Raw genomic sequence first — 56854 nt, forward strand, 5'->3', positions numbered from 1 at the left:
AAACTTAAACACTTTATTAATGAAGTTAGCGAAATAAGCTTCATTATTAAAAGTTGGCTATGTTCGGATTAACTGTTGTTGAATCGAAAAGAGCCTGTTTTCGTTAAGGTTTTCTGGAGTATCCATAAACCTGAACCAACCTAGGTAGTGTTCCAAGTATTTTGTGGCTACTCCGTGAAACCGTTTTATCCACGCTTTCAGACGGCTGTGATAGGCGTTAACATTTTGAATGTGAAAGACTTTATCTATCACCTTAACTCCTCCTGCCACATCTAAGCGCTTGTGTATTAAATCATTTTTCTCAGAAAGAGCTATGTAGGGCTTATAGCCATCACTACACAACACACTGTCTTTCTCTAATTTCCCTGCTAGCTCCTGATGTAGAGCTGCCGATGTAACACTTGGCACAACGGCTTCATACGTATTCTTAGCTCGGTCTCTGACCGTTAAAACTGGCACCCAATCATCCTTTGAACGCCCCCGTTTTTTCGCTTTCATCCCTCTTTTACGGGGCTGACGAGTCATCCGTTTTGAGCCTTTCTCTGAGTAGGGAAAAAGTGTTTCGTCTGCCTCGATAATGCCTTCTAATTTGCTCGCTTTCAGTGCTGATGGTAGCGCCAAGAATCGGTGCCGCCACCTGAACGATGTTTCAAGGTGGAGGCCACATTCTTCGGCACATTTACGCAATGGCTTACTGTCCAGCATACAGCGAATATATTCTAACCAAAGCTCTTTGTACCTCAGTCGAGCTAGCGGTGTCGCCGTTGTCGCTACAAAGGTTTTGCCGCAGTTCTTGCAGCGATAACGCTGCATCTTGTTTACCTTGCCGTGCCGATTGATCAGTGAGCTATGGCAGTGCGGGCATTCAGGGTTTTCAACCATCCGCTCCTCAAGCTCTGTTATCAACTGTGAGACGCTATCAGTGCCTTTCAGCAGCTTCTCAACATAACGGGTTTGACTATCTGTTAAGTGTTCTAACTGGGCTATAAGCTTTGTAAATTGTGCTGGGAGCATGATCAATCCTTAACAACTGTATTCATATACAGTATAGCAACAATTTAGCAGAACATAGCCTAAAAGTTAATTAATATAAAACGGGCGTAATGCCCGTTTTTTGTTTCTAGGGTCTTTAAATCTATTTTGCACGTTAATTTATGCTATATTTTCCTCCTTTAGCTAACTTCATTCGGTACGTTTGAAAGTAAGCAGTGAGTTAAGACCAAAGTCGGATTTTATAACGGGCCATAAGTAGTATATATATTCATCATAAGTGTTTAGTTTCCCTCTACAGTAGGGCTTAGACTTGTCACTGTGGTGCTGAATGTGTAAAGTGCCCCAAGTAAAAAAGTTCAAAATCATAAGCGGAGAACGCACTCATGCGAATTATTCTTCTCGGCGCTCCTGGCGCGGGTAAGGGCACACAAGCTCAGTTTTTAATGGGCAAATATGGGATCCCCCAAATTTCTACCGGAGACATGCTTCGTGCTGCTATAAAAGCAGGTACGGAAATGGGCCTTGCAGCCAAGCGTGTAATGGATGAAGGTAAGTTGGTATCTGACGAAATCATTATCGGGCTGGTTAAAGAGCGTATTGCGCAAGACGATTGTAAAGATGGTTTCTTGTTAGATGGCTTCCCACGTACAATTCCTCAAGCTGATGCAATGAAAGAAGCGGGTGTTTCTGTCGACCATTGTATTGAGTTTGACGTACCGGATGATGTAATTGTTGAGCGTATGGGTGGCCGTCGTGTTCATCCTGCTTCAGGTCGTGTTTACCATGTTGTTTACAACCCACCTAAAGAGGAAGGGAAAGACAACGATACTGGTGAAGACCTTATTATCCGTGATGATGATAAAGAAGAAACAGTACGTAAACGTCTTGCGATTTACCATGAGCAAACTAAGCCGTTAGTTAATTACTATAGTGCTGAAGCTGATGCTGGCAACTGCGAATACCACAAGTTAGACGGCACACGCCCAGTAGATGAAGTAAGTGCAGAGCTTGCTGAACTTCTAGGTTAATTAAGCTTGTTGATTTGTAAAGGCCGCTACTGCGGCCTTTTTTGTTACTTGTATGTTATAAGCGAATAGCGTTTAATAATTGCAGAATAACTAATATAAACGTGGAGCTAACTCATGGTATTACCTATAACGGCGTTTTATGCCAGTCTGTTGGGGATTTGCTACCTATACTTGTCTTTTTTAGTAATAGGGGTTCGTAGAAAAAATCAAATTAGCTTGGGTGACGGTGGTAATGAAGACCTGAAAAGGCTCAGTCGCGCTCATGGAAATTTTAGTGAATATGTTCCTATTACCCTCATTATGGTCGCTTGCTTTGAAGCGAATACTGGGCAAGGTTGGGCGGTACATGCACTTGCATGTGCACTTTTATTCGGACGCATTTTCCATGCTTATGGATTAAGACATCATAGTGGAGCAAGCTGGCAGCGTATTGCAGGTATGATGCTGACATTTTTGGCCATGTTAGTCGCGGCCATTGCTAACTTAATGCTTATTCATTTTGGATTGTGATTGCCTGACATTCAGGCAATCACAGTGAGTGCTAACGTTTAGAACCTAAACGTTGCTTTGGTATATACGAAGCGGCCGCGTGGATTGTGGATACTACCCACATACCCATAAAGGTCGCTATCGCCATCGCCAATAGCAAAAGGTGGTTCTTCATCAAGTACGTTGTTTACGCCAAGTACAAGTCGGATAGTATCAGTCACGTTGTAGCCACCTTGAATATCCACTAGCACTTGTGAATCGACCATTCGGGATGTGTTTTCTTCAAAATCTAACACGCCGTCGAAGTCGATATCCGGTGTATCTTCAAATTCACCCACAAAACTAATATTCAAGTTAGCGTCAAACGCACCTTTGCTCCACGTTGTGCCAAACAACCAGCGGTGCTCAGGATACCCATACTCACCAGTGTAATCTAAACCATCCTTTTCAAACTCGGTAAGATAAGACCAATCAAGATTGAACTTCACGTCACCGTAGTCGTTTAGGGTAAGCATGTAGTTTGCACTTAAATCGATACCTGCAGCTTCTTGTGAAGACACGTTTTGGTAGGTATTAAATATCTTTTGGATAACCCCTAAGCTAGCGCTGCCTTGTGGATCTAAGCGTACGCAAATTTCGCTATCTTGGTTATTACACTCAGTGTCGTATACCAAACCAAATTGCTGCTCATCAATTTTGTTGTCTTGGGTGATACTCCAAATATCAACGCTTAGACCAAGTTCTTGTGTAGGTGCCCAAATAGCGCCCACATTCCACGATTCAGACTCTTCCGCTTCCAAATCTGGGTTACCCGCAAACTCAATATTATAATCTAATGATTCGCAGTCTAAACCTGTTGCTTCACAGCGGTATCTATCTACAAAGAACACACTCTTCTGCGAAGGGCCTAAACCTACTTGTGCCAATGATGGTGCTCTGAACCCTTGCGCCCACGAAGCACGAAGGGTAACTTCGTCGCTTGGCGCCCAGCGTAGCGCAACTTTCGGGTTGGTCGTGTTACCAAAGTCGCTGTAGTCGTCGTAACGACCCGCCAATTGAAGCTCTAGTTGATCAGAGAGCGGAATTGATAATTCTAAATAGGCGGCGTATTGGTCGCGCTCTGCGTTAGCAGAAACAGATTCAGTACCAAAAATGAGCCCTTGCTGGAATTGAATGTCTGGAATGTCTGATACTTGCTCTTCACGGTACTCTATACCCGCTGCCATCATGACCATTTCATCACCTAACGCAAACGCTTCGCCAGTAATGTGAGCATCGAAGCTAGTCATGCGTGATTCACCTCGGCGAACCAAGCTGGTGGTAATGGCATCAATAACCTCAGGTGAGTTAGTTACACCACCGAAAGGATTGTAGTTACCTAGGTCAATCTGTTCCTGTAGCCAATCTACGCGAACCCAACCTTGCGATTGATCGCCGCTTTGTTCAGAACTACTTCTGCCTTTTTGGACAGATGCTTCCCAATCGTAGTCAAAAATTTGGCCTCGTAAGCCTGCTACAAACCTAAGTGTATCGGTTTCAATATCCCAGCGTCTGGCGCCCGCATCCACAGGGCGGTAACGGCCAATATCAATATCTTGCCCGAAAGGGTTATCAGGATGGGTGCCAGGTACGGTTAAGCCCGCATCTTCATCAAGGGGCGTGGCTGCACCGCCAGCTTCAGAGGTATTGTGCTGTACGGCGACTTCCATAAACGCGGTAACATCTGACGAAATTTTATAATCGAATTGACCAATAAAGCCGACGCGCTCCGATGCAGGAATAGTGAGGCCGTATGGGCCATAGTCGAACAAACAACTACCAGATGCAGTGGCGCTATCGGCTGGGCAATCGGGATCGATAGTTTTAACGCCGTCAACATAGAAATAACCTGGATACCCGCGAGAAGAACGAAAATCCATACCGCCATAAGGCGATTGATTGGCAGTACCAAACCGGCCCATTTCGTCAGCGCCTAGCTGGCTGTTGTTAAAGTAATCGAGAATGACAGTAGCGCTGCTTTTTTCACTTTGGCTGCCCCACAGCATATTAGCCGTGGTTTCGCCGTAGCTTGGCCCTGTGGTACCGCCATAGCCTACGTTTACTTCTAAACCATCATAGTCTTTCTTCAAAATAACGTTTACTACACCGGCCACGGCATCTGAACCGTAAATAGCTGATGCACCGTCTTTTAAAATATCGATGCGTTCAATGGCCGATACGGGAATAGCATTAATATCAACAAATGAATTGGTAATGCTTTCTGCAAATGCACTGATGGCAACACGTCGGCCATTAATAAGTACTAAGGTGGCATCTGGACCCATACCTCTAAGGGACACAGAGGCCGCACCATTTGCGGTTGAGTCTTGGCTATTGTTACGGGTTGAGAAAGTACCCGCACCGGTGGCCGGCATGCGTTCTAGTAATTGTTGTAAGTTCTCATACCCCATGCCTTTTATCATGGTGGCATCTATCGATTGAATAGGAGAGGGGCCTTCAATATCGGTTCGTTTGATACGAGAGCCTGTTACTGCTATACGTTCTACTCCCTCAGCTTGTTCTTCTGCTTGTTGCGCTTGCGAGGAAGAGATTGAGGAGAGTCCAGCCAGTGCGAGTGTGAGCGCACTAAATTTAACACCATGTTTCATTGTGATTTCCTTATGGTTCCATTTAACTTGTTATTTTTTATCTCAGTAACGCGAATGGTTACTAATTAATCAATAGCATTAACGTGGGTAAAGTAGCAAGCTGGCAAGCTATTGTTTTTGAATAGACTTAGTTACAAATTGTGTACAAATGGAAAATGAGCAGAGACCAGAAGCGCTGAGGCTCATCGTTGACATAGAGTAACTGGCAAATGTAGGCAAATTTGTGGGAAGTTGGGTAAGGCAGTAATAAAAGAGAGGGAGGGCATACCCGTTTGAGGGCATGCCTGTAGAACTGATATTATTGAAGCGCTAGCAAAGAACGCTCTCCTCTTGGTAAGTAGTAATTTTCTTTGTCTAATGAAAAAGCCACACGGGTAGCACGTCCTTGGACCTCTTCAACAGGAATAAAGCCGTAATAACGTGAATCTACGCTGTTATTTCGGTTATCACCCATCACCAACACATGTTTATCAGGTACAACAACTTCATTAAATGACGAGCGCGCCCCTTGTACAGGTAATAGCTGAATACTGCGCTGACTATCGCCTATATTTTCTTGGAAAACATAGTGGTCGCGCCTCTGTATTACGGCGTGCTCATCATTTACGGTTAGCGTGTTGTTACTCAAGCTAACCGTGTCGCCAGCAATAGCGACAACGCGCTTAACTAACCGCGTATCGGCCGCGCTACTTTGAATAACCACAATGTCACCACGGGCGATATCTCCCGTTTGGCTAAGCACCACATTGGTAAAAGGCAGTTCAAGAGTGTATGCACTTTTATTTACCACAATGCGATCTCCCACCTGAATGGTGGGCTCCATAGAACCCGTAGGTACATGATAGTAATCTGCCACACTGCTTCTGAATGAAAACATCAGTACAACAAATAGTATGAAAGGTAAGTTTCTTTTAATAAACGAGCCAGTTTGTTGCTTCATTTTAATTCCTAACAATAGGTGGTTAATACGGCGTAATTGTAGTTCGTTGCCACGTACTAAATAGGTTATGGCGCTAATAGCCGTAAAGGAGCTAGAAGTATAGAGGGTTTAGATTGGGAACAGTTCATACTGAAAGTGTTTCAAGATGTGTGTTCTTTATTTCACGCTAGCCTTCAGTTTTCATGCTAGTGCTTGGTCGATTCTGACAGGCGGTTGAGTGTTATAAGCTTTACTATTGAAGTACTGCAATGTACGTTTTGCGGCCCCTGATGCCAAAATAAGCATGACGCTGTTTGAAGAAAAAATTCCTGAATTCAAATTTTAGTCGTGAATACGAACTTCAGCGCAATACCAGACGCTCGTGGTTACTGAATACCGCATACATTCCAACGCTTGATTAGCGTTTTACCCAAGCGCCCTCATAACAGCTTTAGGCTCTTTAGCTACGACATTTAATAAAGCAAGTGCTGGTCCTTGTGGATTGCGATCACCTCGTTCCCAGTGACGTAAAGTTGAAACGCTGATGCAAAGCTTTGAAGCGAACTCCATTTGGGTTAGACCAAGATTACGGCGTATTTCTACAACGTTGACTTCTGGTGCTCTATGGATTTTAGCTTCGACTTTTTTTCCTTCAGTAAAATCGATGGCTTCTTGCAAACCTTGAGCGATACTATTGAATGCATTAGTCATTATATTTCTCCAACGCTTTTGTAGTTAGCAGCTTGACTAGTTTAGATAAAGTATTTCTGTCTGCTTTGACTAAATTAGCTTTTTCGTTTTTGCCAAATATTGTTAATAGAAAAAGTGGAATACGTTCATCATGATAATAATAAATAACACGTACACCCCCACTCTTACCCTTATTACCTTTGCTCCAACGCAACTTTCTAATCCCACCAGTACCTTCCATAACATCGCCTGCTTTCGGATGTTCAGATAAGTAATCAATGACACCTTTTCGTTCAGATTCACTTAATAGCGCATCTGCTCGCTTTATAAATTCTGGTAGTTCGGCTATTGTCGTTCTCATAGCACCATAGTAATCCAATGGATTACTGTATTCAACTTAAAAAACTTAAACTGCACGTCTAACTATCAATTCCTTCAGATATCTCAAGGGCGTCCTCTACTTCGATGCTTTGTTAGTATTTATAAACCCTCAGCGCGAACAGCCCTTTATGGCACAACTCGGAAATTTAAAACCTAAACCCTGAGGGTCTACTGTTTGTTTATTTCCGACTGTCAGCAATACCGAGACTTTACATAACACCGGTTAGCACATAAAGAATACATCATAGGATGAGAATCAGCTTACACGATGCTTTGCTAAGCTAAACCTTAGCGAAAAAACTGTCCTAAGGCAGATTGCATTATTTAACTTCAAGCTCCATCACAACACCGTCTTCGTCATCTTCCTCGGTTACAACAAAGCCGAACTGTGAATAGAACTTTCGCATTGCATGGTGCCCTGGCATATAGAGTATTGTTATCTTTTTACAGGCAGGGATTACGCTCATTTCTTTAATAACTTGTTCGGTCGCAATTTTTCCAATGCCTTGCCCCTGATGTTTGACGTCAACCATAAATTGCGCAATATAAAACTCGTCGGGTAGGTTTTCTTCTAACTCCTGATAATATTGAATAAAACCTACAGCTTCATCACCTTGATAAATAGCTCTGTTAACATAATGAGGGTAGAAGCTTGATTCGGCGATAGATTCCGAATTTAACGCCACATAGTTTTCTTGCTCTTTTGTAATTTCTAGATGAATAATATCTAGCCAATTGTCTTTGGTGACTTCTCGTAAACTAATATCCATATAAATCCTCAATGCTTCCCAAAAGAGATAAAAATATTTAGGCATAGTGATAAAAAACAATGCTACAAGGAGAAATAAATAGAAAATCAGTGAGGCAATAAGATGAGAGGTTCATGAAAATAAAAAGGGAGCAAGTTACGCTAGTAACTTGCTCCCTACATGTTATGTGTTGTAATTTCGCTCAATGAACTTGGGCGATGAACACTTACTTTTGACGTTCACGCAATACAGATAGTGCATCATCAAGCGACATGTCGCTTGCTTGCAGCAATACGGTTAGGTGATACAGCAAATCAGCGGCTTCGTTTTTAAGCTCTTCTTTGTCGTGTACCGTAGCAGCAAGTGCGGTTTCAACACCTTCTTCACCCACTTTCTGTGCAATACGCTTAATGCCTTTATTGTACAAGCTAGCGGTGTAGCTGCTTTTCGGATCTGCGCCTTTACGGGCAGCCAATAAGCGCTCTAAATCAGCCAGAAAGGTAAAGCTAGGCGTATTGCCTTCAAACCAGCAGCTTTCAACGCCTGTATGGCACGTAGGGCCGTTAGGGTTGGCTAACACTAATAGCGAGTCGAAATCGCAATCGGCGGCTACGCTGACTAAATCTAAGGTATTGCCTGAGGTTTCGCCTTTTTGCCACAAACGCAGTTTTGAGCGACTAAAAAAAGTGACTTTACCGCTATCTAGTGTAGTGGCTAGTGCATCTTGGTTCATGTAACCCTGCATTAGTACTTTGCCTGAAAGGGCGTCTTGTACTATGGCTGGAAGCAGGTTGTCCATTTTTTCCCATGCTAGGGTATTACTGTTTTCGGAAGTTACAATCACGGCTTTATTCCTTGTGCGTTTGGTAGGGCGTGACGCTTACGCATAGGTACGCCATTAGCGGTTAAATCGGCCTTTAGGTCATCAATGTTAATAATGCCTTTATGGAATACGGAAGCGGCTAGCGCGCCATCAACATCGGCTTGTTGAAATACATCGTTGAAGTGAGAGATCTCACCGGCACCGCCAGAAGCAATAAGGGGTACTTCGCACACTTCACGTACTGCGCTAAGCTGGGCTATATCATAACCTTTGCGTACACCGTCTTGGTTCATGCAGTTAAGCACAATTTCACCGGCACCGCGTGACTGCACTTCTTTTATCCAGTCTAGGGTTTGCCATTGGCTCTTTTGAGTGCGGTTCTCATCGCCAGTAAACTTATACACTTCGTATTGCCCGGTGGCGTCGTTGTAAAAGCTGTCTACCCCAATGACTACACACTGCTGGCCGTAAACGTCATGCATGGCATTAATTAATGCAGGGTTGTTTAGGGCAGGGGAGTTAATTGAAATTTTATCTGCGCCCATTTCTAAAATGCGCCCAGCATCTTCAATGCTTTTGATGCCGCCGGCTACACAAAATGGAATGTCGATAACCTGTGCAATACGGCTTACCCAGCTTTTATCTACCACGCGCTCATCTGAGCTTGCAGTAATATCGTAAAACACCAGTTCGTCAGCACCCGCTTTTGCGTATTGCTCTGCTAAGGGTACGATGTCGCCAATAATTTCGTGATTTCTAAATTGAACGCCTTTAACGACTTTGCCGTCGCGAACATCCAAACAAGGAATTATGCGTTTTGCCAACATGCGATAGCCTCCTTCACGGTAAATTTACCTTCAAGTAAGGCACGGCCCAAAATCACACCGCCAACGTTGGTTGGTTTCAACGCCGAAATGTCGTTTAAGCTACCTATGCCGCCAGATGCTTGCCAGCTAACATTAGGGAAGCGTGCACTTATCTCTTCGTAAAGTTCTACATTAGCGCCTTGTAGTGTGCCGTCACGGCTAATGTCAGTGCAAAGCACATGTGTAGCACCAACTGATGCAAAGTCGTTTAGCAAGTCTTCCAAGGCTACCCCTGAATTCTCCTGCCATCCGTGAGTGGCAATCAGCTTTTCGCCGTTCTCACTAATGTTAATATCTAAGGCTAATACGATATGTTCAGCACCGTATTTGGTTACCCACGATTTCACCAGTTCAGGCTGTTTAACCGCGAGTGATCCAATCACCACGCGGCTTACGCCAATATCGAGTAACTGGGCTACTTCTTCTTCACTACGAATACCGCCGCCGGCTTGAAACTGCATGCGCTTGGTATCTACCATTGATTTAATCAAGGTAAGCTGGCGCTTGCTGGTGTCTTTCGCGCCAGTTAAATCAACAATGTGCAACCACGTAGCGCCTTGGTCGGCATAGTCGTTTACCACGTCTACTGGGTCGAATTCGTATTTTGTTTTTTGCTCGTAGTCGCCCTGATACAAACGCACTACGCTGCCATCGATAAGATCAATTGCTGGAATAATCATTATAGGTTCACAAAGTTAGTCAGTAGTTGCGCACCAGCATCGCTGGAGCGTTCAGGGTGAAATTGTACGCCAAAGAAGTTGTCTTTATTAATGGCCGCTGAAAACGGGTTACCATAGTTACAGCTGGCTAGGGTATGGGCGTACTCTGGTACCGCAAAGCTGTGCACAAAATAGAAATAGGTATCTTGTGGGATGCCTTTAAACAAGGTGTCGTCGCTATGAGAAACCGTATTCCAACCCATGTGCGGCAAACGCAAGCCATTCGCTTCCATACGAGCAACACGACCAGGCATTAGCGACAAACAAGGAATGTCATCCTGCGTATCTCCTAAGCGGTTCTCTAAGCTACCTTCAGCGCTGCTTTCTACCATTAACTGCATACCTAAACACACGCCTAGTACTGGCTGGGTTAGGCTTTGCAATGTGCTTGATAAGTCTTTTTGCGTAACGCTTGCCATGGCAGCAGCTGCAGTACCCACACCGGGTAAAAATACTTTGTCGGCGCGGGTGATCACATCTTTGTCGTCAGATACTTCAACGGTTACACCTAAACGCTCTAGCGCAAAGCGAACCGATGAAATATTTGCGCAGCCTGTGTTCACAATGACAATCTTTTGTCGTTGTGATTTTTGTATTTCAGGCATTAAAGCGCTCCTTTACTGCTAGGCAGTGCATCACCTTGTCGCGTAATGGCTTGACGTAACGCACGGCCAAATACTTTGAATAAACTTTCTACCTGGTGGTGAGCATTCCCTTCGCTGGTGGAAAGGTGAAGCGACAGCCCCATGCTTTGCGCCAATGAATAGAAAAAGTGCGGCACCATTTCAGTGGCCATTTCGCCCACTTGGTCGCGGCTGAAATCAGCTTCAAACTTAAGGTGAGGGCGGTTTGAGATATCCATAATACATTCTGCGCGGCACTCATCCATAGGCAGGGCAAAACCAAAACGGCCAATACCACGTTTATCACCGAGGGCTTTCTTAAGGGCTTCACCCAATGCTAATGCAGTGTCTTCCACACTGTGGTGATCATCTATGTGCAAATCGCCATCTACGGTCACGTTTAACTCAAACCCACCGTGGGTCGCAATTTGGTCGAGCATGTGGTCGAAGAAACCCAACCCAGTGTGGATGTGCGACTTCTCGGTAGAGTCTAAATCTACGCGTACTTTAATGTCGGTTTCTGAGGTAGTGCGGATAACTTCGGCAATACGTGAAGACGACAACAAGGTTTTCTGGATGTGATCCCAGTTCAAGGTGTCAGGGTTATATTGCAAACCTTTAATACCCATGTTCTCGGCAAGTTGCATGTCGGTCATGCGATCGCCAATCACGTATGAACGGGTGAAATCCACCTTTCCTTGCTGAAGGTAATCTTTCACTAACCCCAGTTTAGGCTTACGGCAAGTACAGTTGTCTTCTTCAAAGTGCGGGCAAATAAGCACGTCGTCAAATGTAATGCCTTGGCTTTTAAAAATAGCCATCATGGCATTATGAGGCGCGTCAAAATCAGCTTGTGGAAAGCTGTCCGTGCCTAAACCATCTTGGTTAGTGACCATGACAAACTTAAAGCCTGCGGCTTTTAGCTTTAATAACACAGGAATAACGTTTGGCTCGAAAACCAGCTTTTCTAAACTGTCTAGCTGTTTATCTACCGGTGGTTCTTCTACAAGTGTACCGTCGCGGTCGATAAATAAAATGGCTTGCTGACTCATGCCGCTAGCTCCTTTTTAAATTCGTTGATCAGTTGCAATAAACGCTGGTTTTGTTCTTCAGTACCAATGCTTACTCGCAAGCAATTTGTAAGGTTAAGCTGTTTAGATTGGTCGCGTATTAATAACCCTTTGCTCACCAAATATTGCATGAGTTCGCTAGCACGCTCGTAGCGAAATAGCACAAAGTTTGCTTTTCTATCGCCAACCAATTCAAAGCCGTCAATATCGGCAAGCGCGGTTGCCAGTAGGTCTTTTTCTCTATTGATGGTATCTACCTGCAACTGAATTAATGTCAGTGAGTCAGTAGATAACGCCTGTGCAGCAATTTGTGCCACAGGCTCTGCAATAGGGTAGGGTGCAATAACTTTTAGCAACGCTTGAATAACCGGCGCTTGGGCTAGAGTAAAGCCGCAGCGTAAACCCGCTAACGCAAAGGCTTTTGAAAGCGTGCGTAGTACTACTAGGTTAGGGTAATTCGCTATTTCATTTGCCCAAGTATTTTCGGCATCAAACTCGATATAAGCTTCATCAACCACCACTAGTGCACTATCAGAAAAGTGGTTGAGTACTGTCCGAATATCTTCCCTGGCAACCTGTGTACCTGTTGGGTTGTTTGGTGCACAAATAAAAATAACATTAGCGTTATCGATTGCACACACGCCTTCAACGTCTAAGCTGAAATCGCCTTTTAGTGGCACTGTCGTAATACCCACATCACAGGTTTCTGCGCTAATCGCGTACATGCCGTAAGTAGGCGGGCAAATAACAATATTATCTTTGCCTGGGGTGCAAAAGGTACGAATCAGTAATTCAATGCCTTCGTCTGCACCACGGGTAACAATCAATTGTGAAGTATCAATGCCTGCATAAGCCGCATAGCTTTCAACTACTGATGATGGCTGGCACGACGGGTAACGATTAAAGTTACTCGCATCTATGTCATACTCATTCGCATAGGGCGACTCGTTAGCATTTAGCCAATCTTGGCCGCCTGAATATAAACGCCTTGCCGACTCATAAGGCTTAAGCGGCACCAAATTAGCATTAATCAGGTTATCAATAAGCGTATCAACAAGAGCAGGCATTAAGCATCTCCCTTATTGGTAACGTTTGCTAGCTTTTGCATACGCAGCGCTACCGCTTGTTCGTGAGCATCAAGGCCTTCAGCGCTGGCTAAGGCCATAATAGCGGGGCCTAAGTTACGCATGCCGTCTGCTGATAACTCTTGAATAGTGTAGCGACGCATAAAGTCGAGCAAACCTAAGCTAGAGTAGTTCTTCGCATAACCGTAGGTAGGTAATACGTGGTTTGTACCCGAGGCATAATCACCGGCAGATTCTGGAGACCAAGGGCCTAAGAATATCGAACCTGCATATTTGATTTTCGGCAGTAGGCTGCGAGCATCTTCTATTTGCACAATTAAGTGTTCAGGCGCATAAGCATTGCTTACTAAAATGGCGTCATCTACTGAATCTGCCAAAATATAGCGGGCATTCTCCATCGCAGGGCGAGCAATATCGGCACGTGAAAGCGTAGACAATTGGCGTTCAACCGCTGCTTTTGCTGCCTCAATCAAGGTTTCGCTATTAGACACTAAAATGGCTTGAGAATCTGGGCCATGCTCTGCTTGAGAAAGTAAGTCTGAAGCAACAAATTCAGCATCGGCAAATTCATCTGCTAATACCAATACTTCAGACGGGCCTGCTGGCATATCGATTGCTGCACCATCAGCACGTAAGCTTACCTGCTGTTTGGCTTCAGTCACAAAGCTATTACCCGGGCCGAATATTTTATCAACTTGCGGTATAGAGTCTGTACCTAATGCCATGGCTGCAATGGCCTGTGCGCCGCCACAAAGATATATGGCTTCAATGCCACATTTTCTTGCGGCATAGGCAATTTCAGGGGCAATCAAGCCTTGCTTGTTTGGTGGTGTACAAAGCAGTTTGTTTTCACATCCCGCTACTAGCGCTGGTACACCTAGCATTAGCACCGTTGAAGGCAAAGGTGCACTGCCACCTGGAATATACAAACCCACTGCGTCTAGTGGGGTGAAGCGCAATTCGCAGTTCACACCAGGCGTAGTGGTTAGCGCAATATCACTTGGCAACTGAGCATCGTGAAACGCTTTAATATTGTTAAATGCAATATCAATCGCACTTGCTACTTCAGCGGTAACCGAACTTGCTAATGTGTCGATGCTTTCTTGCGATAACACTAACGATTGCAAATCAGGGCAATCAAACTTACGAGTGAAGTCGATAACAGCTGCATCGCCTTTACTTTCAACGCTAGCGATAATGTCGCCCACGGTTTGTTTTAACTGTTGGCTATTGGCCATAGCCGGGCGCGAAAGCGCCGTTTTTTTCTCAAGCTTTGATAGAGATGACCAGATAATCATAATCTTTTGCCTTTTAGCCCATCATTTTTTCGATAGGCATAACTAATATTGAAGAGCAGCCTAGTGCTTTTAATTTTTCCATGGTTTCCCAAAATAGGGTTTCAGTAGAAACAACATGAATAGCCACATGCTCTTCATTGCCAGACAAAGGCAATACGGTTGGGTTTTCAGCGCCAGGTAACAAGCTTTTCACTTGTTCTAGATAAGCTTTTGGTGCGTGAAGCATGATGTACTTGCTTTCTTTCGCCAGCAACACACCATCAACACGCGGCATAAGACGATTAATAAGCGTTTGCTTTTCATCACTCATGTTGCCATCGGCACGTTGAATTAATACTGCTTTTGAGCGGAAGATAACATCTTCTTCAACCAGACCGTTCGCTTCAAGGGTAGCGCCCGTTGATACCAAGTCACAGATAGCGTCGGCAACGCCAGCGCGTGGTGCAACTTCAACTGAACCTGTAAGCATGACTGCTTTAGCATTAATTTTTTGCTCTGCAAAATAACGCTCTAATAGGAATGGGTAAGTGGTAGCCACTTTCTTGCCTTCTAAAGACTGAATGTTGGTGTAGTCCATTTCAGTAGGCACGGCGATAGACAAGCGACAACCGCCGTAGTCTAAACGACGTAATACCTCATAATCAGAAGGCTTGTTAGATGCTTTGCGTTCTAACATTTTTTCTTCAAGTTCGTTTTCGCCAATGAAGCCAAGGTCGGCTACGCCGTCCATTACTAGCCCTGGAATATCGTCATCGCGAACACGTAATAAATCGATAGGCTCGTTGGTAGAATGCGCAATCAGCAGGCGATCACGAATGTTTAATTTAATGCCAATAGCCTTAAGTAGCGCGATGCTGTCATCGCTTAAACGGCCTGATTTCTGTATGGCAATTCGAAGTCTTTTGCTGTTACTCATTGAAACGTTCCTTTCACGTTGTACTACTTTTTACTGTCTTAACGATTACGCCTAAAACGAAAAACCCCCGGAAGTTTCCTTCCGAGGGCCGAGAATTTTTTCTATCTGCGCCACTGGAAGGAATAATAGACCTTCCAGCACGAACCTGAAAGGCTATGCTTTATGATGGTGGTGATGTTTTACAGCGCAGTTATTCATTTGATTTCTTAATACCTATTTCCGAACGGCTGAAACATTAGCGGTTTGCCCCCTATTTTGCAAGGCGAAAGTGAACTCTTTTTGCAGTTTCAGTCTAAATTAATATGTATATAGTAAAACTTTTTGATCTGAGCCAATGTGATCGTTTTCCCTATTAAGTAAAGTAGATGATGAAATATCACAAAATTGACCTTAGCGGGTTGGGGTAGCCATGAGTAATGACTTAATTTTTTCCATTTTACCGCGCAACACCAAAGTGCCCATCGAATCTGATAATAGGGTTAAAAAAGTGGCGCGCAGCGAAAAGTCAGAAGCGCTCAATCAAGATGAAAAAGAGCAACATGATGAAGTGCATATTGTTGATGAAATGGCGCAGCGGGAACGGCACGAGGAAAACAACGAAAAGAAAGAACACCCGAGCAACCAAGTAAATCGCCAACAAGAAGACAGCCAAGACGATAATTCAATAGGACAGCAATTGAGCGAAACTGAAAGCAGTGAATTAGATGCCGCAGATGCAACAGGTACTAAAATACCGCGGGGCATCAAGCATGTGGATATTACCATTTGATTACAGCAGGCTGCTTTCGGCTTCCTTACCGTCATCTCTTAAATGTTGCCCCTCAGTATCTCTGCAGTAACAAACACACATCAGCGAGTTTATATTATTTACTGCCCCGTTGTTTAATTGCACGCTTTAGTTCAGTAGGCAGTAAAAACGCATAGCTGATAAACATAAGCGCGATGCCAGTCACAATAAACAAATCATCTGCATTTAAAGAAAGTAGCGCTGTCATAATAACACCTCTAGGCGTTGAGAAGGAATGTAATAAACTACAACCCAATATTACCACTTCAGTGTCTATAAAATAGGGGGAGGTTACCCAACTTTAGTTTAAAAATCAGGCGTTTTTAGACTAATTGACTAATCACAGGTTATTGGTGGTAAGCGCATATCGCCTAATCTTCACTGGCAACACGGATCAGACAGAAAGCCAGAAGCAGGGTTGCGAGCACACCAAACCCTCCAGCCACCGCTGATGGTAAGAAAGCGTTACGGCCAAATACAATCAAAATTCCATTGGCGAGTATAGCAACAACACCCACTAGCGCAGTTAGTCCACCTAAGGGCTTAGCGCCATCTTTCATTTTTGCAATGCCAAAAATAAGCGCCGCAAAACCCAGCAGTAGCTTGGCAGCGTAATAAATCATGAAAGACAAAGCCACTACTGCGCCGGCTAATGGCCCTATGCTCTCGTTTTGACCAGCAGCCTCACGAAAGGGGGTAAACAGAGTAAGGCCAACACTCACTTGCACTAAATTAAGGGCTGCACTGAACGCAATGGCAGACCATCCTACATGGTAATGTTTAGCGCGCACCATTGCAGCGCCGGCAAAGGCCATAAGGAAGGTGAAAAGAATACTTTCCGTTCCCCAAAATAGCTGCCGTGGAAAATCGATGCCAGCCATGCGAAGCAGGGTATAAAGTGCTTGTGTAGCTGCCAGCAAAAAGAGTAAATACGATGTCACCCTAACTGTGTGTTTATTCGTAAAATCCATGGTTTTCCTTTGTTTTTTGTCTAACGTCTCTCTATTTAGTTTGTAGAGACATTTAAAATATCTACCCTAACACTTCAGATAAGGCTTCTTGTGCGCGCTAGCCGCCGCAGTCTAACCTAGACCCAATAACAAGCCTTGTTACAGCAAATTGCTAAATAAACTTGCACATGCCTAGGCCTAGTGTTTGACCGTCACGGGATGTGAACCCGAATTTTTCATAGAATTTCTCTTTACCATACGCTGAAAGTAATCCAACGGTTGAACCAACAGGGCAATGCAAAGTGAGATAGCGGTTGATGGATTGCATGATTTGAAAACCCAAGCCACGTTTTTGGTGTTCGGGGTTAACAATAATGTCTTGAACATAGAAGTACATAGCGTCATCACCTATTACCCGTCCACAGCCAATAAGTTGATTTTCTAAATAAAGTGAAACCCAGAATAAAGAGGAATCTATACTACTTTGAATGATTGAAAGTTCTGGGTTTTCCCAACCTACGATGCTTCGAAGTGATGCGAAGTCGACAACTTTCGGGGGCTCTTCTTTCAAAATAATCTGGGATGCTGACATTCTATTGCCCCATTAATTTGCTCTTCAGTTAAATGGTGGTAAACAACCTAAGCCAAATCCTTTTTTTATTGCTAACGCTTAGTCTTTCTCGAGAATTCTATACTGCATCAATATGTTATATTTTGGTAGTGAAATCAATGTCATAATTTATAGCCGAATAACAAAAACAAAAACAAAAACGAAAACAAAAGTCAAAACCATATATATAATTTAATAAAGCAATATCCCAGATGTGTTGTCGGCGGTTACAGCTGGAAAGGAGGTAGGAGAGGGCGCAAGGCTGCGGGAATGGAATTCACTGAAGTTGAGGCTATTTACCGGTGTGCAAGTCGCTTTCTTAAAAGAAAAACTGGCACTGGCCTTTTTAATAAAAATTAAAAAGGCCAGTGCCAGATTGTTATTTTTAGCGAAATCTAGCTTTTATTAGTTAAGTTCTTTATCTACCCAGAACTTGGTACCTTTCACCGTGGCTTGCAACGCTAAGCCGCTTTCGGTCATGGTATAAACCGTCACATTGCCTAAATAGCCTTCGCCTTCCGCTGACATTCCTTTGTTACCGGCTTTAGCCGCGGCATCAGCGTTACCGCCTACAGTCCAACCATTCTCGATAAAGTAGCTCATGGCTTTTTGCGTGTGGAAAACCATCACTACGCGGTAGTCTTTCGCACCTAGTCCAAGACCAACACCGCCTTCGGCCATATTCATGTAAGTTTTCGTACCAGTAATTTGGTTGTTCACTACGCCGTAACCCGTACCTGCAGCGAAGAAAATAACGTTAATGTTCGCGTTGGTGAATACTGCATAACCCGCTGCATCACGCACTTGAGAGCGAGTATCAGGCTTTTCTGTATATAGCCTAGCCAATGCATTTTGCTGCATATCTAAAATAGCTTGTCGCTTTTCAGCAACACTACCGTCACCCATAGAGGCACAGCCCGTTACTGCAAGTAAAACTAAACCTACCAACGAAAGTGAAGTTAAGCTTTTGAAATTCATATTTTTTCCTTCGATTCAATTTTAAAACGTACTGTCTAAACTTTGGGCTTAGGTATTAAATAAACCTAAACGGGTCGGTTTAATCGTTTATTGCATGTCGCTACAATTCTAGTACGCAAAAAATGTGCTCAAAGGTTAGTTTTGAATGTAAATGTTATTGCTACTTTACCTTCTCAACCTTGAAACCTTGCTGTTCTAGCATGTTCAATACGCCCAGTTCGCCTGGCAAATGCAATGCGCCTACCAGCACAAATTCAGTGGGTTTAGTTGCCAATGCTTTCACTAAAAATTGCATCCATGCTTTGTTTCTAGACGATAGAAGCGTATCGAATATATCAGGGTATTCGGATTTGAAATCAGCCATGCTTTCTTCGTACATTGTGTCGAGGTCGCCTGCTTTCCAACTCGATTTTAACTTAGGTAAAACCTCGGGGAGGGTTTCAACATCTTCAAGGGTGTATTGAATAAACGCATCTTCATCGCCGTTACCCATTTGCTGAATAAATGAAAGTTGTTGCTCTGGGCTTTCTAGCCAAAGAATGGTTTTATCGTCGTTTTTGCCGCGATTAAAGAAATATTTATCTACGCCCTCACTGGTTAGCCCCATGATTTGTAGTTCAATCATGCTCAAAGTAATGCTTAAAAATGCAGGCTTATACATCATAAAATTAGAAAGTGATAAACCACGGGCTTCCATATGTGCTGATAAATTCGCTATGGTTTTTTCTGAAAGCTCATCAGCAAGGCTGTTACCCGAGGTGTAAGTCAGCTTGTCCATCATAGACTGTGCAAATGCTTGTGTTTCTAAGGCATCTAGGTCTGTTTCAAACACTAAGGTTTCTGACTGTTGGTAAGCGGTGTTGTAAGCGTCAGGAAGGGGATAGTCGCTTTCGCTGAGTAAGTGGAGCGTACCGCCAATGTAAAGGGTGTTTTCGCCGTTACTAACTTTAAAAACTGAGGCAGAAAAGGCTGGCGTGGTTAGCGCTACTACATAAGTTGTAAGTAAAAGCGCTAAGCTAAAAGCACGTGGGCTGAATTTCATCATATTGTCCTATTAGATGATAATCAGCCACTTTACCGAGTAAGTTATCTCTATTCAACCAAGGTCTATTTAACCAGCATTCAACGACTTTCTTACCAACTAGCCACAGGACAGCAAATGTCAGGGCCGCTCACACCTAGGTAGCTCACACCTAAGTAGCTAACACAAAGGAAGCTCACGCAAACCTGGTAATAGAAGGGCAGTTAAGAAAAGAGCTACTAGCGATGCCAATCAATTTCGAGTTCCAGCGCATCTGGAATCTGTGACTGCCCTACCATTTCCTCGTAAGGGGTGGTTTGACGCAGCCAAACATGTTCAAACTCCTTGGAATTAAAGTGGTCTTTAATTTCATTTAGACAATGAAATGTCTTTGGTCGAGACGTTTTGTCTCTTACTAACGTGCGGGATGCACCTAGCCCTGTTGCCGCTAAATAGCTACCGCCTTCAATTGACTCTATGTACAGATTCATAATTGTTCTCCGAGATAACACGACTAGACACTACTATTTGTAGTTCATAGGCGGAAAAACGGATATTAAATTTAATTTAAACTTCGCGTCGCCTCACTAAAACCAAAGCGGCGCTTACACGTATTGCTAGATGCTAAGCTAGGTTTTCCACCAATGATTACGGCATACCATGATGCCTTCGTTACCTAGTGTTTCTTTTAGTAATGCGCGATCTTCAAGATTGAGGAACTCCCCTAAGACAATACGTTGTTCGCCATCCACTAGGCTGACAGTGGGAAGGCGCCAGTCGTTTTCATCTTCGGTAAATTCAATATGCGCGGACGGACGAGTAAAAGTGAGTGTGCGGTGACGTGTGCAAAAATGAATAGTGTGTGGGGCAATATCAATGGTTTCCCACCGGTAAGTGCTGCGGGACACTTGGTACATGATAAAAATAAGCAATACAACTTCTACACCAGCAAAGGGTAATATTACCCAAACGCCTACCAACGCCCAGCCAATAGCGATAGTGAATACAGCAACGGCAAAAATTAACATCAGCCATTTAGTATCTTGCCAGCTTGCTGAACGGTTAGGCGTGAGCCGCAACCTTTTCTTACCTTGGAGCGAGATTGTTTCTAACATAAAGTTCAAAGGATAAAACGGGAGCTACCTAGTAATATTAGTAGGCATTGGGTATTTTGCCGTCGTGATTTGTTTAAATAAAAACACTAGCCGTACACGAGAGTTCCATCTCCATGCGCCGTTTAGGAGAATGTGTTGAATCGTTTATTTCAATGGGTAATACAAAGCCCTTTAAAAATGCTTTTGGTTGTACTGTGGGTAGTGGTGATTTTTTCTCAATCCGCGCCGCTAGTGCTTATTGCCGAAAATAGCCTTTTTAGTTTGCTTGGCATTATTGGCGCTATTTTCGCCAACGCGACTGGTGCGGGTGGGGGCGTGGTATTTGTTCCTTTCTTTAACCACTTAGCGTTTTCCTCTCAGAGTGTGGTAGCCACCAGTTTTGCTATTCAATGCTGCGGCATGACTGCTGGCGCTATCACGTGGTGGCGTTATAAACGTTGTCATCATCAAACCGACAGTCAATGGCGCGCGTTACCTACAAGCTTAATGCTAAGCGTACCTGCCTCACTGTGTGGTGTGTGGTTCGCTCAGTTTGGCCCAGAGAAGTTTAGTGTGCTTTCACCCTTAAAAGGAGGAATAGAACAGATTCACTTAGGGTTTGGCGCATTTTCTATATTGCTTGCTGTGGCTATTTTTGCCTCTATTCCTTTTTTAAAACGGGTTGCCTTAAAACAAGATGCTGAGCAATTCGATATTGTCGCGCTGCCAGTTATTTCTTTTTTCGGGGGAATTGTTACCGCTTGGCTTTCTGTAGGGGTAGGCGAGCTGGTGGCTGTTTACCTTATCATTAGAGGGTTCAATGTGACGATGGCGATTGCTGTTGCAGTCATCTTGTCAGCCTTTACCGTTTGGGGCGCTGTGATTTACCACGTGTTAGTAACCCAAGCCGTAGTTTGGGACGTAGTGATATTTGCAGGTGCAGGAGCGATTATTGGTGGCATGTTAGCAAAGTATGTTGTGCTGGCTTTTTCACCCCAAAAACTTAAACTTTTCTTTGGCACTTGGGTTCTTTTGCTCGGCGTATCTGGTTTACCTATTTTCTAAGTGCATATTTTGTAGAGGAATAGTTTGGCAAAAAAGGATGCATGGATGACAATTCAGACAACTCCCAAGAAAATTTACCGTGTAACGCAGCCTGAATGGTCGAAACAAGCCGTTATCTATCAGGTGAATACTCGCCAGTTTTCTGTATCTGGTACATTCAAAGAGGTGACGAAACGCTTAAATCATATTTGTGATTTAGGTGCTGATATTCTTTGGCTTATGCCTATTCACCCAATAGGTGAAAAAAATCGAAAAGGTGAACTTGGTAGCCCGTACGCGGTTAAAGACTATTTGGATATTAACCCTGAGTTTGGCAATGCAGACGACTTTCAAGAGTTGGTGCAAGAAGCGCACAACCGGAATTTAAAAGTTATCCTAGACTGGGTGCCTAATCATAGCGCCTGGGACAACCCTCTAGTGGATACTCATCCTCATTGGTATGCCAGAGATCACCACGGTGAGTTTCGCCCGTCTCCTTGGTGGGATTGGTCAGATATTATCGAGTTTGATTACGACGAACCTGCGCTACGTGAGTATATGATTAATGCCATGCGCTATTGGGTAGAACGCTTTGACATTGATGGTTTTCGATGTGATGTAGCGGGGTATGTGCCGAACGATTTTTGGCATCAAGCGCGTGTTGCCTTAGATGCTATAAAACCCGTATTTATGTTGGCAGAGTGGGAAAATCGCGATTTACACGAAACCGCTTTTAACATGACTTATGCATGGAGCTGGAATGAAACCATGCATGAGCTCGCTCATGGGCGATGTTCTCTTGATAGACTGAGAAAATATTATTCATGGAATGAACGGGCGTGGCCGCACAGTGCTTATCGAATGACGTTCGTGAGTAACCACGATAAAAATGCGTGGGATGGTACTCAGGCAGAGCAATTTGGCGATGCGTTGGAAGGCGCCATTGTATTGTCGGTGTTAGGCGAAGGTATGCCGCTCATTCATAATGGCCAAGAAGCCGGGGAAACAAAGCGGTTAGCGTTTTTCGAACGTGATCCCATTGAATGGCAACCTCATCGCATTGGTGATTTGTATAAAGCGCTCATTAAGATAAAAAAATCTATTCCTGCCTTGGGCAATGGTGAATTTGGTTCACGTATGATTCAGGTGCCAAGTAACGCTATGTCACAGGTATTCAGCTTTGTGAGAATGGATGAACACAATAAAGTGTTAGTGATCATCAATTTTTCAGACACTTTAGGCAAGGTCACGTTTAATGACCCTATTCTTAATGGTCATTATTATAAGTGCACGCTCGATTCAAGCTCTTCCCACCACGAGAGTAAAAGCGAAACCGAACACTTGCATATTGATAAGGCCGTTCAAATTGACCCGTGGGGCTATCAGGTATGGATTAGCTCTCATTAAATGGTAAGTATGGCTGAGCTTATATGGGGGAGGTTGCATGGCTGAGCTCATATGGTAGAGCTCGCATACATCCGAAACTAGGGGGGAGTAAACGCTAGTGGTAAGTGAAATCTGTCATTCGGGATGGAATTTTTATGAATACTAACCATTTTTCGAAAAACTTTGGCATAATGCACCGCTTTGTGGCCTAGCGGCCAAATCTTCACTTTTACGTTAAGTACACTATGCCAACTATCGATGACATCTTTTCTTCCACGGGTTTACTTGCTAAGACTATCAATGGCTTTGTTCCCCGTGAAGCGCAAACAGAAATGGCGCAGGCGGTAAAAGAAGCCATTGATGAAACCGGCAGCCTAGTGGTTGAAGCCGGGACAGGTACGGGAAAAACTTTCGCGTATCTTGCACCAGCACTGCTGGCAGAGGGCAAAGCGATAGTGTCTACAGGAACGAAAAACCTGCAAGAGCAGTTATTTCATCGCGATTTACCTTTAGTGAAAAAAGCCCTTAGCAGCAGGCGTAAAACGGCGTTGTTAAAAGGCCGTGCGAATTACCTTTGCCTGCACCGACTAGAACAACATGGCGGTAACTCCACGTTAGTGGAAAAAGAGGTGTTAGGCCAGCTATCTGAAGTGAAACTATGGTCTACCACTACCAAAACCGGCGATATGGGCGAGCTGAAAAGCTTACCTGAAGATGCTCGGGTGCTGCCATTAGTGACGTCTACCGTTGATAATTGCCTTGGTCGGGACTGCCCTGATTATGAAGAGTGTTATTTGGTTAAGGCACGGCGTAAGGCGTTAGATGCCGACATTATTGTGGTCAATCACCACTTATTTTTCGCTGACATGGCATTAAAAGATACGGGTTTCGGTGAGCTTATCCCAGAAGCCGACGCCATTATATTTGATGAAGCCCATCAAATACCCGATATTGCCGCAGACTACTTTGGTGAGTCGCTTTCTACCCGCCAAATTCAAGATTTAGCCAAAGATATTACCCTTATTTTTAGAACCGTGTTGAAAGACGCGGCTCAGTTAGACAAAGCAGCCGACAAATGCCGCATGATTGCTGCAGATTTGCGCTTGTTATTCCCCGATACTACCCAACGGGGAAACTGGGCCGAAGCCTTGATGCGTGACGATGTGCGCTTAGAAGTGGGTAAACTAGCAGAAGCGCTAGGGGTTTTACATGAAGTGTGTAAGCTGCATATTGGTCGCGACAAAGATTTAGATAATCTTTATGAAAGAATAGTGTCCGTTAGGGAGCAACTTGACTCGTTAAGCGATGAGAAACAAGAAAATGTGAGCTTGTGGTATGAAACCACAACGCGCCATTTAATTATGCATTTAACGCCGTTGTCTATTGCAGCTAAGTTCCGCCGTTTTGTGGCATCGCCGCCTCGCGGGTGGGTATTTACCTCGGCGACCTTAATGGTTAACGGCGGCTTTGAACATTTTCAGCGCAGAATGGGGTTAGAAGACTCAAGAACGTTAGGCTTAGATAGCCCCTTTAACTACCCTGAACAAGCCATGTTGTGTGTACCGCGGTATTTGCCCGAGCCAAATAGTTTTTCAATGCGTGAAACCTTGCTGAATACGGCAAAAAGGTTAATTAAAGCCAGTAAAGGCCGATGCTTTTTGTTATTTACCAGTCATGCCATGCTGCGTGAAATAGCCGGTAAGCTAGAAGATGAAATTGATAACCCGCTGTTAGTACAAGGCACAACAACAAAGCAGGCGTTATTAGATGCGTACTTGGCCGACGAAAAAGCCGTGTTAATGGGCACGGGCGCTTTTTGGGAAGGGGTAGATGTACGAGGGAATGATTTGGTGTGCGTCATGATAGATAAACTGCCATTCGCATCACCAGACGACCCGTTATTGCAAGCACGAATGGACGATGTTAAAAAGCGCGGCGCTAATCCATTTGGCGTTATTCAAATACCCCAAGCCGTCATTGCGTTAAAGCAAGGTGCAGGGCGCTTAATTCGCGACCCTACCGATAAAGGTGTATTGGTAATTTGCGATAATCGCTTAGTCACCAAACCCTATGCGAAAACTTTTATAGGTAGCTTGCCGAATATGCGCAGAACCCGCAGTCTAGACGAAGTAGAGTCTTTTCTTGCAAGAATTGATGAAGAGTAAAAAATGAAGATTTTAGCCATCGACACGGCAACAGAAGCCTGTTCAGTAGCACTAAATACCGGCGACGCTGTCGTTTCACGTTTTGAAATTTGCCCTCAGCAACATAGTCAGCGTCTATTGCCTATGTTGGACGAAGTGTTAAAAGATGCAGGGCTTGTTCTGGGCGATTTAGACCTATTAGCGTTTGGGCGAGGCCCAGGTAGCTTCACCGGCGTGCGTATTGCCACAGGAATGATTCAAGGTTTAGCGCTTGGCACTGGTTTGAAGGTAGCTGGCGTAAGCACGCTTGCGGCTATGGCGCAGCAAGCGTTAGTCAATAACAAGGTGACAGCTAAGCAGGTTTCTTGGGTAGTGTGCGTTACCGATGCCCGGATGGGCGAAGTTTACTTTGCCATCTACAAATCTGAAAATGGTTTATTGAAAGAAGTGGTTGCAGAGCAAGTGTGCCCGCCTGAAGCTGCTGTGGAACTTATCAATGATGCTATAGCGGCCAACCAAGGTGAGAACGTGAGTGAGTTTGAGCCTGTTGGTACAGGTTGGCAGGCCTATCCTGCGCTTGCAGCATTGTTGCCTGAAGGCCATGAAGTGTCTATTGAATTTCCTGATGCGGTTTACATGCTTCCACTTGCTGAGCAACTCGCGAACAAAGGCGATGTACACGTGGCCAGTGATGTAAAACCTGTTTATCTACGAGACAAAGTAACGTGGAAAAAGTTACCGGGCCGCGAATAAGCGGGTAAACCTCAGGCCTGATAACTTTTTGAGGAACTTCATTCAAGAGCCTCTTCAAGAGCTTTTTCAAATGTTTCTTCAAGAACATTCTTCGAGCGCCTTATTCAAGAGCATTTAGTCTACGTTAAACCGAACTCTCAGCCACTAACGGCACCGTATACTACGAGCCTCTAAAACAAGGCTCTCAGGTGAGCGGGGAAAAGTCATAGTGTTCAGGCGCGATTCTTGCAAGTAACACCTTTATATTGGGCGGTGTATTGTTCAGGAGATGGCTTTTACAACTTAACATACGTTGTATTCATCCCATTACTTCACCTACTTGATTTCATTTAAAAGACTGACACGTTTTTGGTATGCATATAACTAACAATTTTTCGATACCTTCACCGCATCAATCAGAGCCCTCACAAGGGCGCGTTGCTAAAGTTAATAAAGATGCGCAACAGCAAAGCAATAATGAAGGCAAGCAGCAGAATAACCATATTGTCGTGGCCCCAGATGCACAAGGCACCGACAATGCACAGGCTTATCAACGTTTCGTTCGAGAAGATAGTGCCGGCTATTCTCAGCAGGCTATTGCTTCGTATACCAGTTTTGAAAAGCAGCAAGAGCGTGAGTCGGTACAAAGCATGTTCGGTGTAGATATATACGCTTAGCATTTACATTAAATCAGTGCATCCTTGCGCGTTAGTGCCTTAATTTAATGCCCTCCAACTCAGTGTTATAAAACCCAACTAAACTTTTTGCCAAAAAGCCCGTCTAAAGATTAACAGTCGTTTAAATCAATGTTCTTTATGGCATTTGTTAAGTATCAATGCTAACTTTTAAGCCAAAGTACCCTACTGGTAAGGTCATTTTTTAATGATAGTCTCTGGTGAAAATGTGGGTTAACAGGGTGACACCGTTACTCAGCGCATTAGGGTTCGATTCATTACTATTTGTAGTACTATATATTTTCTCGGCGCTTAGTATCAGTTACAAGTTAAAAGTGCTTAGGCGGCCAAAAGGAGGCTTCATGCTGGTTAGAATGTTAGTGATAGTAAGTGTGGTACTTTTCGCAGGTTGTGCGATTGTGCCAGAAAGCGTAGAGGTGCCAAAAGGTACTGAGCTAGTTTCTTATTCCAAGGCCGTTACCTCTGGCGCTAATGCTCAAGGTAAAATGGCGCGGTGGGGCGGTGTTATTGTTGGGGTTGAAAATAAGCCAAACAAAACCTTCATCGAACTTGTTCATTTTCCACTGAATAATTATGGCAAGCCTAATAGTAGCGGTGAAACTGTCGGACGCTTTAAAGTGCAAATCGACGGTTTTGTTGATCCTATCGTTTTTGAAGAAGGACGTTCGGCCACGTTTGTTGGCAAATTGGTACCACCCACATCAGGCATGGTAGGTGAACAACCCTACATGTACCCTACAATATTGGCTGATGACTACCACATGTGGCGTAAACAAGAGGTTTACGACGTGAACATGTATTATTTTGATTATGGTACGGGTTGGTATTCACCGTTTATGCGGCACAGACCTTGGGGCTACCCAAGCTATAGAAGGGTGCGGGTAACACGCTACGATAATTCGCCTTCTAGCCCTAAACCTTCAAAAAGTCGGTCTAATGCTATTTCAGCCTCGCATGAAAAAATGCGCAAGGATAAAGAGAAATAAGTAGTCTACCAGATGAAAACTTTCGTAAAGATAATCGTATTTGAATAAAAATATGTATTTACTAGGGAGGCAAGATATTGCCTCCCTATTTTTTATCTGGCAATATTTTGCGCTTTATAGGCAAAGTATTGCCGCACATATTGTGTGAGGGAGCAACATGATAGAAACTGAATTCACATCAGGAAATTTACACTTAGCTGCACTAGAAAACCAAGGTGCTGGCACCGTAGTGATAGGGCTACATGGGTATTTAGATAATGCAGAAAGCCTTAGGTTGCTGGCGCCATATCTGCAATCTCAACGCTTTATCGCCCTTGATCTTGCTGGGCATGGCCGTTCATCGCATAGGCCAATAGGCATGCACTATAATCAAGCTGATTATTTACAAGACTTGCATGCATTGATAGAAGATCAACAGTGGGAACAGGTTATACTGCTTGGGCATTCTATGGGCGGTATTTTAGCATCGTTGTATGCTGGGTTATTTCCTGAAAAAGTGAAGGGGGTAATAAGCCTTGATGCGTGTGGCCCACTAACGTTAGAGGCGAACACCAGCCAAGCGCAAATGCGGGAAGCTATTCTTAGCAGGAAGAAGAAACAGCGCAATAAGTTAACCTTGGTTAACTTAGATGATGCAGTTAAAGCCCGCTGTAAGGTCTCTGATATTCCAGCTGAGCATGCACGCGCAATTCTAGAAAGGAATCTTACGCAAGATGCCGGTGGCCATTGTTTTTGGTCGAGCGACCCGCGTCTTCGCACCAAATCTGTACTTCGCTTAACCGAAGATCAAGCAGAAAACATCATGAGTGCGATAGTTTGTCCTATACTTTTTATAGGCGCGTCAAGTAGCTTTAAAACCTTGGACAGTGTTTATGAGAAAAGGCAATCCTGGTTTAAAAATGCTCGGTTTGAGCAATTAACAGGCGGCCATCATATTCACATGGAAAAAACTGACGACGTTGGCATGTTAATCCGTCAGTTTGTTGAGCAAATGTAAACTGTATAGTTTATTTTTTTTTACACTTCCTATACTATTCGCAAGTTATTAGACCAGTTGCTCAAACGCGCGTGAGACTTCACGCGCCTTTGTGTTAAAAATAAGTGAAGGAGGTTTTGGTGGAAAAAACCTGGCTCAAGTTTTACGACCCTCGTGTATCTGCAGATATTGATGCAGATCGTTACGCATCCGTTGTCGATATATTCGAACAATCAGTAAAAAAGTTTAAAGACAAAGTTGCGTTTATCAACATGGGTCAGTCGATGACCTTTGGCGAACTCGACAAATTATCTGCACAATATGCTGCTTACCTACAAAATAGTGGGTTAAAACGCGGTGATGCCGTGGCGATAATGATGCCGAACTTGCTTCAGTACCCTGTTGCCATGTTCGGTGTACTTCGTGCTGGTATGGTTGTGGTTAATGTAAACCCACTGTACACCGCAAGAGAGTTGAAGCATCAGTTGAACGATGCGAATGCTAAGGCAATTGTTATTGTTGAAAACTTTGCGTGTACGCTTGAAGAAGTGATCAGCGAAACAAACATTCAAGAAGTGTTTCTTACTTCGTTAGGCGATATGTTGCCTGTACCAAAACGTTGGGTAGTGAATGCGGTAGTGAAGTACGTGAAGAAAATGGTGCCGGCTTTTAATTTGCCTGCTACCACGTCGTTCACCAGCGCAATAAAGAAAGGGCAATCGTTAACCTACACACGCCCCAATTTAACCAACGATGAACTGGCTTTCCTGCAGTACACCGGCGGAACCACGGGTGTATCTAAAGGCGCCATGCTGACACATCGCAATATGATTGCGAATCTTGAGCAGGTTTCCGGCATTTTAGAAACTGTAATAGATGAAGGCGAAGACTTCGTGGTAACGGCGTTGCCGCTTTATCATATATTCGCATTGCTTGCGAACTGCCTGATGTTCCTTAAATACGGTTGCCAAAACTTACTGATTACTAACCCACGTGATATGCCAGGGTTTGTAAATGAATTGAGTAAATACCCTTTCACTATTCTTCCGGGTGTAAATACCTTGTTTAATGGTTTATTAAACACACCAGGGTTTAGCGAACTTGATTTTAAGAACTTCAAGTTTGGCTTAGGCGGCGGCATGGCCGTTCAGCGTCCTGTTGCTGAAAAGTGGGAAAAGGTTACCGGTACTGTACTTCTTGAAGGTTATGGCTTAACGGAGTGCTCACCAGTTGTAACGGTAAACCCACCACAAATTGACGCTTACAAAGGCGCCATCGGTATGCCAGTACCTTCTACCGACATCAAACTTCTTGATGATGATGGTAACGAGGTAGAAAAAGGCGAACCAGGTGAGCTTTGGGTGAAAGGCCCGCAGGTGATGAAAGGATATTTAAACCGCCCAGAAGCCACTGACGAAATTCTTAAAGATGGCTGGCTTGCCACTGGAGACATCGCTACGGTAGACGATGAAGGTTATTTCTATATTGTTGACCGTAAAAAGGATATGATCCTCGTTTCTGGATTCAATGTGTTTCCAAACGAAATTGAAGAAGTGGCTGCTATGCATGACAACATTGTTGAGTCAGCAGCGGTTGGTGTGCCAAATGAAGCGAGTGGTGAAGTGGTTAAGTTGTTTGTTGTTCGCAACAACGACTCGCTTACTGCTGAAGCGGTTATTGCGCACTGTAGAGAACACTTAACGGGCTATAAAGTGCCCAAGCAGGTAGTCTTCAAAGAAGATCTACCTAAAACCAATGTAGGTAAAATTCTGCGTCGGGAACTACGAGATTAATTCGGTAAGTGAATTAGGAAAACTGTAGAGCCGGCGTAAGCCGGCTTTTTATTATTATGCAATATGAATTAGTAACCACCTTTGAAAAACTCGATAGCGTGTGCAATCTTGCCCAGCAACAAAAAGCGGTAGCGCTAGACACTGAGTTTGTTCGTACGAGAACACTGTCACCGCATCTTGGTTTAATCCAGTTATATGATGGGCATCAGTTAGTACTTATCGATCCGCTTGCGATTGATGATCTCTCGCCATTTATTGCCTTAATGGAAAATACCCGTGTGGTAAAAGTGCTGCACTCGTGCTCAGAAGATCTTGAAACTTTCCTGACCGCTTTTAACACCGTACCAACACCCGTATTCGACAGTCAATTTGCGGCGAGTATTTTAGGCTTGGGTGCATCGCTAGGATACGCAAAGCTGGTGGAGTTATTGTGCGATGTTAGCCTAGATAAAGGCGAGTCTCGTACTGACTGGATAGCACGCCCTTTAAGGGAAGCACAGCTTAGCTATGCGGCCAACGATGTACTGTATTTATTGCCTTGCTACGAACATTTAGTAGAAAAAATAAATGAAGCCGGGAAGTTAGAGTGGGTATATCAAGAAATAGCCCAGTTAGCAGATAAAAAGCGCAGTCAAATGCCGGAAGAATTTGCGTATATGCAAATTAAAAACAACTGGCGTTTATCAAAAGAGCAACTTACCGTACTACAAGCTCTTGCTGCATGGCGACTCGCCACTGCCCGTAAAAAAGACATGGCATTAAATTTTGTATTTAAAGAAATACATCTTTATGAAGCTGCGCGTCTAATGCCTTCAAGCAAATCGGGTTTGTCTCAACTACACGGGGTGAACCCACAGTCGATTAGGCGCTACGGTGAGACCATCATTACGCTAATAAGCGAAGCCCGAGATAAATATGCCGCTACTTCTGAGTCACAGAGGTTACCTAAAGTCAGTCGTTTGATTGACGTTGCAAGCTATAAGCAAACACTAGCATCGCTAAAAGCGGTCAGCGATAAAATTGCCAACGAAAATAATGTATCGCCTGAAGTCATTGCCTCTAAAAAACAATTAAACCAAGTGCTAAAATGGTACTGGTTCGACAATGACGAAACCCGAGTGCTAGGCCTTAAGCCAGATGTATTATCTGGTTGGAGAGCGCCACTATTTGAACCCCATTTAGAAAAGTTACTAGGTAATAAACCTAGTCTCTAACGTTGAAGAGTTTACGAAATGATGTTGTGCGCGATTTATAAATCACGAAAACACCTAGGCATGTACTTATACGTGCCTAATAAAGACCAATTTGAAGATGTGCCTGAAATACTTAAAGAGAAGTTTGGCAAGCCCGAGTTAGTCACGGTGTTATCATTAGATAAGCACGAGAAACTAGCTGGAGTCGACAAACTAAAGCTGGTTGCTGAACTTGAAGAGAAAGGCTTTTACCTTCAGTTGCCACCTAAAGAAGACGACTTATTGATGGCGCATCGAAAGTCTTTGGGTTTACAAGCCACACCAGATAAAAAGTTTTAGAAATGGGTAAATGGTTAAAAGCATCGCTGCTTATGGTCGCGGGTGTTTTGGCAAGCATTGGGTTTGCCCAAGCCGAAGACAAAACAGCAAAAGGGTTTGCCGAGTACGTAACAGCGTTAAAAGCCGAAGCCCAGCAAAAGGGCTTTGATGAATCATTACTTAACGACGCCTTTAGTGATATTAGTTTCCGCCCAACAGTCATTAAATCTGATAAAAATCAACCTGAAAAGAAAATTACCCTTGATAGTTACTTAGCCAGTCGTGTGCCTGATTGGAAAGTGCAGCAAGCGGTTGAAATGTACAATAAGCACAAGTCACTGCTTGAAGAGATAGGGAAGAAGTTTCAGGTACAACCCCGATTTATTGTTGCGCTGTGGGGGAATGAATCAAATTTTGGACGTATTCAAGGTAATTACAGTGTGCTGTCTGCCTTGGCGTCACTGGCGTATGAAGGCCGCCGAGAAAAACTGTTTAAAGACAACCTTTTTGCCGCGTTAACTATTCTTGATGAAGGGCATACCAGCGTTGATGCGTTTAAAGGTTCTTGGGCTGGTGCCATGGGGCAAAGCCAATTTATGCCAATCTCCTTTTTAAACTACGCGGTAGATTACGATGGTGATGGCAGAAAAGATATATGGCAAACCGAAGCCGATGTTTTTGCTTCTATTGCAAACTACCTTTCATCAGAAGGGTGGGATAATAACGGCACGTGGGGTAGGCAGGTATCTGTAACCCAGCCTATAGAAGAGTTCGGCCTTTCAAAAAGCCTGTATAGGCCTTTAGCCGATTGGCAACAAGCCGGCGTTAGACGTTTCGACGGTAGCGATTTGCCTAATGTTGATATTCAAGCTTCTCTCATTATGCCTGATGGCAGTGAAGGACGTGTTTATCTTGTCTATAATAACTTTCATACTTTGATGAAATGGAACCGCTCTAGTTACTTCGGTGTGTCGGTAGGTTACCTTTCTGAACGTATAAAACGAGGGTACTAATATGTATCAACATTTAGATGTTCAGGGCAATCCCATTGCCTTGCCAGTAGGAAAAGTGGCGTGCATCGGTCGCAACTATCTTGATCATATTGAAGAAATGAAATCCGTGGTTTCAGCATCCCCTTTGTTGTTTTTAAAACCCAAAGCGGCGTTGTGCGACATGGGCAAACCGCTCAGTATTCCTACCGACCAAGGTGAATGCCATAACGAACTGGAAGTTGCTGTGCTGCTAAAGCACGCGGTGTCTAAAGCAACAGAAGATGAAGTGTTAGCGGCCATTTGGGGTATTGGGCTTGGTTTAGATTTAACCTTGCGTGATGTTCAGCGCGAGCTTAAGGCGCAAGGGCAACCCTGGGAACGCGCAAAGTCCTTCGATTTAAGTTGTCCAGTGTCAGGCTTCGTTCCAATCGATAGCATCACTGACTTACAAGATTTACGTTTTACGTTAAGTATAAACGGTGAAGTGCGTCAATCTGGGCATACCGCAATGATGCTACATAAAATAGTGCCCTTAATTGCTCACATGTCGCAGACTTTTACTCTTGATGCGGGTGATATAGTGTTAACTGGCACCCCTAAAGGGGTAGGGCCATTGCTTGTGGGTGACACTATCGAAGCCACCTTACACGATAAAATTACTGTTAATACAAAGGTTGTACGCTAATGACTGCCCCTTTTTGGGAAACCAAAACCCTTGAAGAAATGACCCAAAAGGAATGGGAGTCATTATGCGATGGCTGTGCAAAATGTTGCTTACATAAGTTTATTGACGATGAAAACGAGGAAGCGCAAGCGCCTACAGATTACATCAATGCCAATGAGCAAATTCATTACACTAATATTGTTTGTTCTCTGCTAAATACAAAAAGTTGTGAATGTACCCAATATGCGAAGCGAACTGAGCTTGTTCCTGATTGTGTTCAGCTAACTAAAGCAAACCTAAAAGATATCTTCTTTATGCCTACAAGTTGCGCTTATCGCCGTCTGCATGAAGGGCGAGGTTTGCCGTCTTGGCATCCACTGTTGAATAAGGGCAAAAAGCACGTGATGCACAAAAATGGCATGTCTGTGCGAAACAAAACGGTGTTTGAAACCGATGTGAATTTAGATGCCTTCGAAGATTATATTGCCATTTGGCCGTTGGAAGATTTAGATTAAGCGGTAATACTGTAAAGCAGCGCATCTCGCCCAAAAATGCGCTTGCGGCACAGTCCTTCCTTTTCAGCACCAATTCTCTCGGCTACACGCAAACTGGCTTTATTGTTGGGCTCGATAAGGCATTCTAATCGGTGTAAATTCATTTGTGTAAAGGCTAATTTTTTTAACGCCTCACAAATGGCTGTTGCTAGGCCTTTTCCACATGAGTCGGAACGAAGCCAATAACCCAAATTCGCGGTTAGATGAGTGTGGTGAATATAGTTGATAATCCCCATGCCCAAACAGCGCTCATCGTGCATAAGCAAGTAGGTTAACCCATAGCCTGACTCTCGTGCGGCTTCCATAGATTGAATACATTGTTTCGCCAATGCAGGGGTAACTGGGCACAGCGTGGCACCAAGCCAGGGTTTTACATGATGAATAGATTGCTGTGAAGCCTCACACAAGGCTTCAACATGTTTAGGGGCTATGCGCTGTATTGTCACCGGTCCCTGTTCTGTGTGGATAGGAGGGAGCCTAGACGGCAAAATAGAAAGGTCTATCAAAAGGGTTTCTTATCCAGCAATCTACATGCAAACACAATAGCAAATACCACAAAGTAAGCGGCAAATAGAATTTGCATCCACTCAGCCATTCCCATTGAAAGAAACTGCCAACTGTCTTCTAAGCAATCACCCTCGGCGGCAAAAATGGCAGGTATCCACTCATGCAATTGCAGCCATGATGGGAAGTTAGGCACGATTTCACAGCTGGCGAAAAAAGGGTTCGGCGCATTTAAAATACCAATATGTTCTTTAGCGATTAAAAAGCCCCAACCAGCAGATACTGCCCAACCGGCAAAACCGACCATGCGGGTAAGGCCGTTATTTTTAATCAAAACAAAAAGTGCTGACAACACAATGCCGTACATGGCAGTTCGTTGGTAAATGCACATAATGCAGGGTTTCAAGCCCATACCATATTGAAAATAAAGTGCAGCTAGTTCTAGCCCCAGAGATGTGGCAAAAAGCACAAGCCATGAAGACTTGTGCTCTGCCCAGCGACTAATGCGATGTACTACTGAACGCATGTCTATTTCCTAGTGTGAAACCACACCGCTAACAGCTTCTGTCGCGGTATGATGTTCGATTAAGTGCATGTCGTACAGCCATTGGGTTGCATCGGCTAAGCCTACATAGGTAGCTACCAAGCCCACAATGGTTAGCACAATGGTGTATGGCAATGCCATCATCACCATGCGGCCGTAAGACAAGCGTAGTAAAGGTGCAATCGCAGAGGTTAGCATGAACAAGAATGCAGCTTGACCGTTAGGTGTAGCAACACTCGGCAAGTTAGTACCCGTGTTAATCGCAACCGCTAGCATATCGTACTGGTCACGAGTAATTTGGCCAGCTTGCAGGGCTGCGGTAACTTCTGTGATATACACAGAGCCTACAAACACGTTATCACTCACCATAGATAACACACCGTTGGCGAGGTAAAACATCACCATCTGGGTTTCACCTTCAAAGCTTAGTACCCAATGAATAACAGGTTGGAATAAGCCTTGGTCGATAATCACAGCCACAACACCAAAGAATACGCAAAGCAATGCGGTAAACGGTAGGGCTTCTTCAAACGCTTTACCTAAAGCGTGCTCTTCAATAATACCGCTCATCGACGTTGCTAGTACAATAACAGAAAGGCCGATTAACCCTACTGACGCCATGTGCGTAGCCAAGCCCACTACTAACCATACGCCAATTAGTGCCTGAACCACGAGCTTAGCTGTTTCACGTTTGCTGCGGCTTTTATCCATATGTTCGCTGTAATCGGTAAGAATTTTTCTTACTGAATTTGGTAGTTTTGCACCATAAGTAAACCAACCCGTTTTCTCTAGGATCATGGTGGTTAACAAGCCGAAAACGAAAACAGGTAAGCTAACAGGGGCCATGCGGATAAAGAATTCAACGAAATCCCATCCAGCCTTATCAGCAATAATTAGGTTTTGCGGTTCACCTACCATGGTCATCACGCCGCCCAGTGCGGTACCTACCGCAGAGTGCATCATTAGATTACGAAGGAAGGCACGGAAGTTTTCTAGGTCATTACTGCCTAGCGAATCTACACCGTCGTCACTCGTGTGGTCATGATCTGAGTGGAACTCTTTACCTGAAGCGACCTTGTGGTAAATAGAGTAGAAACCTAAACCCACACTGATGATTACTGCCACTACGGTTAGCGCATCAAGAAATGCCGATAAAAAGGCTGATGCAAAGATAAACGACAGTGACAACACCATTTTGTTTTTAACCCCAATCACTAACTTGGTGAATAAAAACATCAGCAGGTCTTTCATAAAGTAGATACCGGCAACCATGAAGACCAGAAGTAATAGTACTTCAAGGTTAACCTCAATTTCGTGCATCATGTGCCCGGGCGTAGTCATCCCAATGAACATAGCCTCAATGAGTAGTAAACCACCTGGCTGCAACGGATAGCATTTGAGCGCCATGGCGAGAGTAAAGATAAATTGGATCACTAATGTCCAACCCGCCAAGTAGGGGTCAACCATAAACAATACTGGGTTGATAATGAGGAAGGCAATTATGGTCTGCTTATACCAATTTGGTGCGTGTCCCAGAAAGTTACTAAAGACCGCCGAGATCATTGAGGTTTGCATGAGTTCCTATTCCTTTTACAACAAAGCCGCTAACATTGCGTCTTTACGTTTTGAATTTCTGGTTATTGCACACATAAACTGACTTTCATCGAGGGCAAGTGATTGCAAGTTGTCGATAATCGGGCAGTTTTGCTGCTTTCATTATAATAGTCCGAAATTAAGCGTACATGATATTACAACCTTGAGAAAGCAATTCACAGACCCCATAAAAGGAAAGTTAGCGGAATTTCTCACGTTAGGTTGTTAATCAACCTAACAATGTAGTTTATTGCGTTGAGTAAGTCTGCTTTTGCGTGATAAAAAACGATTAACGCAAAAGTTTTAGGATTATTTTAATGAAATGTTAACAAATGTTGTTGGCAGGGGATTTTTCATTGTGATAATAAAAGCGCATCTGGTACAATCAGTCGCAGAATAACAATAACGTGCAGGCGATTAGTTATGATTTATAAGGCGCAGAGTCCCGCTGGATTTGCCGAAGAATATATTGTTGAATCGATTTGGAGTGGACGCTTCCCGCCGGGTACAATTTTGCCTGCCGAAAGAGAGCTTTCAGAACTTATTGGTGTAACACGCACAACCTTACGTGAAGTTTTGCAACGTTTGGCTCGTGACGGTTGGTTGACCATTCAGCATGGTAAACCCACAAAAGTGAATAACTTTTGGGAAAGCTGTGGCTTGAACATTCTAGAAACGTTAGCGCGTCTTGATCAAGAAGGCATTCCTGAGCTAGTAGACAACCTCTTAGCGGCACGTACAAATTTAAGTGCTGTGTTTATCCGAGGTGCAATTCGTAACAACCCCAAAGAATCAGCTGAGATTATTGCTCGTTATAAAAACGTGGAAGAAGACGGCGCTGCTTTTGCGCAATTCGATTATCAAATGACCCATGATTTAGCATTGGCATCAAATAATAATGTGTTCGTGTTAATGATGAATGGTTTCAGAGGTATGTATTCGCGTATTGGTGGTTTCTATTTCGATCATGAACAAGCGCGAGATGTGGCTAAAGCTTATTACGCGAAATTGCTTGATGCTGCAGAAAACGAAAGACACGATAAAGTACCTGTTGTAGTAAGAGACTATGGTATTGAAAGTGGTAAAGTTTGGCAGCAAGTACGTGACAGTATGCCTAAAGATATTGTGGATTAGCGCAATGGCTGTAGGGGAAAGCGAATTCACCTTCAAGCTAAAATCGTAGTTATTAACGTATTATCAAAAACGTCCTTTCAGGGCGTTTTTTTGTTTTAAGACACAGCTTGTAACTATTTACTACTCAGTTTGGCTGCATTAGTGCTTTTTAACCCTATATAAACCTTACAAATTACCTATACTTTGGGGTTAAGTTTTGTCACATATCATCTCCCGGAAAAGGAACTATCATGAAATCTTTATGGATAGCATCGTGTATGACGTTGACGGCGAGTCTTTCGCTTGGAGCGTGCAGCGATAATAGCACTAGCATGAAACAATCCTCTCAAATAGAAAAACAGCAAGGCGTTAAATTGATTACTGATACTCCAGCACCGGTTGCACAGAAAATTCCTCATGAGTTAACAGCTCACGGCGTCGTTCGTAATGATGACTATTACTGGATGCGAGATGATAGTCGTGAAGACGAGAAAGTGTTAGCGCACTTAGAAAAAGAAAATGCGTATTTAGAAACTGTTATGGCGCCATTAAAAGATAACAGAGAAACCTTGTACGAAGAGCTGATTGCCCGAATAGAGAAAGATGACACAACGGTTCCCTATTTAAAAAATGATTATTGGTACTTCACCGAATACTCTGGGGAAAATGAATACCCTATTTATCTGCGTAAACCATCGATGGATGCAGAGGAACAGGTATTACTGAATATGAATGTGATGGCCGAAGGCCATGACTACTATAATATTGGCGACTACTCAGTAAGCACCGACAATAACTTACTCGCGTATTCTGAAGATACATTGAGCCGTCGCGTTTATACTATTCTTGTAAAAAATTTAGCCACGGGTGAGTTGCTGTCAGACCAACTGACAGGTACCTCTGGTGCTGTAGAGTGGGCCAACGACAATAAACACCTTTTCTATGTGAAGAAAGATCTGCAAACCTTATTAGGCTTCCAGGTTTATCGTCATGTGCTTGGTACACCCCAAGAAGACGATACGCTAGTGTTTGAGGAAACTGATCCTACGTTTTATACCTACATTAGTAAAAGCAAAGATGATGACATGATTTACATTCATCATAGTCACACAGACAAAAGTGCAGTGACCTTAATAGATGCGAACCAACCTACTAAAGCGCCAATTCCATTCTTGCCTATTAGAGAAGATGAGGAATACAGCATTGAAAAGTCGGGCGATAGCTACTTTGTTCTGACTAACAATGCAGCAACTAATTTTCGAGTTATGAAAGCGCCAGCTTCTGCAACCGATGATATGTCCAAATGGGAAGAGGTGATTAGCCACAACCCTGATGTATTCATTCAAGATATTGAAGTGTTAGGCGACTTTTTGGTAGTAAAAGAGAAGCAAGACGGTGTGTTACGTCTGGTTGCGCATAATCTAAACACTGATAAAGCCACAGTAATACCTACCGATGACCCTATTTACGGCGCTTACTTTACCGGTAACACTCAGCAAAATACCAATACCTTGCGTATTTATTATAGTTCGTTAACTACGCCCGCAAGCATTGTAGATATCGATTTAAACACCTTCGATAAAGAAGTCCTTAAACAAACTAAGGTCTCTGACACATTTTCTTCAGCGGCTTATACCTCTGAACGTGTCATGATTATAGCGCAGGATGGAGCAAGTATTCCCGTTTCGTTGGTTTATCGTAATGATATGTTTAACAAAGATGGCACTAATCCACTGTATCAGTATGCGTATGGTTCTTACGGTGCCACGATTGAGCCAACATTTAGAAGTAGTTGGTTATCGCTAGTAGATAGAGGCTTTGTGGTAGCGATTGCCCATATTCGCGGCGGGCAGATGTTAGGCCGACAGTGGTATGAAGACGGTAAGATGCACAGCAAAATTAATACATTTACCGACTTTATCGACGTATCAAAAGGCTTGATTGAAAAGCAATATGCCGATCCTAATCGTGTGTTCGCGATGGGCGGCAGTGCGGGTGGTTTGTTAATGGGCGCGATTGCGAATATGGCACCTGAACTTTATTTAGGGATTTCTGCTCATGTTCCGTTCGTGGATGTTGTTACTACCATGAGTGACGACTCCATTCCTTTAACCACTGGGGAATATACAGAGTGGGGTAACCCTGCGAATAAAGATGAATTCGACTATATTTTATCTTATTCACCGTACGATCAAGTGAGTGCCCAAGATTACCCTCACATGTTAGTGACAACAGGGCTTCACGACTCACAAGTGCAATACTTTGAGCCGATGAAATGGGTTGCGAAACTACGTGACTACAAAACGAATGATAATTTGTTGTTGTTTCAAACAGATATGGAAGCTGGCCACGGTGGTGCATCTGGTCGGTTCAAACGTTTTGAGTCAACAGCGCTAGAATATGCATTCGTGTTTTACCTGGCAGGTATAGAAATCTAGCTGACGAGATTTAAGCTAGCACCACTATGTTTTACTGACATAACGAACAGGCAAATGCTTCAGCATCTGCCTGTTTTTACATTTGGCATTTGTTAACACTAAAAGGAAACATGCTATGAACAGTAATCCCGTTGGTTGGTTTGAAATTTATGTTGAAGACATGCCTCGCGCGCAGGCTTTCTACGAAAGCGTGCTGACGGTTTCCTTGGAAGCACTGGAAGACCCCTCAGCAGATAAATCTCAAGGCGCATTCAGTATGATGACGTTCCCCTCTGACATGGAACACTATGGCGCCAGTGGTGCATTAGTTCATATGGAGGGTGCCCCAGTAGGTAAAAATAGCACCTTAGTCTATTTTGCATGTGAGGACTGCGCCGTTGAAGCGGGTAGGGTAGTTGACGCAGGAGGCGTTCTTGAGAAAGAAAAAATGGCGATTGGTGAATATGGATTTATTGCGTTAGCCATTGATACAGAAGGGAATATGATTGGGTTTCATTCCCAAGCGTAAACTTTTTACGGTTTTGTTTTTTTATTAGTATGCGGTTTCTAATTGTACTTTGTATAGTGATTCTGTAATCGAACATTCACAGGAGCTGACGATGACAACCACTGATACCATTAAAGGTAAAATTAACGAAGCAGAAGACATGGCTCGCAAAATTTGGCTAGCAGGGCTTGGCGCGTACGGAAAAAGCGTAGAAGAAGCACAAGGTCGTTACGAAAAGCTAAGTGAAGACGCGAACAAAATGTTTGATGACTTAGTAATCAAAGGTGAAACGCTAGAAGACGATGCGCGTAGTAAGTTTAAGTCGACCACCAATGATGTTGAAAACCGTGTGGCAGATGTACGTAAAAAACTGGGCTTAGATACCGACCCCGCCGATCATCGTATTGAAGAGCTTTCAGCAAAAATTGATGCGTTGACGGAAGCCGTAGCTAAGCTAGCGGCGAATAAATAGCACTTAAGTTTTATTGTTGCTATTTTTTAGCAAGGTAGTTGCTGTCGTTTTTTGTAGTCCTGTTACTTACAAAGGTATTAGTGCCAATGCTGGTGCTAATACTGATACTAATAGAACGTAATAACTACCTTGCCCTATTCGTTTTGAAGCGGGAGGTTACATGCCTAATAATCACAAATCATCACCACTATTTGGATGGCTTACAGCGGGTTCTGATTTAATATCAGCGCAACTTGAAAGTACAGCTAGTACAGTAAGTAAAAAAATTGATGATACTCACTCCTCAATTGAGGCTATGCAGCGCAAGGGCGCTGAAGTAGAAGGTGAGTTGAAACGTCGATTTAACCCAGTTTCATTAGTTGATAGCGCACAACAGTTGGTGATGTCTACGCCACTGTTTAGTTTACTTTCTGGTGGGAAAGCACGGGTTGAAAGAGAGCATCAAATAGAGTTACTTTCCGCAAAAGTTGACTTGTTGGTAGAACAAGTAGCATTACTTGCCGCAAAGCGTGCTGCAGAAAAAGCTGCGGGGAAAGCCCAAACGCCAACAAAAACGCCTGCAAAAGCCCCAGCAAAGGCCGCGCCAAAATCTACTGCGAAAGCCACCCCAAAAACAGCGGCAAAAGCTACCCCTAAAGTAGCCTCAAAACCTGCCACCAAAACAACAGCTGCATCAACTAAGGCAAGTGGAACGGCCAGTAAAACCACCACAGCTAAAAAAGCATCTTCCGCGACTAAATCAACCACTACGGCTTCAACTGCATCGAAGCCAGCAGCGACGAAAGCGACCTCGGCTAAGGCTACAGAAGCCAAGCCCCAGGCAGCGCAGTCTTCAACATCAAGCAGCACATCAGCGGCCACCAAAGCCACTGGCGATAGCAAGACCGATAGCGACTCGTAAGTCTGTAGCACGATAGTGTTTTGCAGAGAGATAGTGTTCGGTAGTACGTTGCTGGCTACCCCGTTAGGCGCAATAAAAAAGAGAGTAGGTACTCTCTTTTTTGCAGTCGCACTCGATAGCGTTATCAGTGCTTCGCCACAGGCGTTAATACTTCGCCACAGGCGTTAGTACTTCGCCACGGGCGTTAACGCTTTCGCAACAGGGCTAGCTTGATTTGCTCCACAGATTCTGGTGTTTCTTATAACTAAAATAGTCGTGGGGTTCCCAAAAACTGGGGATCAAATCATCTACCGCGTCTGAGGTGAAATTGCTAGAAAGCTGGCTCATGATTTCTTTCAAGCGCGCTTTATCAACACTCATCAATTTCTTTCTGCTAGCGGGGAAGTAGAGGTTTCTGCCTTTTTCAATCACTTCGATATGACCGCTGCTGATATGCTTTTGATTGCGCGTGGTTACTTTGCAAATTGGCTCGCCAGGTTTAGTTGGATTTAATCCTATCACCACCGCACATTCATATTGGTCTTTTTCTTGGCCGTTTTCATTAACAGGAATGAAAGTAATGCCGAAGCCTTGCGGGAAGTAACCGACCAAGTCAATAAAATCCTCCGCGAGCTTTTTATTTAACGCGCCTTTTTTAGATAGCTGCTCTATAAGTAAGTAGCCTTTAGGCAGGTTTTTACGGCTGTAATCGTTTTTAGTTGAAAAAATCACAGACGCATAAATTTGCGGTATTTTAATTAGCTCACCTAAACCAGTTTTAGACACAAAGGCATCTTTTACCAACTGGCTAACAAAGTCATTGGCCTCATTGTGGGTCTGCACAAATCGGTCACGTTCTTCTTTCACGTTTCCCACATAGGCTGGAATGCCTAACCCTTCAGTAAGGTATTTCATGGTGAAGTGATAGTTAAGCTTCAACAAGTCTTTTCGCTGAGATTCTTCTAGTAATCGGAATTCATCCAACTTATTGTCTGCGCCACGTAATATCGTTAATGCGGCGGGGCTTTGTAAGCCTACATCTTGTAGCAAAGAGGCAGTAATTAATGGTCGCCCTAATTCTATACGCCACTTTTCGCGCCAATAGCGGTTACCACGCATCCGAGAAATCGCATCACGATATTTTGAAAGGTACTTGTGCGCAATGGTGTCGTGATCAAGTAACTTATCAGTAAGTCTTAATACTAAAACGGCTTTATACAAAGGCTTAAAGCGCTGGTGAATGCGGGCAAATTTACCTTCTGGGCCTTGGGTAAGCAACATTAAAGTGCCAAGAAACTTTGCACTTAGCTGCTGAGTTTCTTGCCAGCTATCTCCCTCGCATAGCTTGATAAGCTTAGTGCTCACTTCATCAATTCGAGTAAGCCGCGCCAAGCGTTCCTCTTCAAGCTTTTGACTAGAGTTTTTGATTTGTTTTTTGAGCTGATCTACAAGAACTTCTTTCTTAGTTGAAGCTTTCGCTTTTTTTAGCTGTACCTTCAACTCCTCAACATGGGCTTCTAGCTCAGGGGTTAACGAAAAAAAATGTTTCGCATCTTCAAAGACTGAGCCATAGCCAACCTCTTGCGGGTACACCATGTTTATTAGTTGTTTTACTTGCTGCGTGTAGATGCTGTCAGGGCTTTGAATTTGTGCGCTCACCGATATCCTTTGTGTATGTTTTCAACCCCAATCACAGTCAAATTCCTGCGTTGGGTGGGTTAATAGGCACTGTGTCCTAATTCAACCGCTTCTCTTTGTTTCAATTTACCAAGATAATACCGCAAACTTTCGCTAATTTTGGTATTTTTTTCAATAACATCGAGCTGTGGCCAAGTTGATTTTTCTCCGCTCACTATGAGCGCATTTATACTTTCAAGGCTTGGATTAGCAATAACTTGTGTCAAATTACGAATTTGTTGTTTGGGGAGAATGTTTATGTTTCCTACATATTGTTGATCGATAATAGACTTCACTTTATGAATAGTAAGTTTAGCACCTTTATTGTCAGTCATATTTTCAATAATATCGATGGCAAAAATACTGTTACTTTTTAATAGCTGCCCCACGTGACGCGTTGATAACCCCCACAGTGATTGAGGATTGATACGCGCAGATTGGATGAAGGGCACGGCGAGTGGATTGGTTTGGCTAACAATACTATGGTTAACACCGTACAACCTAGCAAGCCTATCAAAGGGTAAGTCGGCCATTAGCGAGCCGTCAGCGAAACGTCGGTTAGGAATATAGGGAACGATATCACCTGCAGGTGTTTTAGCGCGAAGTTGTACAGGGCTAAATACTACTGGCACGGCACAAGACGCTCTTACCGCTTGGGTGATAATGGCGTTAGGCGAAGTTTTGGCATTTAGTAGCCTAGAATGCTGGTGTAAATCTGCAGGCGATACGGTTACGGTTACATGGCGACGGGTCTTTTTATACGCTTCTTCAAAGGTGGTTAAATCAAAAAGGCTGATTAACGCATTCTCTAACGCAGTGCTATCAAACAAACTATTTTTGCCAAAGCCCGCCCAACTTCGCCATTTTTTGAAGGTTTCATAAATATTTTCAGCGCTTAATGCATCGAGTAGTTCATCATGAGTACGTGTGCCTACCAAGGCTGCAATAATAGAACCCGCACTTGCGCCTGATACAACAGAAGGTAACAGCTCTTTCTCATTTAGCGACTTTACCACCCCGCAATGAAAGAACCCCAACCCAGCTCCTCCCGATAACATGAGGCAGCTGCGCCCGAATGCATGGGCGGTTTCTTCAAAAAATGACAGTTTCTCGTAAAAGTCTACGTCGTCTTCATTCGCTTGGTAAATTTGGTCAAGGGCAAGCTTCACCTCTTCAATGAATTGCACGATAAGATATTTAGTGCCCATCTTGCATTTGCGGCGTATAGCTGGGTTTGCAATATTGCCTAAATTCCCATGCAAGCCTTCATGAATAATTGACATAAGCGCATGCATGTCGCCATTGCCTCTGGCAATTTTCAGGCGTTGTACCCGTTTCTGAATAAGTATGTAGTCGTAATCATCTGATGCATCATCGGCTTTCCACGCTTCTGCACCGGAAATTTCGTCATGCGCTAAGCAAGCTTCTTGGTACGCTTGATAGCTTGAAGCATGGGCAATGTCTTGGTCTAATTTTTTTAAACGTAAGTCAAATAAAGCCATATTTTCAGTGTCTCAAGTGAGCATACAAAAAGTGTACAAAGGAAATTTAGAATGCGCTACCTAACAAAAGTTAATCAAAATTAAGAGGGTTTTATTTGATGTAATCTAATAAATTTCACAAACCTTGGTGCATTTAGAGATAAAACATTGACCAATTCGTAAGCACTCAGTAGCCTGAAAGAGAAGAAAAATAATTCGAGCAAGTTGTTCGCCATATGGAATGGAATTTAGAAACACTGAGTTTGCTGTCAATTCCGCTAATAAGCGCGCTGGTTGGCTGGTTAACGAATTACCTCGCGGTAAAGATGATGTTTTATCCCATCGAGTTTGTCGGGATCAAGCCCATATTTGGTTGGCAGGGTTTAATTCCTGCCAAGCGCAGACAAATGGCGGAAATTGAAGTAGAGCTTGTTTTAGGCAAGTTGTTGAGCGTCGAAGAGCTCGCACAGCGTATCGACCCTAGCGATCTCACCAAAGCAATAGAACGACGGCTTGGGCAAGTTACCCGCAAAGTCGTTAACGACGTTATGTCTGAGTCTGCCCCTCAATTGTGGGCAGCGCTTCCCGTGCAAGGAAAAAACCTTGTATATCAACGTATCGAAAATGATATTCCCAATGTGGTTCACAAGATGGTGGATGACTTTCAGCACAATGTAGCTGAAATTCTCGACATAAAAGAACTTGTGGTTGAGCAACTGGTAAATTCACCTTCGTTAATTAATGAAATTTTTCTTACCGCAGGTAGTAAAGAGTTTCCCTTTATTGTGCGCTCAGGTTTCTATTTTGGTTTCCTGTTCGGGCTACCCACCATGATTTTATGGTACTTCTTTCAAAACTGGTGGATTCTACCCCTCGGTGGGCTTTTAGTGGGCTACGCAACAAATTGGATTGCGATAAAAATTATATTTGAGCCTAAACGCCCCGTTAAATTTGGCCCAATCACCATACAAGGGATGTTTCTTAAACGGCAAAAAGAAGTGTCTGAGGTGTACGCCGAGATTATTGAGCAAAAGTTGATCACGCCTAAAAACATCACCCACGTTATATTGCATGGCTCTGGTTCAGCTCAACTCCTGGAGCTTATAGAGCTACACGTTAACGATGCTATAGAGCGCTATGTCGCTATTACTCAGCCATACTTTGCCCTAGGTGTGGGGTCTGAAAACTATCATAGGATGAAAGCGTTGGCGGTAAAGCAGATATTTGATAACTCTGATAAATATCTGTTGTATGCCTATGATTACGCTAACGATGCTTTGCACGTCGGCCAAGATTTATGCGAACGAATGCAAGCCTTAAGCGCTGAAGAGTTTGAAGGGGTGTTACGCCCCGCTTATCAACAAGACGAGTGGAAGCTCATCGTCACAGGTGCCTTATTAGGCCTACTCGCTGGCTTCGCGCAATTATATTTGGTGTTTTTGTAAATGAAGACATCGCAGCGGATTTTACTGACGGCGCTCACCCTGTTTAATCGGCATGGCGAGAATGGTGTTACCAGTGTAGACATAGCCATGGAGTTAGATATTAGCCCCGGCAATTTGTATTACCACTTCAAGGGCAAAGAAAGCATGGTGAGTGCGCTTATGCGTATGCATGAAAAGCAAATGCAGCGTGTGCTGGTACCCAACGCTTTAGATTCGCTTACCGCCGAAGAGGTAATGTATTACTTGTATCTGCTGGTAGACAGCTTGCACGTATTTCAGTTTTTTTATCGAAGCCCTGCGGATATTGTTGAAAAATATCCGTTAATTGAAAAGCCCCGTAAAAATATTCTTTCAAGTTTACACAAGCAGCTTTCTCAATTACTGACTACATTAAGCCATAAGAAGGTATTGGTCGCATCACCTTCAGATCTGACGTTGCTGGCAGATTTGCTTAGCCTCATCATTACTCAGTCTTGTCAATTTGATGAAACTAACAGCCATATGGATGAAACATCTCAGCGTTATCATGCGCTGTCGCTCATGATGGTGAGCTTACTTCCACGATTAATACTCAGTGAAGCACAACAAAACAGTATTTTAGAGGCGTTGCATTCACATGCATTAGCCAATGTCACAGAGCATGTGCCACAGGATATGTTTAATACAAAGGAATAGTCGATGAGTAAAACACTTAGTTTTCTTGATAAGTCCTTTTGGATAACGGAATCCGACGACAACCCTAAACATGTTGGATGTCTTCAGCTACTAGAGATGCCCGAAGGCGCGAAAAGCCCTGAATATGTACCTGCTATTTATAATGAAATTAAAGGGTTTGCAAAAGGGACGTCACCGTTTAATTGCGTTGTAAAAACCGTGCTAGGCTATCCGGTAGGGCTTTCGCCAGTGAAACATCTGAACATGGATTATCATGTTCAATTGCATCACATTGACGATGTGAGTGACCGACAGAATCTAGATGATTTTGTTGCGCAATTGCACGCTGCACGATTAGACCCTGATAAACCTCTGTGGCAATACCATTTCATCTTCGATACTAACAGTAGTACTTATGCCATTTACGCCAAGGTACACCATATGTATGGCGATGGCGCGACCTTAGTAAGGTGGTTTCAATCTTGTTATGTTTCTGCTTCCAATAATTCTGAATTCACGCCTATTTGGGCGGTGAAACGACTCCGTCATAAACGCAATGATTCCACCAGTTTCTACAAACGCTTAGTGAGTGTAGGAAGCGCCATAAAAACGGGCTTCGATTTACTTATCATTTTAATACGCATTTTTTTAAAACTGTTGAGAGTGAACCCTCATTACATGCCTGTGCCTTTTTCAGGTACGAAAACCGTGCTAACGGGGCAGGTGGTAGCGGGAAGGGTAGTCACTACCACAGATATCGATTTTAAACGGGTAAAAGCCTTAGCTAGACGCACGCGAGCATCAGCCAATGAAATTCTTCTGTGCGCTTTTGATATTGGGGTTCACCGGTTACTTCAGGATCATGGTCAGGTTTTTAAAAAAGCACTGTATACCAATATGCCTATAAACCTTCGAAAACCGGGAGAGAAAACCACAGGCAATAAAATTGCTATTGTGCCGGTACAGCTAGCCCATGGCGATCAAGACCCTTATCTTCGTTTACGCCAGATTATTATTAACCATAGAATCGTAAAACATGCCGCGATGCGAGCCCGCCCAGCTTCCTTTAGTGGCTACACCATCGTGATCCAATCTTTAGCCTTGGTATTTGAATGGCTTAAAATTTCCAATGTGGTTAAACCTATCGCTAATATTTTGGTATCGAACATACCTGGCCCACGAGATACGCGGTATTTAAAAGACAGTAAGTTACTTGCCTGTTATCCCATTTCCACCATGACCCCAGGCGGCGGGGTAAATATCACATTGATGACCTACGCAGGGGTGGCCAATGTAGGTATTGTTTGCTGCAACAAAAATATAAGTACACTGAAGCCGTTAGCCGGTTATGTGCAAGAAGCTTTCGAGATGTTGGAGGCATGCATAGATAACCCTCGGCTGCGCATTACTGATATAGGGGAACATGAAGAGTCGGTGCCTGTGTCGATTGTTAGCGAACACTAAAAATAGAACCGAAGCGAAGATGGTTCGACCCTAACTGTTTTTCCATAGCGTGCAAAAAGTACTTCCCGCCATTGATCTTCGCGCATTATATGGTGAAGAGGAAGTGTAGCCATTTTATCCAATATGGCTTTTTCAATTTGAGGCTTATGGAAATCAAGTACGGCTTGTTTCGAGCCGCTTAAATATAGCTTCAAATATTCTACCGCTTGGTCGGAAGTACCCACGGTTACCAGTGATAATATATTTTTTAACGAGCGACCCAACAGCGAATCTAAATTGCCGGGTACAAAGCGAGAAAGTAAAAATTGGGTGTCTTTTAATAAGGCGTAGTCGTCGTTCACCATAATAATGTTGTCTACCTGCTTATCGATAAAATAAAGGGTAGATTCATGTTTGTTGTAATCCGGTGAGGCACTTAGCGTAATGATAAGGTGGGCACGGTAAATGGTCGTTTCAGCAACGTTAATGGTTATTGACGCTAATAATTGAATGCATAGGCGGTTGTCTGGGGCATTAAAGGTCAATTTACCACTGTTTACCGCCACATGTGCTTGGCCTGCGGGTATGGCTAAGGGGAACGATTGAGGCAGATTTTCAGACAATAAAGCATTGAGCTCATCGGCTGAAAACTGGTCGTAGCGAAGCCTTCCTAGCTTGATTAAAAGCTGGGAAATAAGAAGCATACCTTTGTCGCGTAAACCTAGTTTCATTTTTTCATGCTATGCGTTTATTTACTTAAACGGGGTGTGATGGACTTAACTCGTTATACATAAAACAGTTTTTAAAATATATAACATATCACTTTTGGATGGGCTGTTTATTTTGATAGTCTGGTCTTACCACAATGCTGCATATCATTTTATTTTTGACAATAAGTGACTAATACTAAGCATCTAATAATAAGAGTCGGCACAGCTCAGTCATGCGCCTACAATTCGTAATTGCATAGTAATACAGGCATTAACTGAGTATTTCACCGCGTAAAAGTGTTTTGGAGCAATGCATGAATGAGATTCAGGGTAAGTATGACTATATCATCGTAGGTGGTGGGTCTGCAGGTGCGGTATTAGCGGCACGATTATCTGAAAACCCAGCTCTGAAAATTCTTATGCTAGAAGCCGGTACGAAAGACACTAACCCGCTTATTCATATTCCTTTTGGTTTATCGCTATTAAGCCGATTTGAAGGCATAGGGTGGGGGTATCATACCGCACCACAAAAAGAACTATACGATCGTGAGCTATTTTGGCCTCGAGGAAAAACACTAGGCGGCAGCAGTTCCGTTAATGCTATGTGTTACATTCGTGGTCAAAAAGAAGACTACGATTATTGGGTAGAGCAGGGCGCAGCTGGCTGGGGTTTTGAGGACGTACTACCTTACTTCAAGCGCTCTGAAAACTTCTTCAAAGGTGAAGACGAGTTTCATGGAGAAGGTGGGCCGCTGCATGTTTCTCAACTTAAGCACACCAGTGTGCTTTCCGATGCTTTCGTTGAAGCCGCAAGCCACGCAGATTTTAATGTTGTAGATGATTTCAACCGCGATATACGTGAAGGCATTGGCTATTATCATGTTACCCAAGTCAACGGACAGCGCTGCTCAACCGCAAAAGGCTATTTAAGCCAAGCACTTCACCGCAATAATCTTACTGTACTTACCGGTGTGGCCGCGGAAAAAGTACTATTTGACGACAACAGAGCCATTGGCGTGCAAGTACGAGAAAAAGGCAAAATTGCGCGGTATTCTATTAACCGTGAAGCGGCTAATAGCGAAGTAATACTCTGCGGCGGCGCTATCAACTCTCCCCAACTACTTATGCTTTCCGGTATCGGGCCAAGAAACGAATTGGAAGACAAAGGCATTTATGTCATGAATGACCTGCCAGGGGTGGGGCAAAATTTACAAGACCACCTAGACGCTATTGTTCAATTTACCTGTAAAGCACGAGAAGGTTATGCGATTGCTGCTGGTGCATTACCCTCTTACCTAAAGGCCTCGTACGATTATCTTTTTCACCGTAAGGGAATTTATTCTTCTAATGTGGCTGAAGCGGGTGGTTTTGTAAGTTCAAGCCTTGCTACCCGAGGCCCAGACATTCAATTTCATTTCTTGCCCGCTATATTAGATGATCACGGGCGAAAGTTTGCCTTTGGTTATGGGTACGGCGTGCATGTGTGTTGTTTGTACCCTAAAAGCAGGGGCAGTATTACGCTGCAAAGCAGCCATCCTGCCGATCACCCGCTTATCGATCCAGGTTACCTCACGGAACCTGAAGATAGACAAGTAATGATTGAAGGCATACGAATGGCAAGAAAGCTGTTAGCTGCACCTACGTTTGATAAATTTGAAGGCAGTGAACTGCATCCAGGCACTGATGCTGAGTCTGATGAAGCGCTTCTTGAGTTTCTAAGGGAGCGGGCTGAAACCATTTATCATCCTATCGGTACTTGTAAAATGGGGAGTGACGACGACCCTATGGCCGTGGTCGACAATCAGCTTAAAGTGCGCGGCGTAAAAGGCCTGCGTGTGGTAGATGCCTCTGTGATGCCAAGCCTTATTGGCGGAAATACCAACGCGCCTACCATCATGATTGCAGAACGAGCGGTAGATTTTATTAAAGCTGAGCATGAAGGGCTTACTGCGCCCATTTAACTGATGTCTTAGCTTTTCGATACTTGCATGAACAAATCGGCGGCGCAGTCACACATTTCATCAATGTGGCTGCGATCAGCATATATCCCATCAATTAATAACCGTGCAATACCATGCAAGGTGCCCCATGTTACCTGAGCCATGCGAAGTGCGTCTTGCCCTGCTGGTAGTAGGCCTGTTTGCTGCCAGTATTTTGTCATATCTACTTGGAACTGAAAGCAAGGGTAAGCCACTTCTTTTAGCCCTTGTGTTGCGCCATTGTCGTGCCAAATAGTACGACCAAACATCAGCTCATACATTTGCGGGTTGTCCGCTGCGTAGCCTATATACTCATGAATAAACTGACGAAACCGCGCTTGTGGTGTCACGTCGTGTTGTTCGAAAATTCGCTTGGCGTTGGTATGCCACTGGCTAAAACCTTTGGCCGCAATGGCGCTTAACAAGGCGCTTTTATCTTTAAAGTGATGATAGGGCGCGGTTCGCGACACACCAGCATCTTCCGCAAGCTTTCTAAGTGATAAGCTGTCTATACCGAATTCTGCCACCCGTTTCGTCGCCGCTTCTAATAAAGCGGTGCGCAAATCGCCATGATGATAAGTTTGTGCTGCGTTTGTCATACTGGTGTAAACCAAACCCTATTTTATGGTTGAGACGAATAGATAACGTTTTATCTTGACAGTGTCAACATTGCATTTTATCTTGACGCCGTCTAGTTTGCAAAAATGTTAACAGGAGAGTGAAATGGAAGCCGAGTCAATGTCGCAAGAAAACCCGTATTCTACCCTTGAAGTGATACAAGAAGGGTATATTGCAAAGGTCGTGTTAAACAGGCCAGAAGCCATGAACAGTATGAATCCTGCCTTTTGGACAGAATTCCCCGCTGCCATTCGCGCGATAGACGACGAGGGCACCGCCCGCGTTATTATCATTTCTTCTACCGGAAAGCATTTTTCAGCTGGCATGGACTTGTCGGTATTTTTGAATATGGCGAAAGACTTTAAAGGCGACCCATCAAGGCGTGCAGAGCGCATGCGCCGTATGGTGATGCTATTGCAAGATAGCTTTACGGCGATAGAGCAAGCTCGTATGCCTGTTATTGGGGCAGTACAGGGCGGTGCCATTGGCGGCGCAGTAGATTTGCTTAGCGCCTGTGACATGCGTTATTGCACCAGCGATGCCTTCTTTACTATAAAAGAAACGCAATTAGGCATGACCGCCGACGTAGGTACTTTACAACGTTTACCTAAGCTTATTCCTATTGGTGTTGTGAAAGAGTTGGCGTACACCGGCCGTAATTTTGGCGCCCAAGAAGCCCAGCAGTTAGGCTTTGTGAATAAGGTATTTGATGACCAAGATATCATGCTTAGCGAAGTGACTAAGTTAGCGCAGTCTATCGCGATGAATTCTCCCGTTGCGGTAGCAGGCACTAAAACCATGATTAATTACGCGAACGAGCACACTACTGCTGAGAGCTTAACTTACATGGCAACGTGGCAGGCAGGCATGTTCCAAATGGAAGATGTGATGAAAGCCATGGAAGCACAGAAAACCCAATCGCTTCCTGATTTTGAGCCACTTCATGGCGCAGTAAATAAGATGAAAGACTAGCGTGCAGGCAACCGAATAGCCTACAAGAAACACGCTGTAAAAACAGAATATAGAAGCATTAAGAAACAGGCACTAGTTAAGGATTTATGATGAATACGACCGTTACCGATCATCCTGTATACCCAAGTTTATTTCGCCCGTTAGATTTAGGTTTTACCCAGCTTAAAAACCGTGTGCTAATGGGCTCTATGCATACTGGCTTAGAAGAAATGCCAAAGGGCCATAAGCACATGGCTGCGTTTTATGCAGAGCGTGCCAGAGGCGGTGTCGCCCTTATTGTTACCGGTGGAATTGGCCCGAATGAAGAAGGCTCAACCCACCCTTCAACTCGCCGACTAGATACAGACGAAGCTATCAATCACCATAAAGAAGTGACCGATGCCGTGCATATTGCAGGTGGTAAAATTTGTATGCAAATATTGCATACCGGTCGTTATGCTTATAGCGATAAATTGGTGGCGCCTTCTGCAGTGCAAGCGCCCATTAATCCGTTCAAGCCAAAGGCATTAGAAGACGACGAAATAGAACAGCAAATTAAAGATTTTGTATTTTCAGCCACTCAAGCACAGCGTGCTGGTTACGATGGCGTTGAAATTATGGGCTCTGAAGGTTACTTCTTAAACCAATTTATTGCTAAGCGCACCAACCATAGAGATGATGACTGGGGCGGCGAATATGAAAACCGTATCCGCCTACCTATTGAAGTGGTTCGTCGAGTACGCGAAGCAGTGGGTAAACACTTCATTATTATTTACCGTTTATCAATGCTAGACCTTGTTGAAGGTGGCTCAAACTACGAAGAAGTGGTTCAGCTAGGTAAAGAGATTGAAAAAGCCGGTGCAACTATCATCAATACCGGTATTGGTTGGCATGAAGCCCGAATTCCTACTATTGCGACAAAAGTACCCAGAGCCGCTTTTACCTGGGTAACAGCGAAGTTCCGTGAAGCCTTGAGCATTCCGGTGATAACGTCAAACAGAATTAATACACCGGAAGTGGCGGAAGAAGTGTTGGCGCGCGGCGATGCCGACATGGTGTCGATGGCACGCCCTTTCTTGGCCGATTCGGATTTTGTACGTAAAGCGCAGCAAAATCGCGCAGACGAAATAAACACCTGTATTGGCTGTAACCAAGCCTGCCTTGACCATGTATTTAATGGCAAGTTAACCAGCTGTTTAGTTAACCCTCGTGCGTGTCACGAGTTAGAGCTTAACATTGTGCCGGCCGACACCAAAAAACGCATTGCGGTAGTTGGGGCAGGGCCAGCAGGTTTAGCGTCAGCCGTAACGTCTGCCCAGCGTGGTCACGACGTAGTAATTTACGATAGTGCTAACGAAATTGGTGGTCAATTCAATGTAGCGAAACAAATTCCGGGTAAAGAAGAGTTTTATGAAACCTTGCGTTATTTTGCTCGTCAAATTGAGCTGCATAAAAATATTACGTTAAAGCTAAACACCAGAGTTGATGCAGCCATGCTTAACGACGAAGGCTTTGATGAAGTGATGGTGGCCACCGGTATTAAACCGCGCACGCCTGCCATTGAAGGCGTTGAGCATGAAAAAGTGATGAGCTACTTAGACGTGCTTAAAGCGAAAAAGCCAGTAGGGCAGCGCGTAGCCATTATTGGGGCCGGTGGTATCGGCTTCGATACGGCCGAGTTCTTATCACACGGTAAATCGACCCCAAGCCAGGATATTCCTGCGTTTATGAAAGAGTGGGGTATTGATATGACCTTTACCGCGCGTTCAGGGATTGAAGGGGTCAAGCCACAGCCTGAGCCGTCTAGTCGCGAGATATTCTTGCTACAACGTAAAACCAACAAAGTGGGGGCTGGCTTAGGTAAAACCACGGGCTGGGCTCACCGCGTAGGGTTGTTAGCGAAAGGGGTTAAAATGATTCCAGGCGTAACCTACGACAAAATTGACGATGAAGGCTTACATATTACTGTTAATGGTGAAAGCCAACTACTTCCTGTCGATAACGTAATTATTTGTGCTGGCCAAGAGCCGATGCGCGACATCGTTGAAGGGCTTAATATGCCTTATCACCTAATTGGTGGTGCCGATGAAGCATTAGAACTAGATGCAAAACGTGCTATCGACCAAGGTACGCGAGTGTGTGCTGCGGTTTAAATTGATGTTTGGGATTTTGCAGCAGGGTTAGGAAGATACCTTAATATTTACTAACCCTGATATAGATGCCAACATTGATAATTGTCTAAAAGGCCTATTCCTGCGGGAATAGGCTTTTTTATTTGCTGTGGTATTTTATAGGTAGCTAAGCGCAGTAAGAGCCTTTCGGGGCTATTTTGGTATGCGGCGGTTGTGTACGTAAACCGGACATTTTCACCTTAGGCTTTCTTTTTGAGAACGGTTAGTAACTTTTTTCGTAACAGTGAAAGTAAGCTCGTAACATTTAAATTACGAGCAATATTTAGACGATGAAAGCGTTAGCTCTTTTGAGCTAACTTATCTTCAAGTCGAGAGATTTCTTGCTTTCTTCCCAAGTCGGCAAGCGGGCGTTCTGCTCTGGCAGGAGCTTGTTTCGCTTTTTTTGCATACGCTCGTGCTTGGTCGTACTTACCATTGTCATATAAAAATTCAGCGTAAAAGTAGTTGGGATCAATGCCATTAGGGTTGATTTCAAGGGCATGCTTTAACAGTTTCTCCGCTTTCTTGTCATTGCCAAAGCTTATCGGCCAACCCGGTAGCTTATGATAAAGTACCCCGAGGCTTGTCATGGCTGATCCTGCCAAGGCATTTTCTTCTAATCGCATAGCATGCTCAAAGCTTTTACGCGCGGCTTTAGCGTATTCGAGTGCACCTAACCCGCCTTTAGCCCCTGCTGCGCTAGATTGAATAATGCCTTGCCAAATAATCAACTCAGGATTGTTGGGATTTTTAGTAACGAAAAGCTTCGCTTTTTCCATAAGTGTGACAAAGGCTTTTTCTTTTTGCTTATCCTCCAACTCATAGTTGATATGAGCCCATTCGTGTTGAAGTATGGAAAGAGGAGACTGAATCTCTTGCTGCATCGACGGGGTTGATACTTCGTTTACGGACTGTCTTACGTTATCTTGGGCAAATGTGTAACTTACAAAGCCCAGAGATAATGTAAGTAAAGTAATTCGGGTTACAAAGGCTAAATTTTTCATCATGATCGCTCCGGTACTAAATCAACTTACTAGTTAATTCGTTAGTATTTTGCGCGTTGTCTATGCACGCACTCTGCTCTCTTTTGCTGAATGTGTGGTGTTTAATAATGGGTAGCTTTTTCGCCAACGCGTTATCTACAATGGTGGGAAGAATGCCATTCAATTTGGCAAAGATTCGCTCAGCAAAGCCGATGCTAAAGCGAGTTTTGTTTTGCTCTACTAATTTAATAAGCGCTTGTGCAACAACTTCTGGAGTATCAACTTGATTACCCAGCGCTTTATTGAGTGCAACAGCTCTCTCGTCATTTATTGCCGTTGAGGTCGCTCTTGGAGCCAAATAGTGAAACCGAATGTTGCTGTCGTGATATTCGCGGTGCAGGGCTTCACTCCAACCTTTAAGCGCAAACTTCGTCGCGCAATAAGTACTGTGAGCGGCAAAACCAATGCTACCGAATGCTGACCCAACATTGACGACA

At 43.9% G+C, this 56854-nt stretch carries 57 protein-coding genes and 1 other annotated feature (1 of these 58 cut by a window edge); of the genes, 27 read left to right on the forward strand and 30 right to left on the reverse strand.

Annotated features, from left to right (window positions below):
• Positions 1–57: 57 nt before the first annotated feature.
• Complete coding sequence (locus AAC006_RS15645) at positions 58–1014, reverse strand: IS1595 family transposase (protein WP_339891861.1); 957 nt, start codon at positions 1012–1014, stop codon at positions 58–60.
• Between the two features lie 362 nt (positions 1015–1376).
• On the opposite strand from AAC006_RS15645, the gene adk reads away from it, so the two are divergent.
• Entirely contained in the window at positions 1377–2021 is a 645-nt protein-coding gene (gene adk, locus AAC006_RS15650; protein ID WP_013783409.1) for an adenylate kinase, read from the forward strand.
• 114 nt (positions 2022–2135) lie between these two features.
• Complete coding sequence (locus AAC006_RS15655; protein WP_013783410.1) at positions 2136–2531, forward strand: MAPEG family protein; 396 nt, start codon at positions 2136–2138, stop codon at positions 2529–2531.
• Between the two features lie 38 nt (positions 2532–2569).
• Here the strand turns inward: AAC006_RS15655 and AAC006_RS15660 are convergent, their stop codons facing one another.
• The 13 genes from AAC006_RS15660 to hisG form a co-directional block, all read right to left on the reverse strand.
• Entirely contained in the window at positions 2570–5158 is a 2589-nt protein-coding gene (locus AAC006_RS15660) for a TonB-dependent receptor (protein WP_126871415.1), read from the reverse strand.
• A gap of 298 nt (positions 5159–5456) precedes the next feature.
• Positions 5457–6098 carry a signal peptidase I gene (gene lepB, locus AAC006_RS15665; RefSeq protein WP_126871416.1) on the reverse strand — a complete coding sequence of 214 codons (642 nt, stop codon included), beginning with the start codon at positions 6096–6098 and terminating at the stop codon, positions 5457–5459.
• Positions 6099–6503: 405 nt separating this feature from the next.
• Positions 6504–6788, reverse strand: a complete 285-nt coding sequence (locus AAC006_RS15670; RefSeq protein WP_013783416.1) for a helix-turn-helix domain-containing protein — start codon at positions 6786–6788, stop codon at positions 6504–6506.
• Complete coding sequence (locus tag AAC006_RS15675; RefSeq protein WP_013783417.1) at positions 6781–7128, reverse strand: type II toxin-antitoxin system RelE/ParE family toxin; 348 nt, start codon at positions 7126–7128, stop codon at positions 6781–6783. The genes AAC006_RS15670 and AAC006_RS15675 overlap by 8 nt, the downstream gene beginning before the upstream one ends.
• A 340-nt stretch (positions 7129–7468) precedes the next feature.
• The gene (locus AAC006_RS15680; RefSeq protein WP_013783418.1) at positions 7469–7918 is read right to left on the reverse strand and encodes a GNAT family N-acetyltransferase; all 450 of its coding nucleotides are present in this window, start codon (positions 7916–7918) and stop codon (positions 7469–7471) included.
• A 205-nt stretch (positions 7919–8123) separates the two neighbouring features.
• Complete coding sequence (gene hisIE / locus AAC006_RS15685) at positions 8124–8741, reverse strand: bifunctional phosphoribosyl-AMP cyclohydrolase/phosphoribosyl-ATP diphosphatase HisIE (protein ID WP_013783419.1); 618 nt, start codon at positions 8739–8741, stop codon at positions 8124–8126.
• Positions 8738–9547, reverse strand: coding sequence for an imidazole glycerol phosphate synthase subunit HisF (gene hisF, locus AAC006_RS15690; protein ID WP_013783420.1), 810 nt, complete (start codon positions 9545–9547; stop codon positions 8738–8740). The genes hisIE and hisF overlap by 4 nt, the downstream gene beginning before the upstream one ends.
• Entirely contained in the window at positions 9529–10266 is a 738-nt protein-coding gene (gene hisA, locus AAC006_RS15695; protein ID WP_013783421.1) for a 1-(5-phosphoribosyl)-5-[(5-phosphoribosylamino)methylideneamino]imidazole-4-carboxamide isomerase, read from the reverse strand. Before hisA ends, hisF begins: the two co-directional genes overlap by 19 nt.
• Positions 10266–10910, reverse strand: coding sequence for an imidazole glycerol phosphate synthase subunit HisH (gene hisH / locus AAC006_RS15700; RefSeq protein WP_013783422.1), 645 nt, complete (start codon positions 10908–10910; stop codon positions 10266–10268). Before hisH ends, hisA begins: the two co-directional genes overlap by 1 nt.
• On the reverse strand, positions 10910–11980 hold the full coding sequence (hisB, locus tag AAC006_RS15705; protein ID WP_126871417.1) for a bifunctional histidinol-phosphatase/imidazoleglycerol-phosphate dehydratase HisB: 1071 nt from the start codon (positions 11978–11980) through the stop codon (positions 10910–10912). Before hisB ends, hisH begins: the two co-directional genes overlap by 1 nt.
• Positions 11977–13065, reverse strand: coding sequence for a histidinol-phosphate transaminase (gene hisC, locus AAC006_RS15710; protein WP_126871418.1), 1089 nt, complete (start codon positions 13063–13065; stop codon positions 11977–11979). Before hisC ends, hisB begins: the two co-directional genes overlap by 4 nt.
• Complete coding sequence (hisD, locus tag AAC006_RS15715; protein ID WP_339891865.1) at positions 13065–14381, reverse strand: histidinol dehydrogenase; 1317 nt, start codon at positions 14379–14381, stop codon at positions 13065–13067. Before hisD ends, hisC begins: the two co-directional genes overlap by 1 nt.
• Positions 14382–14394: 13 nt before the next feature.
• Entirely contained in the window at positions 14395–15297 is a 903-nt protein-coding gene (gene hisG / locus AAC006_RS15720; RefSeq protein WP_013783426.1) for an ATP phosphoribosyltransferase, read from the reverse strand.
• Between the two features lie 59 nt (positions 15298–15356).
• Positions 15357–15475 (reverse strand) — a sequence feature (His leader region).
• Between the two features lie 231 nt (positions 15476–15706).
• Here hisG and AAC006_RS15725 point away from each other — a divergent pair.
• Positions 15707–16066: a hypothetical protein gene (locus AAC006_RS15725; RefSeq protein WP_339891867.1), complete on the forward strand. Its 360-nt coding sequence runs from the start codon at positions 15707–15709 to the stop codon at positions 16064–16066.
• 94 nt (positions 16067–16160) lie between these two features.
• Here the strand turns inward: AAC006_RS15725 and AAC006_RS15730 are convergent, their stop codons facing one another.
• The 7 genes from AAC006_RS15730 to AAC006_RS15760 form a co-directional block, all read right to left on the reverse strand.
• Positions 16161–16292, reverse strand: coding sequence for a hypothetical protein (locus AAC006_RS15730; protein ID WP_013783428.1), 132 nt, complete (start codon positions 16290–16292; stop codon positions 16161–16163).
• A 163-nt stretch (positions 16293–16455) separates the two neighbouring features.
• Positions 16456–17055, reverse strand: coding sequence for a thiamine biosynthesis protein ThiC (locus AAC006_RS15735; RefSeq protein ID WP_126871420.1), 600 nt, complete (start codon positions 17053–17055; stop codon positions 16456–16458).
• A 151-nt stretch (positions 17056–17206) separates the two neighbouring features.
• Positions 17207–17626 carry a GNAT family N-acetyltransferase gene (locus AAC006_RS15740; protein ID WP_013783430.1) on the reverse strand — a complete coding sequence of 140 codons (420 nt, stop codon included), beginning with the start codon at positions 17624–17626 and terminating at the stop codon, positions 17207–17209.
• 423 nt (positions 17627–18049) lie between these two features.
• A complete protein-coding gene (locus AAC006_RS15745; protein WP_013783432.1) occupies positions 18050–18622 on the reverse strand; it encodes a YSC84-related protein in 573 nt (190 codons plus the stop codon).
• A 160-nt stretch (positions 18623–18782) separates the two neighbouring features.
• A complete protein-coding gene (locus tag AAC006_RS15750; protein WP_041452490.1) occupies positions 18783–19667 on the reverse strand; it encodes a TraB/GumN family protein in 885 nt (294 codons plus the stop codon).
• Positions 19668–19882: 215 nt separating this feature from the next.
• Positions 19883–20134, reverse strand: a complete 252-nt coding sequence (locus AAC006_RS15755; RefSeq protein ID WP_013783434.1) for a DUF6482 family protein — start codon at positions 20132–20134, stop codon at positions 19883–19885.
• A 138-nt stretch (positions 20135–20272) separates the two neighbouring features.
• The gene (locus tag AAC006_RS15760; protein WP_049791747.1) at positions 20273–20758 is read right to left on the reverse strand and encodes a DUF2244 domain-containing protein; all 486 of its coding nucleotides are present in this window, start codon (positions 20756–20758) and stop codon (positions 20273–20275) included.
• 177 nt (positions 20759–20935) lie between these two features.
• On the opposite strand from AAC006_RS15760, the gene AAC006_RS15765 reads away from it, so the two are divergent.
• The 13 genes from AAC006_RS15765 to AAC006_RS15825 all read left to right on the forward strand — a co-directional run bounded on the left by AAC006_RS15765 (position 20936) and on the right by AAC006_RS15825 (position 34175).
• Positions 20936–21802 (forward strand): sulfite exporter TauE/SafE family protein, encoded by an 867-nt coding sequence (locus tag AAC006_RS15765; RefSeq protein WP_126871488.1) that lies wholly within the window; start codon positions 20936–20938, stop codon positions 21800–21802.
• A 45-nt stretch (positions 21803–21847) separates the two neighbouring features.
• The gene (locus AAC006_RS15770) at positions 21848–23188 is read left to right on the forward strand and encodes an alpha-amylase family glycosyl hydrolase (protein WP_013783437.1); all 1341 of its coding nucleotides are present in this window, start codon (positions 21848–21850) and stop codon (positions 23186–23188) included.
• Positions 23189–23412: 224 nt separating this feature from the next.
• A complete protein-coding gene (locus AAC006_RS15775) occupies positions 23413–25332 on the forward strand; it encodes an ATP-dependent DNA helicase (RefSeq protein ID WP_126871421.1) in 1920 nt (639 codons plus the stop codon).
• A gap of 3 nt (positions 25333–25335) precedes the next feature.
• Positions 25336–26064, forward strand: coding sequence for a tRNA (adenosine(37)-N6)-threonylcarbamoyltransferase complex dimerization subunit type 1 TsaB (gene tsaB / locus AAC006_RS15780; protein ID WP_126871422.1), 729 nt, complete (start codon positions 25336–25338; stop codon positions 26062–26064).
• Between the two features lie 353 nt (positions 26065–26417).
• The gene (locus AAC006_RS15785) at positions 26418–26720 is read left to right on the forward strand and encodes a hypothetical protein (RefSeq protein ID WP_126871423.1); all 303 of its coding nucleotides are present in this window, start codon (positions 26418–26420) and stop codon (positions 26718–26720) included.
• A gap of 359 nt (positions 26721–27079) precedes the next feature.
• Positions 27080–27724, forward strand: coding sequence for a Slp family lipoprotein (locus AAC006_RS15790; protein ID WP_231882102.1), 645 nt, complete (start codon positions 27080–27082; stop codon positions 27722–27724).
• A gap of 157 nt (positions 27725–27881) precedes the next feature.
• Positions 27882–28721: an alpha/beta hydrolase gene (locus tag AAC006_RS15795; protein ID WP_013783442.1), complete on the forward strand. Its 840-nt coding sequence runs from the start codon at positions 27882–27884 to the stop codon at positions 28719–28721.
• Between the two features lie 119 nt (positions 28722–28840).
• Positions 28841–30493: a long-chain-fatty-acid--CoA ligase FadD gene (gene fadD / locus AAC006_RS15800; RefSeq protein ID WP_013783443.1), complete on the forward strand. Its 1653-nt coding sequence runs from the start codon at positions 28841–28843 to the stop codon at positions 30491–30493.
• Positions 30494–30549: 56 nt separating this feature from the next.
• Complete coding sequence (gene rnd / locus AAC006_RS15805) at positions 30550–31707, forward strand: ribonuclease D (RefSeq protein ID WP_013783444.1); 1158 nt, start codon at positions 30550–30552, stop codon at positions 31705–31707.
• Positions 31708–31728: 21 nt separating this feature from the next.
• Positions 31729–32025 carry a YcgL domain-containing protein gene (locus AAC006_RS15810; protein ID WP_126871489.1) on the forward strand — a complete coding sequence of 99 codons (297 nt, stop codon included), beginning with the start codon at positions 31729–31731 and terminating at the stop codon, positions 32023–32025.
• A 2-nt stretch (positions 32026–32027) separates the two neighbouring features.
• Complete coding sequence (locus AAC006_RS15815; protein WP_126871424.1) at positions 32028–33017, forward strand: lytic murein transglycosylase; 990 nt, start codon at positions 32028–32030, stop codon at positions 33015–33017.
• Between the two features lies 1 nt (position 33018).
• A complete protein-coding gene (locus tag AAC006_RS15820) occupies positions 33019–33681 on the forward strand; it encodes a fumarylacetoacetate hydrolase family protein (protein WP_013783447.1) in 663 nt (220 codons plus the stop codon).
• Complete coding sequence (locus tag AAC006_RS15825) at positions 33681–34175, forward strand: YcgN family cysteine cluster protein (protein WP_013783448.1); 495 nt, start codon at positions 33681–33683, stop codon at positions 34173–34175. Before AAC006_RS15820 ends, AAC006_RS15825 begins: the two co-directional genes overlap by 1 nt.
• Here the strand turns inward: AAC006_RS15825 and AAC006_RS15830 are convergent.
• Genes AAC006_RS15830 through nhaB form a run of 3 tightly spaced genes read right to left on the reverse strand, consistent with a single transcriptional unit; the run spans position 34172 to position 36837 of the window.
• Entirely contained in the window at positions 34172–34660 is a 489-nt protein-coding gene (locus AAC006_RS15830; protein WP_013783449.1) for a GNAT family N-acetyltransferase, read from the reverse strand. The two genes, AAC006_RS15825 and AAC006_RS15830, sit on opposite strands and share 4 nt — an antisense overlap.
• Positions 34661–34716: 56 nt before the next feature.
• Positions 34717–35244 carry a disulfide bond formation protein DsbB gene (gene dsbB, locus AAC006_RS15835; protein ID WP_013783450.1) on the reverse strand — a complete coding sequence of 176 codons (528 nt, stop codon included), beginning with the start codon at positions 35242–35244 and terminating at the stop codon, positions 34717–34719.
• Between the two features lie 9 nt (positions 35245–35253).
• Positions 35254–36837: a sodium/proton antiporter NhaB gene (gene nhaB, locus AAC006_RS15840; protein WP_013783451.1), complete on the reverse strand. Its 1584-nt coding sequence runs from the start codon at positions 36835–36837 to the stop codon at positions 35254–35256.
• Positions 36838–37278: 441 nt separating this feature from the next.
• Here nhaB and fadR point away from each other — a divergent pair, with 441 nt between their 5' ends.
• The 5 genes from fadR to AAC006_RS15865 all read left to right on the forward strand — a co-directional run bounded on the left by fadR (position 37279) and on the right by AAC006_RS15865 (position 42266).
• Positions 37279–37989: a fatty acid metabolism transcriptional regulator FadR gene (gene fadR / locus AAC006_RS15845; protein ID WP_013783452.1), complete on the forward strand. Its 711-nt coding sequence runs from the start codon at positions 37279–37281 to the stop codon at positions 37987–37989.
• A 311-nt stretch (positions 37990–38300) separates the two neighbouring features.
• Complete coding sequence (locus AAC006_RS15850) at positions 38301–40406, forward strand: S9 family peptidase (RefSeq protein ID WP_126871490.1); 2106 nt, start codon at positions 38301–38303, stop codon at positions 40404–40406.
• A 115-nt stretch (positions 40407–40521) separates the two neighbouring features.
• Positions 40522–40914 carry a VOC family protein gene (locus AAC006_RS15855; protein ID WP_013783455.1) on the forward strand — a complete coding sequence of 131 codons (393 nt, stop codon included), beginning with the start codon at positions 40522–40524 and terminating at the stop codon, positions 40912–40914.
• Positions 40915–41005: 91 nt separating this feature from the next.
• The gene (locus tag AAC006_RS15860) at positions 41006–41365 is read left to right on the forward strand and encodes a phasin family protein (protein WP_013783456.1); all 360 of its coding nucleotides are present in this window, start codon (positions 41006–41008) and stop codon (positions 41363–41365) included.
• Positions 41366–41525: 160 nt separating this feature from the next.
• Complete coding sequence (locus tag AAC006_RS15865) at positions 41526–42266, forward strand: hypothetical protein (protein WP_126871425.1); 741 nt, start codon at positions 41526–41528, stop codon at positions 42264–42266.
• Between the two features lie 204 nt (positions 42267–42470).
• Here the strand turns inward: AAC006_RS15865 and AAC006_RS15870 are convergent, their stop codons facing one another.
• Positions 42471–43904 carry a hypothetical protein gene (locus AAC006_RS15870; protein WP_126871426.1) on the reverse strand — a complete coding sequence of 478 codons (1434 nt, stop codon included), beginning with the start codon at positions 43902–43904 and terminating at the stop codon, positions 42471–42473.
• 59 nt (positions 43905–43963) lie between these two features.
• Positions 43964–45424: a DUF3336 domain-containing protein gene (locus AAC006_RS15875; protein ID WP_126871427.1), complete on the reverse strand. Its 1461-nt coding sequence runs from the start codon at positions 45422–45424 to the stop codon at positions 43964–43966.
• Positions 45425–45639: 215 nt separating this feature from the next.
• Here AAC006_RS15875 and AAC006_RS15880 point away from each other — a divergent pair, with 215 nt between their 5' ends.
• From AAC006_RS15880 to AAC006_RS15890, 3 genes are read left to right on the forward strand one after another with little or no spacing between them, the layout of a single operon-like run.
• A complete protein-coding gene (locus AAC006_RS15880; RefSeq protein ID WP_126871428.1) occupies positions 45640–46848 on the forward strand; it encodes a DUF445 family protein in 1209 nt (402 codons plus the stop codon).
• A complete protein-coding gene (locus AAC006_RS15885; protein WP_126871429.1) occupies positions 46849–47523 on the forward strand; it encodes a TetR/AcrR family transcriptional regulator in 675 nt (224 codons plus the stop codon).
• A gap of 3 nt (positions 47524–47526) precedes the next feature.
• Entirely contained in the window at positions 47527–48966 is a 1440-nt protein-coding gene (locus AAC006_RS15890) for a wax ester/triacylglycerol synthase domain-containing protein (protein WP_126871430.1), read from the forward strand.
• Here the strand turns inward: AAC006_RS15890 and AAC006_RS15895 are convergent.
• The gene (locus tag AAC006_RS15895; RefSeq protein ID WP_126871431.1) at positions 48963–49676 is read right to left on the reverse strand and encodes a DUF1439 domain-containing protein; all 714 of its coding nucleotides are present in this window, start codon (positions 49674–49676) and stop codon (positions 48963–48965) included. The two genes, AAC006_RS15890 and AAC006_RS15895, sit on opposite strands and share 4 nt — an antisense overlap.
• A 293-nt stretch (positions 49677–49969) precedes the next feature.
• On the opposite strand from AAC006_RS15895, the gene AAC006_RS15900 reads away from it, so the two are divergent.
• Positions 49970–51616 carry a choline dehydrogenase gene (locus tag AAC006_RS15900; RefSeq protein WP_013783463.1) on the forward strand — a complete coding sequence of 549 codons (1647 nt, stop codon included), beginning with the start codon at positions 49970–49972 and terminating at the stop codon, positions 51614–51616.
• Positions 51617–51624: 8 nt separating this feature from the next.
• Here AAC006_RS15900 and AAC006_RS15905 read toward each other — a convergent pair whose 3' ends face one another.
• On the reverse strand, positions 51625–52233 hold the full coding sequence (locus tag AAC006_RS15905; RefSeq protein ID WP_013783464.1) for a TetR/AcrR family transcriptional regulator: 609 nt from the start codon (positions 52231–52233) through the stop codon (positions 51625–51627).
• A gap of 124 nt (positions 52234–52357) precedes the next feature.
• Between AAC006_RS15905 and AAC006_RS15910 the strand changes: the two genes are divergently transcribed.
• Together AAC006_RS15910 and AAC006_RS15915 are read left to right on the forward strand one after the other, a co-directional pair.
• Positions 52358–53224: a crotonase/enoyl-CoA hydratase family protein gene (locus AAC006_RS15910; protein ID WP_126871432.1), complete on the forward strand. Its 867-nt coding sequence runs from the start codon at positions 52358–52360 to the stop codon at positions 53222–53224.
• A gap of 89 nt (positions 53225–53313) precedes the next feature.
• Complete coding sequence (locus AAC006_RS15915; protein WP_013783466.1) at positions 53314–55356, forward strand: NADPH-dependent 2,4-dienoyl-CoA reductase; 2043 nt, start codon at positions 53314–53316, stop codon at positions 55354–55356.
• A 317-nt stretch (positions 55357–55673) separates the two neighbouring features.
• Here the strand turns inward: AAC006_RS15915 and AAC006_RS15920 are convergent, their stop codons facing one another.
• On the reverse strand, positions 55674–56381 hold the full coding sequence (locus AAC006_RS15920) for a tetratricopeptide repeat protein (protein ID WP_126871433.1): 708 nt from the start codon (positions 56379–56381) through the stop codon (positions 55674–55676).
• 13 nt (positions 56382–56394) lie between these two features.
• Positions 56395–56854: the 3' portion of an SDR family oxidoreductase gene (locus AAC006_RS15925; RefSeq protein ID WP_312847911.1), read on the reverse strand. 386 nt of this gene lie beyond the right edge of the window; only the last 460 of its 846 coding nucleotides appear in the window; its start codon lies off the right edge, out of view; the stop codon is at positions 56395–56397.

Source organism: uncultured Alteromonas sp., from assembly GCF_963976965.1.
In the GTDB taxonomy this organism is placed as follows: Bacteria; Pseudomonadota; Gammaproteobacteria; order Enterobacterales; family Alteromonadaceae; genus Alteromonas; species Alteromonas naphthalenivorans.

What these genes read in the sequence shown, in the direction of transcription:
- AAC006_RS15810 (WP_126871489.1), top strand. Translation starts at nt 31,729, where the DNA reads ATGTTGTGCGCGATTTATAAATCACGAAAACACCTAGGCATGTACTTA.
- hisF (WP_013783420.1), bottom strand. Translation starts at nt 9,547, where the DNA reads ATGTTGGCAAAACGCATAATTCCTTGTTTGGATGTTCGCGACGGCAAA.
- AAC006_RS15675 (WP_013783417.1), bottom strand. Translation starts at nt 7,128, where the DNA reads ATGAGAACGACAATAGCCGAACTACCAGAATTTATAAAGCGAGCAGAT.
- hisC (WP_126871418.1), bottom strand. Translation starts at nt 13,065, where the DNA reads ATGCCTGCTCTTGTTGATACGCTTATTGATAACCTGATTAATGCTAAT.
- rnd (WP_013783444.1), top strand. Translation starts at nt 30,550, where the DNA reads ATGCAATATGAATTAGTAACCACCTTTGAAAAACTCGATAGCGTGTGC.
- AAC006_RS15900 (WP_013783463.1), top strand. Translation starts at nt 49,970, where the DNA reads ATGAATGAGATTCAGGGTAAGTATGACTATATCATCGTAGGTGGTGGG.
- AAC006_RS15880 (WP_126871428.1), top strand. Translation starts at nt 45,640, where the DNA reads ATGGAATGGAATTTAGAAACACTGAGTTTGCTGTCAATTCCGCTAATA.
- AAC006_RS15860 (WP_013783456.1), top strand. Translation starts at nt 41,006, where the DNA reads ATGACAACCACTGATACCATTAAAGGTAAAATTAACGAAGCAGAAGAC.
- tsaB (WP_126871422.1), top strand. Translation starts at nt 25,336, where the DNA reads ATGAAGATTTTAGCCATCGACACGGCAACAGAAGCCTGTTCAGTAGCA.
- AAC006_RS15655 (WP_013783410.1), top strand. Translation starts at nt 2,136, where the DNA reads ATGGTATTACCTATAACGGCGTTTTATGCCAGTCTGTTGGGGATTTGC.
- hisB (WP_126871417.1), bottom strand. Translation starts at nt 11,980, where the DNA reads ATGAGTCAGCAAGCCATTTTATTTATCGACCGCGACGGTACACTTGTA.
- AAC006_RS15865 (WP_126871425.1), top strand. Translation starts at nt 41,526, where the DNA reads ATGCCTAATAATCACAAATCATCACCACTATTTGGATGGCTTACAGCG.
- AAC006_RS15910 (WP_126871432.1), top strand. Translation starts at nt 52,358, where the DNA reads ATGGAAGCCGAGTCAATGTCGCAAGAAAACCCGTATTCTACCCTTGAA.
- AAC006_RS15725 (WP_339891867.1), top strand. Translation starts at nt 15,707, where the DNA reads ATGAGTAATGACTTAATTTTTTCCATTTTACCGCGCAACACCAAAGTG.
- AAC006_RS15740 (WP_013783430.1), bottom strand. Translation starts at nt 17,626, where the DNA reads ATGTCAGCATCCCAGATTATTTTGAAAGAAGAGCCCCCGAAAGTTGTC.
- AAC006_RS15735 (WP_126871420.1), bottom strand. Translation starts at nt 17,055, where the DNA reads ATGGATTTTACGAATAAACACACAGTTAGGGTGACATCGTATTTACTC.
- AAC006_RS15920 (WP_126871433.1), bottom strand. Translation starts at nt 56,381, where the DNA reads ATGATGAAAAATTTAGCCTTTGTAACCCGAATTACTTTACTTACATTA.
- AAC006_RS15790 (WP_231882102.1), top strand. Translation starts at nt 27,080, where the DNA reads ATGCTGGTTAGAATGTTAGTGATAGTAAGTGTGGTACTTTTCGCAGGT.
- AAC006_RS15760 (WP_049791747.1), bottom strand. Translation starts at nt 20,758, where the DNA reads ATGTTAGAAACAATCTCGCTCCAAGGTAAGAAAAGGTTGCGGCTCACG.
- adk (WP_013783409.1), top strand. Translation starts at nt 1,377, where the DNA reads ATGCGAATTATTCTTCTCGGCGCTCCTGGCGCGGGTAAGGGCACACAA.
- hisD (WP_339891865.1), bottom strand. Translation starts at nt 14,381, where the DNA reads ATGATTATCTGGTCATCTCTATCAAAGCTTGAGAAAAAAACGGCGCTT.
- lepB (WP_126871416.1), bottom strand. Translation starts at nt 6,098, where the DNA reads ATGAAGCAACAAACTGGCTCGTTTATTAAAAGAAACTTACCTTTCATA.
- AAC006_RS15755 (WP_013783434.1), bottom strand. Translation starts at nt 20,134, where the DNA reads ATGAATCTGTACATAGAGTCAATTGAAGGCGGTAGCTATTTAGCGGCA.
- dsbB (WP_013783450.1), bottom strand. Translation starts at nt 35,244, where the DNA reads ATGCGTTCAGTAGTACATCGCATTAGTCGCTGGGCAGAGCACAAGTCT.
- AAC006_RS15895 (WP_126871431.1), bottom strand. Translation starts at nt 49,676, where the DNA reads ATGAAACTAGGTTTACGCGACAAAGGTATGCTTCTTATTTCCCAGCTT.
- AAC006_RS15855 (WP_013783455.1), top strand. Translation starts at nt 40,522, where the DNA reads ATGAACAGTAATCCCGTTGGTTGGTTTGAAATTTATGTTGAAGACATG.
- AAC006_RS15885 (WP_126871429.1), top strand. Translation starts at nt 46,849, where the DNA reads ATGAAGACATCGCAGCGGATTTTACTGACGGCGCTCACCCTGTTTAAT.
- AAC006_RS15750 (WP_041452490.1), bottom strand. Translation starts at nt 19,667, where the DNA reads ATGATGAAATTCAGCCCACGTGCTTTTAGCTTAGCGCTTTTACTTACA.
- hisH (WP_013783422.1), bottom strand. Translation starts at nt 10,910, where the DNA reads ATGCCTGAAATACAAAAATCACAACGACAAAAGATTGTCATTGTGAAC.
- AAC006_RS15890 (WP_126871430.1), top strand. Translation starts at nt 47,527, where the DNA reads ATGAGTAAAACACTTAGTTTTCTTGATAAGTCCTTTTGGATAACGGAA.
- AAC006_RS15765 (WP_126871488.1), top strand. Translation starts at nt 20,936, where the DNA reads ATGCTTTTGGTTGTACTGTGGGTAGTGGTGATTTTTTCTCAATCCGCG.
- AAC006_RS15915 (WP_013783466.1), top strand. Translation starts at nt 53,314, where the DNA reads ATGAATACGACCGTTACCGATCATCCTGTATACCCAAGTTTATTTCGC.
- nhaB (WP_013783451.1), bottom strand. Translation starts at nt 36,837, where the DNA reads ATGCAAACCTCAATGATCTCGGCGGTCTTTAGTAACTTTCTGGGACAC.
- AAC006_RS15795 (WP_013783442.1), top strand. Translation starts at nt 27,882, where the DNA reads ATGATAGAAACTGAATTCACATCAGGAAATTTACACTTAGCTGCACTA.
- AAC006_RS15670 (WP_013783416.1), bottom strand. Translation starts at nt 6,788, where the DNA reads ATGACTAATGCATTCAATAGTATCGCTCAAGGTTTGCAAGAAGCCATC.
- AAC006_RS15815 (WP_126871424.1), top strand. Translation starts at nt 32,028, where the DNA reads ATGGGTAAATGGTTAAAAGCATCGCTGCTTATGGTCGCGGGTGTTTTG.
- AAC006_RS15680 (WP_013783418.1), bottom strand. Translation starts at nt 7,918, where the DNA reads ATGGATATTAGTTTACGAGAAGTCACCAAAGACAATTGGCTAGATATT.
- AAC006_RS15825 (WP_013783448.1), top strand. Translation starts at nt 33,681, where the DNA reads ATGACTGCCCCTTTTTGGGAAACCAAAACCCTTGAAGAAATGACCCAA.
- hisG (WP_013783426.1), bottom strand. Translation starts at nt 15,297, where the DNA reads ATGAGTAACAGCAAAAGACTTCGAATTGCCATACAGAAATCAGGCCGT.
- AAC006_RS15785 (WP_126871423.1), top strand. Translation starts at nt 26,418, where the DNA reads ATGCATATAACTAACAATTTTTCGATACCTTCACCGCATCAATCAGAG.
- AAC006_RS15850 (WP_126871490.1), top strand. Translation starts at nt 38,301, where the DNA reads ATGAAACAATCCTCTCAAATAGAAAAACAGCAAGGCGTTAAATTGATT.
- fadR (WP_013783452.1), top strand. Translation starts at nt 37,279, where the DNA reads ATGATTTATAAGGCGCAGAGTCCCGCTGGATTTGCCGAAGAATATATT.
- hisA (WP_013783421.1), bottom strand. Translation starts at nt 10,266, where the DNA reads ATGATTATTCCAGCAATTGATCTTATCGATGGCAGCGTAGTGCGTTTG.
- AAC006_RS15645 (WP_339891861.1), bottom strand. Translation starts at nt 1,014, where the DNA reads ATGCTCCCAGCACAATTTACAAAGCTTATAGCCCAGTTAGAACACTTA.
- AAC006_RS15775 (WP_126871421.1), top strand. Translation starts at nt 23,413, where the DNA reads ATGCCAACTATCGATGACATCTTTTCTTCCACGGGTTTACTTGCTAAG.
- AAC006_RS15660 (WP_126871415.1), bottom strand. Translation starts at nt 5,158, where the DNA reads ATGAAACATGGTGTTAAATTTAGTGCGCTCACACTCGCACTGGCTGGA.
- AAC006_RS15820 (WP_013783447.1), top strand. Translation starts at nt 33,019, where the DNA reads ATGTATCAACATTTAGATGTTCAGGGCAATCCCATTGCCTTGCCAGTA.
- AAC006_RS15875 (WP_126871427.1), bottom strand. Translation starts at nt 45,424, where the DNA reads ATGGCTTTATTTGACTTACGTTTAAAAAAATTAGACCAAGACATTGCC.
- AAC006_RS15770 (WP_013783437.1), top strand. Translation starts at nt 21,848, where the DNA reads ATGACAATTCAGACAACTCCCAAGAAAATTTACCGTGTAACGCAGCCT.
- AAC006_RS15730 (WP_013783428.1), bottom strand. Translation starts at nt 16,292, where the DNA reads ATGACAGCGCTACTTTCTTTAAATGCAGATGATTTGTTTATTGTGACT.
- AAC006_RS15745 (WP_013783432.1), bottom strand. Translation starts at nt 18,622, where the DNA reads ATGAATTTCAAAAGCTTAACTTCACTTTCGTTGGTAGGTTTAGTTTTA.
- AAC006_RS15905 (WP_013783464.1), bottom strand. Translation starts at nt 52,233, where the DNA reads ATGACAAACGCAGCACAAACTTATCATCATGGCGATTTGCGCACCGCT.